The organism is Xanthocytophaga flava (assembly GCF_030068545.1).
GTDB lineage: Bacteria > Bacteroidota > Bacteroidia > Cytophagales > 172606-1 > Xanthocytophaga > Xanthocytophaga flava.
In genome coordinates this window covers 576714-634384 of sequence record NZ_JASJOR010000002.1, presented here as the reverse complement: position 1 = coordinate 634384, position 57671 = coordinate 576714, and the positions used below count along the sequence as shown (strand labels likewise).

Genomic DNA, 57671 nt, shown 5'->3' with positions numbered 1-57671 from the left:
ATAGATGTGCTTGCTCTGCGTTGTGATATTACCAAACAAAGAGATGTAGAAGAAATGATGGAGCAGGTTTATGATCATTTTGGACAAATAGATGTATTGATTAATAATGCTGGAATTATAGAAGTAGGAGCTCTAGACAATCAGGCAAAATCTGATTATGAAGAAGCTATACGAACACATCTATATGCTTCTATCTATACAGTATATTCCGCATTACCTTATATGAGGCAAACAGGTAGAGGACGTATTGTAAATATTTCCTCAATAGGAGGGAAAGTAGGTGTTCCACATCTGGCACCTTATTCTGCCAGTAAGTTTGCATTGGCAGGCTTTTCTAAAACTTTACGAGCAGAATTATTACGTGAAGGGATTATTGTAACAACTGTATATCCTGGACTGATGCGTACAGGTAGTCCAAGAAATGTTACCGTAAAGGGACAACATCAGAAAGAATATGCATGGTTTAAGACAAGTGCCTCTCTGCCACTTCTGACAGCTAGTGCAGAAAATGCCGCATTACAAATTGTCTCTGCTTTAAAAACTGGACGTGCAGAGCTTGTCATTACATTACCAGCTAAACTGATATCTGTTTTGGACGAATTATTCCCTGAGTTATCTGCTGACTTTTTTGCTTTGATGAATAGATTTCTTCCAGCTGCTTCTCCTGAAGGTCAACATAGTCTGGGGCGCAAAGGTTATGAGAGTGAAAGTGCTGCTTCTCAGACTGTTTTGTCTCGACCAAGTGATCAGGCAGCTGTCCAGAATAATGAACTTTAGGTATCTCAGTTACTGAACAACATAGCAAAGCCTCATAATTTATTAAGTTTATGAGGCTTTGTCTTGTGTTATTAATCTTAAGATATAGATATCTTTCTTACAAAATTGATTTTATACCCCGACGATTTCTGGTATGATGCACCCATGCATACGTAGCGATTCCTGCCAAGATAGCCCCTCCAATCATGCCTAATACTTTAGGGGCCGGATCTGCAACAGGAGGAGGTACAAAATCTACACCTTGTTCACTGAAGCGGGCAGGTTCCTGTACATACCTACCTTTAGCCGGAAGCGCTTCCTGCGAAAAGTTTTCAGCCAGTTTATGTAAGGCCTTTAGCATAAATGGACCTTGCATAGGTAAGCCATGTCCTGTAGCAACAACACTGGGCTCTAAGCTTGCCAGTGTTTCAACGGAACGTCTGGCTGCATCCCAATCTTGGGTGAAATAAGCTGGTGGTCTGTGAATTTCTTGTTTTTTAGTAACTGTCGCAGCCCAAAATGATTCCTGGTTGGTTGTTACAAAGGCATCTCCAGCAATCAAAACCCGATCTGATTCTCTGAAAAGAGAAATATGTCCTGGGGCATGTCCTGGTGTATGGATAATACGCCATCCTGGTAATTCTTCCAGTTCTCCATTCGATGGGATCAATCGGACCCGATCTTTTAGATCAATGGGCTTGGTCGGAAACAGGCGGGCTATTTCGGTCATGAGACCTCCACCTACTGTCGGATCAGGAGGGGGATAACTAGCCTTTCCTGTCAGATAAGGTAATTCAAGAGAGTGAGCATATACAGGTACATCCCATTCCTTTACCAATGCCTCTAATGACCCGGTATGATCAAAATGTCCATGTGTTAATACAATAGCTCTTGGGTGTGCACCTTCCCCAAAACATGTTTCTGCTGCTTTCTTTATGCGTTTGGCATTTCCGGGCAAACCTGCGTCAACTAGTACCCAGTTATCTTTGGTACCAATCATATAGGCATTAACGATAAGAATAGGTATTCCTACAACTCCTGGTGCCACAGGTTTGAGAGTTCCCCAGTGTGGCGGTTTAACTAGAGTGTTTGTTTCCATACATCTGAATGTGTTTTATCTACAACATACTATGGCTAAACTTTAGTAAAGCCAATAAAAGATTTGTAAACAGTGTAAAAAAATATGCCTATGGTAAAATAAAAAAATACTTATAGCAGGTTACTATTTCTTACTATTTACATAAAATATTGCAAATGAGCACCATATATACTAGAATCATTTAGACGAGAACTATATGTTTTACAACTTAACTCTGATAAAAGATGCAAAAAGTCATACTACCTTTCCCGATCAATGAGAGCAAACTCGCTAGTGGCAGTATTGAGTATGTTGATTTTGGTTCAAAGACCTTTAAAGTTTGCATTCCACCTAAGGCAAGAATAGGCCAGCAGTTAAGGCTGAGAAATTTTGCAGGCAAAATTGATGAGAGTTTCGGAGATCAGGACGTAATACTGATTTTACAAAGAGAAAATCATGTATTTACTTCTTTACAAAGAGATATCCTTATCGAACTTCCTATTGATACTGCTAACCTTAGCAAAAGTACTATCACAAGAGTTCATTTACTGGATAAAAAGTATGATGTAAAAGTTCCGATTTCGGCCAGAAATGGGCATACATTGCGTATGAAGGGATTAGCAGAAAGATTTAACGGTGGATATCCGGGAGATGTTTTACTAAAGATATTAGAACGACCCAAATTTTATAAAGGTAACTGGCATACTATCATCGGAAATTTTGTGGGATTTGGTATGCCGCTGACAGGTTCTAAATTCAGCATCACTTTTAAACTCCCCTGGCTATTTGAGGTCTCTAATGAATGGCATTTCAGATCTTCAGACGCCCATTTTCATGGACACTATTATTAAAATATTAATATATACTATAATTGTTTGATGATTATGCAGGTAATATAAAAAAAGTATGTTTACTAATGTTCGTTAAACATATTAATTTATGTGCTGGCTTATACCGTCTATTGCTGCCATTTGCACTTTTAGAAAAGATTAATAATTTTTTGAGTGCCTATACCACAGTTATACTGTTTGGTACTTGGCAATCTGCTTACTATAAAAAATGTACAAAAAAGTGGTCTAATAGAATTTTGTAACCCAGAGCTTTAAGGTTTGAAAAGTTTAAAGTTGTAAGTTAAATGGATTATACTTTCTTTTTTGTATAACATTCAGCGAAAACCCCAAGTCACTCTCTGTAAAAAAAATAGTATTCCTGATACAATCCATATCAGGGTGTTATTTCGTATGTCTAATTGATTATAGGGATAACAAAGTCATTACTATGTCTTTTGTCGTTCATACTTAGCCTACTAATCAAACCATAAAATCTGAATTTAGATGAGTCGTATTGTCCAGTTGGATGGCCTCCGTGGCCTTTTTATCATTCTTATTACTATTAATCATGTCAAGACACCTCTAACCGAGTTTACTTATCAGCCTCTGGGATATGTCTCTGCTGCTGAAGGCTTTGTCTTTCTATCTGGTTTGGTAGCAGGATTAGTTTATTACAAGAGATTAGCTAGAACAGGCTTAAGAAAGGTTGTTATTGGTGCTATTCAGCGGGCTCGAACCATTTATATTTATCATATTATCTCACTTTTTATTGTTTGTTTAGTAGGCTATTACTCTATTATTCACTATCACTATTGGACAGAGGTGCTAACCCGGTTTTTTCAAACACCTGTTCAGTCACTTTTCCTAAGCCTGTTTTTACTTTATCAGCCTGATTTTTTAGATATTCTGCCTTTATATTGTCTATTGCTACTTTCTCTTCCTTTTCTGATGTATCAGTTTCGTAAAGGGAATGGTCGTTGGGTGTTGGTAGTTAGTATAGGTATCTGGGGAATGAGTCAGTTGGGACTTGGACTTAGTTATAAGGCTACCAAACTACTTGCAAGTTACCTGCCTGGTGCGGAATTGAGTTATATGGATATCTTTGCCTGGCAGATAATATTTGTAGCAGGTGTATATCTGGCATATCGAAGAGCAAATGGCAATGAATTGCGTGTTCCCGCCTATATGATATGGCCCGCAATTGCTATTATCACAATGCTAACTTTAAATAGATTTGATGTCTTGGGTAAAACCGAAGATATGTGGTGGAATTTGATTGATAAGCATCGTTTGGGTCCCTTGCGTCTGATTAATTTTGGGGCATTGGTAATTGTTATTGATTTTTTAATGCGCTCTTATAGGGGATTATTTGCTCAATCCTGGTTGGTAATCTTAGGCAAACATTCTTTACAGGTATTTTCCCTTCATATTGTTTTAATATTTTTATTATTACCTCTGGTTGCTTACTATAGTGATAATAACTCAATAGCTTTGTTAGGATTGGTTGGATTTATTCTAGTTTGTTTATATGTATTGGCATGGAGGCGGGAGAGCAAGAAACATGTGCAAAAAGTAGCAACACTGGCATAACTGATCAACTTTCTGATCTGTAGGGCTGTGCCTGAAAAATAAAAAATATAAGTGGAATGTCTCCTCTGAAATTTTGACGACTCTACTGACATAGGGTTGTCACTGGGGTGTAGTTTCTTTGTAAGGTAAACTAAATGACAACATTTAAACCCTTATGACTATGGCTACTACCAACATTCAGGCCCAGGAAACAGATCTGTCAACACTTGTAATTACAGCTGAAGAGCTATTGAATCACTGGCAAGGACATCGCCGGGTTACCCGCCGGGTAATAGAAGCATTTCCGGAAGATAAGTTATTTACGTATTCTATTGGCGGTATGCGCCCTTTCTCTGAATTGGTAATGGAGATGATTCATATTGCCGGTCCAGGGGTAAAAGGTGTAGCAACCGGAGAATGGAAGTCATTTGGAGAAGGAGATGAGTTTACAGGTGCTGCGCCTCAAACCAAAACAGAACTTCTGGCTCTCTGGGATAAAGTGACTACAGAGATTGATACTGTATGGCCTCAAATTCCGTTACACCGCTTTCATGAAGTAGAGGCCGCTTTTGGTCAATATGAAGACTCTCTTTACTCCAGTGTTCTTTACTTTATCGATAATGAAATTCATCACAGAGGGCAAGGATATGTATATCTGCGTTCATTGGGAATAACTCCTCCTGCTTTTTATGACAGAAGCTAAGTAAAGAAATCTCCATACAATAGTATCCGGTTGTCTATAGTGACTGGATACTATTGTATGGAGTTCTAAATAGAATAATTTGATTATACTGTTACTTTCTGAAATATAGTAGGGCGGATCTGTTTCAATGGAACATCCATATTGGTTATAGATTCAGAGTGCCCCAAAAAGAAAAATCCTCCTGGTCTTAACTGGGAACACAAACGATTGAGTACTTGTTCCTGGGTAGCTTTATCAAAATAAATGATGACATTCCTACAAAAGATAATATCAAATACAGGCAATGAATTGAAATCATCTTCCATAAAATTCAAGCGATCAAACTGAACTTTAGACCGTAAAGATGGAGCAATCCTCACAGTTTTGTTAGTTGTATCCTTGCTTTTAAGAAGGTATTTCTGGCGAAGTAATAATGGAATAGGTGCGATTTTATCCTCTGTATACACCGCAGTGACAGCCTTTTGCAATACCTGTGTAGAAATGTCCGTTCCGTGAATATGAAAAGAAATAGGTGTGTGAGTACATGAATACTCACTTAATACCATTGCCAGTGTATATACTTCTTCTCCACTAGAACAACCTGCACTCCATACCCGTAAGGGATATGTACGATAATGCTTGTCTATAGAAGGTAATAATTGGGATTGGAGGAACGAAAAATGATTGGGCTCCCGAAAGAAATCTGTTTTATTGGTTGTGACCTGATCAATCATATGCACTAATTCTTGTTGCTTCCCCTGATCGCTGAAGATATAGTCACAATATTCCTTAAAAGATCCCATTTGTAAAGTGCTTAATCTTTTCTGTAAGCGACTTTCAAGCATTGTTTTTTTTATGGGAGATAATTTAATGCCAACACGTTCATAAATAAATGCTGATAATCTGTTAAAGTCTGCATTGGTTAACTTTAGAGTATGGGTAAGTATCATGCCGGTTATGCGTTTGAAAATGTAACTGCTTAGTATAGTGGAATGATTATGACTATCTGATAACAACAAATCAGGAAAGATCTATTGTCCTTCCTGATTTGATTTTTGTTTATATGTAAGTCTTAATATTTCTCATATGATTCATCAAGGGTATCTGCATGCATATTTAGCTGAACTCCCTTTACAAACTTATCTGATTTTTGAGTGGAATATGTCTGTGATGGAGTAGCAGACTTATATTTGGCTGGATTCTCACGGGTACTTTTATTTCGGCGAGTTGTCTGATACTGGTCTATTTGGAAGAAAGAGATGGCATCTTTAAGCGACTCTGCCTGAGACGAAAGTTCTTCTGCACTGGTTGCCATTTCTTCAGAAGATGCCGCATTTTGCTGAATTACCTGATTTAATTGTTGAATTGCACTATTAACCTGTTCTGCCCCTGCATTCTGCTCCATACTGGAAGCGGATATCTCTTGTACCAGCCGTGAAGTTTTGCTGATGTTAGGTACAATTTGTATCAATAGCTTACCGGATTTTTCTGCGATAGCTACACTGGATTTAGATAAAACATCAATGTCTGTGGCAGCCAGTTGACTCCTTTCTGCCAGTTTACGTACTTCAGCCGCCACAACCGCGAATCCTTTCCCATGTTCACCGGCACGTGCTGCCTCTACTGCCGCATTCAACGCCAATAGATTCGTCTGACGTGCTATTTCACCTATGATAGAAATCTTCTCAGCAATAATTTTCATGGAATCTACTGTCTGATTCACAGCCTGACTTCCCTCCTTAATATCTTCTGCTGCCTGTAAAGCTATTTTTTCGGTTTGTTGTGCGTTATCAGTATTCTGCTGGATATTCGCTGTCATCTCTTCCATTGAAGAAGATACTTCTTCAGCCGAAGCTGCCTGTTCAGTTGCCCCCTGAGCTACCTGCTGAGAAGATGCACTCATCTGGTAACTGGCAGAAGCAATATTGTCAGATGCTGTAGTAACATACCCTATTACTTCTTTTAATTTTACTACCATGTTTTGTAAAAACTGAAGTAGTTCTCCTATTTCATCTTTACTATTTGTGTTAATAGTAATCATAAGATTTCCTTCAGAGATTGCCTTAATGGCTTCTTTTGCTTTGTTGAGAGAATCAGTAATAGAACGTATAATCCAGATCGAAATACCTGCTGCCAGTACTATACTGAATGCAAGCAGAATAACCATATTTGTTCTTGCATTCGAATAAATCTGATCTGTTTCCAATTTAGCTTGTGCAAGAGCTGCTTCATTTTTCTTTACTAGCTGATTCACTGCCGCAACCGCATCCAATGCTGCTGTCCGGCCTGTAGTCTTAGAGAGATGGTATGCTGCGGTGTTGCTTGAATCAGTATTCATCACTACCGCCAATATCTTTATTCTGCCATATATCTTCTGGTACTCCTGCCACTTTTGAAGAAATTCGTCTATCTGTTCATTGCCTTTTTCATCTGAAATAGCTTTTAACTGCTCAATGCGTGTAGTAAACATTTCCAAACGTGTATCAACATCTTTAACAAGGTCCTGTAAGGTTTCTCTATCTTGTTCCAGTATAAAGTCTTTTTCCCGCTTTGTGATAAACTGAACATCTTCTGCCAACTTGCTTGCCAGCATAATACCTTTGGCATTTGTATCTACGATTAGATTAAGACGGTCATTTATTGTAGAAGCATTGGAGTTACCCAGATAGTATATCATACCAGATAACAGTATTAGAATGCTGAAAGCGAGAATCAGCTTCTGTTTAATTGTGAGTTGCATAAGAAAACGTTTTTAAGTACACTAGTGAATACAAGATTAATTAGCAATTGGTTAAGACAAACACATATCTTTCTTATTATATTACATTGTATAGTAGGATATTGATTCTCTTTCTCTAACTACTAGGTAATAACACTACACAACCTAGGTTCTTATCCTTACTATTTCCTCTGATCCGGCCAACTGGTATTTCTAACACGAAGAACTTCCTGAAAAATAGTTAAAAATTAATTTTATGCATTTATCAGGGAATAAATTGGGTATACCAAAATTGTTTCTTATCCTTTCTAAGAGTTGCACATTTGAGAATATAAAGTTCTAATATTCTCTAACTATTTGGTAACCGATATAGACAAGAATACTACTATGTAACTTATCCGTATTTTTTTAGTTAGTAAATAGGGTGTCAGATATGAAAGAATAGAGATAAATAGAGCTATAGAGAAAGAAACGAGCGGATTTTAGTAAAAAATGCTTAATAAATAATGTATATAAATAAGTATTTTTTGTGAGGAGTCTGGGTGAATGTGTATGACAGATTAAAGAAAAACTATAACAAATAGCTTTGAGGTATTATTATTTTCCAGAAACGAAGAAATACAGTAACCATTTGTATATGAATTATATACAGCCGAACCAGTATTTTCCTATGAAGTGATATCAATTAAGGGGAGTTATAAATGAGAAAGTAGAGAGAACTAAATGGAGATGGTAGTACTGAAAAAAGTCGTAATCTACCCCTTATTATGTCTCTTTTTCACCCGCTCAAAAAGGATTGCCTTGAGTATCTTTGTTCTAACAAAACAAGGTAACTAACTCAAATTTTAACTCATATGGCAAACCAGGTTTTCATCAATCTTCCAGTGAAAGATCTTAAAAAGTCAATGGACTTTTTTACAAAACTGGGCTTTTCGTTCAACATGCAATTTACAGATGATACAGCTGCCTGCATGGTGATTTCTGAAACTATCTATTCCATGTTACTGACACATGATAAATTCAGGGAGTTTAGCAGCACCGATATCGCTGATACAAGCAAAGTAAGAGAAGTACTTACCTGTCTTTCAGTTGACAGCAAAGAAGAAGTAAATGCGATTACTGAAAGGGCAATACAGGCAGGGGCTGTTGAAGAAAGAGAGGCTAAAGATTATGGTTTTATGTATTACAGAAGTTTTGCAGATCTGGACGGCCATGTCTGGGAAATGATGTGGATGGACCCAGCAGCGGAGAATGGCGCAGACGTACCTGCAGATGCTACTATGGACAGTCATTCGTAAATGAATGTATTGGTATCGAACGAAAAACAGTTATACTATTATACAATCTGAGTATTTACAAATCTATAGCTATGACAAACACACAAAAAATCGTTCCGTTTTTATGGTTTAATCATGAAGCGGAAGAAGCAGTAAACTTCTATGCTTCTTTATTTAAAGACTCAAAGATCGGAACTGTGGTACGGTATGGAGAAGAAGGAGCCGGAGCTAAAGGAGCTGTGATGACCATAGAGTTTCAGCTTAATGGGCAGGAATTTATCGCGCTCAATGGAGGACCTGAATTCAAATTTACAGAAGCTCTTTCTCTTTTCATTAAATGTGAAACCCAGGAAGAGGTAGATCATTTATGGGACAAACTTTCTGAAGGTGGCGAAAAAAGTCAATGTGGCTGGCTTAAGGATAAATACGGTTTATCATGGCAGGTAGTACCTACTGCTTTGCTGAAGATGATGCGGGATAAAGATCCACAAAGAGCCAAACGAGTAATGGAAGCAATGATGAAAATGAGTAAAATAGAGGTTTCTGTGTTAGAAGAGGCTTATAATGCACAAGCTGCGCATGCCTGATCCTAAAATATGAAGAGCCAGATGATAACTGTTTAATTATCATCTGGCTCTTGTGTTATTAAATGTTATTGTCTAGCACTCTGCTAATTCATATTACCTCTCCTCAAAGCCTTCCAAACTTTACTGTATTACTGCTGCATAGCCACCATTCCGAGCCATTTTAACTTTAATAGTATCACCTGCTTTTACAGGTATGGTTTTGGTTCGATAGTCCATTGCCTGATGATCGGCATTGATACCATCTTCGAAGTAAGTCATTTTATAGGTTCTGCTTTTATCTAAAAAGTCCAGATTGAACTGTACATTCCTTTCTTTTTCCTTCCCATTGGCAATCCCTCCAATAAACCATTTGTTTTCTTTGCGTTTAGCTACAACGGCTATTTCACCTGCTTTCGCTACCAGTCCCTTTGTTTCATCCCATGTAGTCGGTACAGAGGTGATAAACTCAGTACAATCAGGATTGCGGTAATACAATGTTGGATTATCTGCCAGCATCTGGATACCGCTTTCAAATACGACAAATAGAGCTAACTGGTAGGCGCGGGTTCCTATACTGGCTGCATTAGGTCTTTCAGCTCTATAGAGTTCTGGCTGCATACTAATCATAGCTCCAGGGGTATAGTCCATAGGACCAGCTACATTACGCATAAAAGGCAGATATAAACTGTTATCAGGAATAGTACCTTCCATTTGTTCCATGCCTCTCACTCCTTCATAGGAAAGTACGTTAGGATATTTGTATTCCAGCCCCGCAGGTTTAAAAGCACCATGAAAGTCTACAAACAATTCATTTCTGGCAGCTTCTTTAGCCACTGTTTCATAGAAGTTTACCATCCATTGGTCACTACGGTCCATAAAGTCGATTTTGACACCTTTTACTCCCCATTCTTTAAACTTCTGAAACAAATCCATATGATTATGTACTGTTAACCAGGTTAACCATAACACTATCCCGACATTTTTCTCTTTTCCATAACGAATCAGTTCATGTACATCTACATCCGGATTCGGAGTATAAGGATCGAGGGTACTTTTAGCCCATCCTTCATCCATAATAATATAGTTGATGCCATAGTTGGAGGCAAAGTCAATATAGTACTTGTAAGTTTGTAGATTAAAGCCAGATATAAAGTTTACATCCGGTCCATACGGAGTCGCTCCATTCCACCACTCCCAGCTTGCCTGTCCGGGCTTAACCCAACTCGGATCTTTCAACACACTTGGAGAGGCTAATCTCAGAGCCATGGTTGTTTCCAGAAGTTGCTTGTCATCGGCTGTAATCACAAAGTATCTCCAGGGAAATGTACGTGTACCCGTTGTTTTAGCAATGTAGGATGCTTCTTTGGTAATTTTGAGACTACGATCTCCATCTTCACCAAATTCCAGTGGCGCTTTTGGGAAAACAGAGGAAACACCATTTTGTCCTGTTCCTTTTAGAAATAAACAAGGATAGTCAGAAAGATCTGATTCGCTGATTAATATCTTGTATGGTTTCTGAGTATCAATTAAAACTGGTAAGGTTGACATTTTGTCTTCTGTTTTCCAGTCTTTGGAATGGATAGCTGAGTAGTTTTCTTCATAGGCTGTTTTAAAACTTCCGGGTTGTTGAAGATGAAGTATATAGTCTTCCGGGAACTGTAAGGCAACCTGTTCATTTTTGACTTCAATGGAATCTTTCTTCTTAGTGATGAAACGATAAGCAATCCCATCATCAAATGCCCGGAACTCAACAGAATAATCTCCTTTAAAGGTAAGTAGAAGAGAGTTGCATTTATTTGTAACTGTAGAGTATCTCAGTGCTACATAAGGTTTAATAACTGTATTGATTGCACTGGTTTTTGCACTAACAAGCTTTGGCTGATTACCTAGGACTTCGTTATTTACTTCCATTGCCAGATAATTGTTTTTTAACAGTACATCCTGGTTGTAATTGACTGTATAGTAAATTTTATCTGTGATATTAATGGATACATCAATGGTGCCATTCGGAGATTTTAGGTGATAGGCTTTCTGGGCAAGTAGAGCTTCTGCACAAATAGTAAAAAGAGAGAGGACAAAAAGTAAAAATTTAATTTTCATACTGAGTTGTGAGGTGAAATAGAAATCTAAAAGAATTATACATTTTAGTAAATGTAAGAGGCTACAATACTTTCTGAAATATATTCTTCCTAGATTAAATACACAAACACAAGTTTATTTAATCAGTTTATCGGATATACATATTTTGTAGAGAATATCCTTATATTAACACATTCACTTATTGGTTGATTTGTTTCCATGTGATAGAATCAACATAATCTTCAAATGTATTTGAATAGACAATTGATTGGTGATACATGTATTTGAGTCTAAATAGGGCTTTAACCTCTCCTTCATAGCGTAGTAACTTTGCTACTAGTATATTATTAGGTTCAATGACCAGATCACGACTATAAGTTGCACAGAAATAATCGATGGGTTTCTCAAGAGGCACCCACTGTCCACTTAGTGTATAAATTTCCCGCACCAGATTTCCTACTGCATTTCTGATACCTACCGAAAAAATTGAGTCCGATATGTTATAGATAAATATTGGAAATGCTTTATAATCACAAATAGAGTCTGTTATGAATACTCCATTTTCAGTATACTCTCCAAAATATTTTTTATAGCCAAGATCAAATGTCGTGTCTACTTTTATCTGCATTTTGGTTGTATCTGCAAAGCTCCAGTAAGATGATTTTTCATATTTACTTTGTTCATTCCAGGAGGCAAATCCTGAAACAGGATTATGCGGAAGATTGAGTGTATCAGAACGAATGCCAATGTAAAATACAGGATAGTATGCCATTGCCTTAGCACTCGTATAGGTAAATAAATGGGTTGTTTGGTTTGTAGAATCAATTAGTGTGTGATTATTACTTTGTTGAACGGTTACCTGAGTGGAGGTAAAGTAAAAGAGCAATCCGCTTACCAGACAAAGTAGAAACGATGCTAAATATATTGTTGGTGCTATTTTTGGTGAGGATAGTTCTGAGTGGATTATGAGAGAGGGTTTCATTGTATATCAAGTTTTATCTAATAGATTCTTATTCTCTTCATTTTCCATATAATAATCTATTGACTTATACCAATAAAAAAGCCTGCATAGATTTCTTAAAAGAGACTATCCAGGCTTTTTTATTGGTAAGAAATTTTTACTCCGTTCGCAACGAATTAACCGGATTAGACAAGGCAGTTTTAATACAATGGTAGCCAATTGTTACCAAAGCAATGCACAATGTTACTACTGCTGAAAGAACAAATACATCCCAGCTTATATCTATCCGATAGGTAAATTCCTGTAACCAGCGGTTTACTGCATACCATGCCAGTGGCCAGGCAATAATATTTCCTATTAAAACTAATAGAATAAACTCTTGAGAAAAGATCTTAACCAGATTGCTGAGTGTAGCCCCAAGTATTTTTCGGATACCAATCTCTTTGGTACGTATTTCGGCTGTATGAGCTGCCAGTCCAAACAAACCAAGACAAGAGATGATAATAGATAGTATCGAAAATAGTTTCAACAGAGTGCTCATTGTATTTTCTTTTTTATACAGTCCTGCCACATGATCATCCAGAAATTCGTATTTGAATACAGTCCCAGGAGCTATTTTCTGTATCGTATTTTGTAGGAAATTCAGTGTTGCTGGTACATTACCTGGTCTAATCTTGATAAACATGTTACCTGTCCACCAGGGGCGATACTCCATCAATAAAGGCTCTATCTGATTGTGTAAAGAGACGAAATGGAAATCCTTTACTACACCCACTACTTTGCCCTGTATGTTCATAGTTGTATTGGTAATTGTAGCACCAATGGGATCTTTTAATCCCAGTATCTTTGCTGCCTTCTCATTGATAATAAAGGAAGCAGAGTCACTGAACTCACGGGAAAAGTTACGACCTGCTTTTAATGGGATGCTCATCGCATTGAGATAATTTTCGTCAATACGCAATACTCTGAATGAAGGATATTCCTTATCAGGCTCCTGAGGACTAGGTACTACCGACTCGACACTCGTGTCATCACCGATCCGATTGGTTGCTTTGCCTATTGTTACTACATTCGGATTTTTGAGGAGTTCGTTTTGAATAACCTCAGGATTGAGAATCAGCTTTTCTTTAAACTTACCATATAGTTTGGCCACTACAATCTGCTCTTTATCAAAACCCAGTTGCTTGTTATTGAAAAGATACATTTGCTGGTAGATAAGTACTGTTGCAATAATCAGAAAGCTAGCTACCACAAACTGAAAAACAATAAGACCTTTCCGTAAAAACTGAGCAGAAGATCGGGGTGTTTTATTGGCTTTGAGTGAAGAAACCGGCTCAAAGTTAGAGATGAAGAAGGCTGGAAATAAGCCTGACAGAAGTCCAACAAAGAGAACCATACCTGTAACAATCAGTAGATTATCAGGTTGTATAATTTCCCAGCCTGTTATCTGTCGTCCAGAAATGTGATTGTAAAAAGGTAACGCTATCAAATACAAGACAATGGCTATAATTCCAGACAAACAAGTAAGTAAAAATGACTCGCCCAGAAATTGAACTACTAACTGTACTTTACGTGCTCCCAGAACCTTGCGGACTCCTACCTCTTTCATTCGTTTCAAGGCCTGAGTAGTGAAGAGGTTAATGAAGTTGACACAGGCAATAATCAGCACCAGCACTTCTACCGCAATAAAAATATACACATACAAAATACTGCTGTTAGGACCTACTTCCTGAATGAGATTGGACTTCAGATGTATATCTGTAATAGGTTGCAGTCTGGCAGATTCCGCAGCCTTGAGTATCTCCTCTTTTTTATCTCCTGCATAAAAACTAAGATAAAAATCTTTCATGCGAGCTTCCAGTTTATGTACATCTTCCGGGTGATTTAGCAGTATATATGTCCAGCCAAACATCCACCCTTTATTAGTAAGCCAGTCAGTTGATACATAGTTGTAGAAAGTTGGCATAGAAGCCAGATAGTCAAATTTAAGATGGGTATTACCTGTTCTGTCTTCTATAACTGCTCTTACCCAGAGTTCTTCTTTATTCTCAAATGTCAGTTTCTGACCAATAGGGTCTTTGCTTCCAAAATATTTTTCAGCCATACTGCGGGTAATGATTATCGCAGAAGGTTCAGCCAATGCTTTAACCGGATTTCCCAATACTGGTTGCAGATCAAACACCTCTACTACTGTAGAGTCTGCGAAAAATCCGACACTCTCACCTTGTTTGTCATCTTCTGTATTGACAACCTGTGTTCCTAAGGATGCAAACCGGGTAATGCTCTTGATTTCCGGGAAGAACTTGATCATTTCACCTGCTAGTGGCGGAGACGATTTAGACCATTCTGTGTTCGCTACCCTGAAAATACGATTATGGTTGGGTATATTCTTTTCATAACTTAACTCTTCTTTGATGTGAAGTGTAAGCAATAAACCACAGGTAATACCTAGTGATAAACCAAGCAGGTTAAACAGGCTGTAAGCTTTCTGTTTAAGCAAATTGCGCAAAGCGATTTTGAAGTAGTTGCGAAACATAGAAAGGCTGAATATAGGGTGAGGATAGGCATTCTTTTTATGTCTTTTTCGTACAAAGGGAGGCAAAACGGAAATCACATCTATCACATAGCGAATAGTAGCCCACGTTTTGCCTTCCCGCTGATACCAGTACTGATACATTTCATCCAAATCACCTTCTACTTCCTCCAGGGTATCATCAGGGTGAAACCATGTTAGTAGTTTATAAGCCCAACGGGGTGGAGTAGTTGGCTGTTTCATAGTCCATTGACTTGCAATGCATGTGGAGGTACCATTTGCCAAAGCTGATTGCGTAACTCCTGAACATCCTGCAGGGCTCTACTACCTAAGGCAGTCAGAGTAAAAAAACGTTTTCTCCGTCCTCCTCTTTCTGTAGTAGCTCCTCCCAGATGTGATGCTACAAACCCTTTCTCTTCCAGGCGAATCAGTGTATTATGGACTGTGCCAAAGGTTAATTGCCTGCCTGTGTGTTGTTCGAGTTGCTGACTAACGGTTACTCCATACGCTTCTCCATCAAGGATAGCTACCATTAAGAGTATCATTTCTTCCAGTTCGCCTAAATATGTCCGACGCATAAATATGGTATGATATATTATTTTCTATTTTGTCGTACAAATATACTGCCAAAGCTGTTTTTCTGTGTATATGTCTGTATTTGAGTGTTTTGTAGTGTATGTGTATGTTCGACTGCGGACACAGATGCTTCATAAACGGACATATAGATTTGTATGTCAATTAGTCTTTACATTCGGTAGAATACCTAAAATGAGGTATTGATTTGTTAGTTGGTATTGCCTTGATTTCAGGTGTATAGGGAGGATAGTTTTTGGTAAAAGATATTACTTTTTCCCTGTAATGAAATACTAATAAGAAGAAACACAAAGTTGTACAACCGGCTGGGATGCCGAAAACAGCCATATAAGAGTAGGCAACAGATAATCAACCATTTACTATGTTAAAGAACTATGGAGTATTAAAAGGTAAGGCTATCGAACGGGAAATGGCGTCTCCTTCCCATGAACATTTCCAGATCCATATTCTGGCTGGAACAGAACACCACCGTATTGCTATCAATGTAATGTCACAGTTAAGTCCACCCGAGGTATTATTTTACATGGATGAAAATTTCGTACATCCCATTACAGATAATATTGTGCAAGCCAATCTGCCAGATGGATATACTAAGATACCTTCAAGACCTGCAGGTATCGCATTAGACTTCATTCGGGGTAACTTGTTTCCAACACAAGAAATGAAGCCCATTCCTTACAATCAACCGGGAGCTGATAATGACCTGAATGAGAAGCTGGACTTTTATGTACAGCAGGCCATCAATGACACAGATGCTGTTGTCTATGCATTTGGTGAGAAATGGGGACCAGAGGAAAATAAACCGGATCAATACTTCGGATTTACGCCTGGAAATGGTATTCATGATATACATATGAATCAGGGTAATTCGGGTAAGTTTAAAAAAGACAATGGTGTATATCAGGATGGTGGCTTACTGCTGCACTTTCCTTCCCGTAACAAATGGGTTGCTATCTTTATCGCCTTTCAGGTACAGGCATGGCATACTGATGATCAGACTGGAGATCCGCTCAATACATTGCCACCAGACCATCCACAACAGCCAGAAAGTAAAACACCTGTTCGAATTATTGCTGCTATGGTAAATCCCTCAAAAGATGATGTTGGGAAAGAATTTGTTGTACTATTTAACTCTGACAATGAGGCTATTGCTTTGCATAACTGGCGCATTGCAGATAAGGCTAAGTTATATGACGTACTAGGTAATATTTTTATAGAAGCACATACCAGTCTGAAAGTACGTCTAAGTGGTAATGGCGCCCAGTTAAGCAATAAAGGCGGTATTATTTCTCTGCTGGACCAGGAAGGTAACAAGATTGATGGGGTTAGCTATACCAAAGACCAGGCATCAGTAGAGAATCGGTTGATTCAGTTTTAAGTTTTATATAACTTTTTAAATGGGCTAGATTGTATTTAACTGTTACTATATGTACAACCTGGTAGCAGGGAAGGTACTCTCTAGCCTGATGAATGTATTATGGCAAAAGTTTATGTTTTTCTTGGTATAATTTAAAAGGTTTGTATCTTTGACAGATATCCTTATGCCATCTTGAAGAAAGCGATTGCCATATTGCTGCTGGGTTTGTTGCTCTATAATACCATGGGGTATTATGTGTATTATACATATCGGCAAAGTATGGCAAGAACACAACTACGGCTATTTCTGGATAGCAATAGTTTAGCTCTTAGTCAGGCTGAAGTAGATGCGAAGGTGCATAACCAGCAATGGATACGGTTTTCAATTCCCATTGACTTGTATCACCAACTGGACCATTCTCTGGAACCTGTAGAAGGGGAATTTAGCTATCAGGGGAGAATTTATGAAAAGGTAATGCGTAGTATTCAGAATGATACATTATACCTGTATTGTGTCAATAACCGCACACAGGAACAGATACAGAATGATCTTTCTAATCACATAAAAACACACATTGCAGATTCGGCAGGGCCACAAACTGAGAAAACACAAAAACATCTCAAGTTCTCATTGACCCAGGAATACCTGCCTTTATGGGAAACATCGTTCTGCTTTTATGCTTGTAGCCTGTCTTCCCCATATCCTGCTATGACTAAAATAGATTTTTCTTCTCATTATCTGGATATCGCTTCTCCTCCTCCCAGAGTAGTATAACTGTTTTTTATCGGATTTTCACAGTCTATGTATGGATGCTCCCATACCTGGGTCTTTCTTATAGACCCGGAGTGTGTATGTATCTTGTGGCTTTATTTCAGAGCCTAAGACAGGTGGTTTGGTTTATTCTTCTGCTTTCTGCAAGGCAGAATAAGCTATGCCTATTGTTGATTTGTATAGATAGGCAGATCAGCAATTGTAAATGAAAATCCAATAAAAGCAATGGTTGTATGGCTCCATACAATTGGTTCATCATGCTATTCATTTCTCTGTCTATAGATGCTTTCTCTGCCTGAATCCATCTGGTATTTTTTGCTGCGACTTGACAGTCCGATTTTTTATGACCCCAAACCTTGATTATACAAATGAAACCTATAGTATACCTTACGCTGTTAGGTGTTTTATGGCTGGGTTTACACTCATGTTATAAGCCATCTTCAGAAGAACAGATGCTGGCAGTTCTGGAAAAAACAAAACAGAAACTGCATAATTATAAAAATGGTTTTTGTCCGGAAGCAAAGATTGCCTTTGTAGACTCTATATTAAAAGTTACCCCACAGAATAATTTCGTTGTTATTATACAGGCTGCCTTTGAGCGATCTAATGTATTACTGCAACTGGGTCGGGCTACCGAAGCTGTACAGGTTCTGGAACCACTACTAAAAGATCCAAGAATACCGGCTTCGTTTTTTGATGCTATCCGAAGCAATCTGGCACTGGCTTACCTGAGAGAGGGTGAACAGACAAACTGTGTCACTAACCATGGTGTTGAAATGTGTGTATTTCCTATTAAAAATGGTGGAATACATAAGGATATGACAGGATCTCGTGCCGCTATTCAGGAATACGAAGCCAAGCTGGCAAATAGTCCGGATGATCTGGAAGCGAGGTGGCTTTTGAATATTGCCTATATGACTTTGGGTGAATACCCGCAAAATGTCCCCAAACAATTCCTGATTCCAAATATGGGTGGGCAGGATGACTGTGAAGTCAAACCCTTTGAAGATCTGGCTATCGGCTTAGGTCTTGATCAGAAAGATCATGCTGGTGGAGTGATTCTGGAGGATTTTGATGAGGATGGATTTATCGATATTGTAACCTCATGCTGGGATATCAATAAACCCATGCATTATTTCAAAAATAATGGTGATGGGACATTCACTGACCGAAGTAAGGCTAGCGGATTAACTAAGATAACAGGAGGTCTGAATATCATGCAGACCGATTATAATAACGATGGGTTCAAAGACATTTTTGTGACTCGTGGTGCATGGCTGGGAACTATATTTGGTGAGCAGCCCAACTCATTGTTACGAAATAATGGCAATGGCACATTTACAGATATCACTATTGAAAGTGGTCTGTTATCATTTCATCCTACACAGGCTGCAACCTGGAATGATTTTAACAATGATGGGTGGCTAGATGTATTTATTGGTAATGAGACCTCCAAATGGTCTGAGAGTTTACAGACTTGTGAATTTTATCTTAATAATGGAGATGGGACTTTTACCAATGTGGCAGACAAAGTGCATTGTAACATCAATGCTTTTGTAAAAGGAGTTACCTCCGGAGATTATGACAATGATGGCTTTAAGGATATTTTCATTTCAACCCTGAATGGTGAACGTATTTTATTACATAACAAAGGTCTGACAGATGGGATGATGGACTTTGAAGATGTCACAAACAAGGCAGGTTTAAAAGATGAAGACCATAATACATTTCCTACCTGGTTCTGGGACTATGATAATGATGGATACCTGGACATATTTGTTTGTGATTATACCTTCACAAAGTCATTGGCTAGCTATGCTGCTGCTGAATATCTGGGTAACCCAGAAAAGTTTACCGGACAGCCCTGTCTGTATCACAACAACCACAATGGCACATTTACCAATGTAACACATGCCATGGGCTTATACACTACTGCTTTTGCTATGGGAGCTAACTTTGGTGACATAGACAATGACGGTTATCTGGATATGTATCTGGGAACTGGTAATCCCAACTACCAGTCGTTAGTCCCCAATAAGATGTTTAAAAACATAGGAGGTGAACGGTTTGCAGATGTCACTACATCCGCTAAAGTGGGTAATCTTCAGAAAGGACACGGAGTTGCCTTTGCCGATATGGACAATGACGGCGATCAGGATATTTTTATAGAGATGGGTGGCGCCTATATAGGTGATGCTTATCCCAACTACTTTTTTCAGAATCCAGGACAAAGCGATAATAACTGGTTGTCTCTAACATTGGAAGGAACCAAATCCAACAAGGCTGCTATTGGCACCAGTGTGAAAGTGACTTTCAGGGAAAATGGCAAAACAAGATCTGTATACCGTGATGTAAATTCTGGTGGAAGCTTTGGTTCATCTCCTCTAAAAAGAGAAATAGGTATAGGACAGGCCACTATGATAGACCAGATTGAGATTAAATGGCATGGAAGTGGTTTGGTGCAAACTTTTAAAAATGTTCTTCCCAATCAGTTTATTAAAATTAAAGAAGGTAGTGATGTAATCGAAAAGATAAAACTGCCAAGGCTTGATTTTAACAAAAAATCAACTCAGAGTATAGCTGTTTGCAATAGTGTTATGTAGCCTGCTTTTCCGAATCGCCTATATCTATGTTTCATTATTAAGACCTATCACACAAGTATTATGACCCAAATACCTACAGAACCTATTGGGAGTATCCCTCGTCCAGCTTATTTACAAGATGCTATGAAAGCTTTCAGTAAATCAGAAATTAAAGAAGCAGAGTTGAACACTCTCTTTGAAAAGGCGACACTTGAGACTATCAAAGAATTAGAGGCGACAGGTTCGCCTGTTATTTCAGATGGAGAACAGTCTAAGCCTAGCTTTGCGACTTATCCTATACATGGCTATCCACATCTGGCTGCAGATGGTGTAGTGATACCTTTTGCTGACGGCCACACCCGGCAATTACCAAAAATTACAGCGGGACCTTTTCGATATCAAACTTTTGCCAGTAGTTATCTGGAGAAGGCTAAAAGGTATACATTATTGCCTGTAAAGCAGGCTGTAATAGCTGTCTCTGCCATTAGTTTGCTGTATCCTCCAGAAGGGATAGATGGATATGCGCAAGCCCAATTTATAGTGGATTTGCTAGACGAAGCAGAGAAAGATATTCGTAAATGTCTGATAGGTGGAGCCTATAATGTACAGATTGATTTTACAGAAGCTAGATTGGCTTTGAAACTAGACCCTAGTAAACAACTGCTCAATGCCTTTATTGAACTGAATAACAAGGTACTGGATCGTTTTACAGAAGACGAAAGACGCAGAATCGGTGTTCATACTTGTCCAGGGGGCGATCATGATTCAACCCATAGTGCAGATATTCCCTACTCCGAATTATTACCTCTCCTTTTTAAGCTGAAGGCTGGTAGCTTTTACCTGGAATATGCAGCCGAGAAGGAAAAACAATCTGTTCTAAAATCCATTAAGGAAAATCTGCAACCTGGACAGCGGGTATTTCTGGGTGTTACGGATGTATTGAATCCACGAATTGAAACTGCTGAAGAAATCAGTGAGCTCCTGATCGAAGCCTCAAGAATCATTCCATTGAATCAATTAGGTTCTACTGATGATTGTGGGTTTTCTCCCTTTGCCGATGATATTTCAACTGCCCGGAATATAGCTTTTTCAAAAATCAAAGCTCGTGTGGATGGAACTGCACTGGCTGAGAAGAAATTGAACTCCAGATAATTTGTTAAATGATTTACTATAAAAGGCCAAAGCAATCATTCAGATTGCTTTGGTTTATAACGTAACAGTGTGACACCTGACCGATATACTTTTGTGTCAATCAACCGTAAATCCAGGCGTTGTTGCAGTTGTTGGAATAGTGGTTTCCCACTACCTAAAGCTACCGGATGAACACCTATCCGGTATTCATCAATCAAACCTGCCTGGATAAATGAAGTTATTAAACTTGCTCCACCAAAGAGCCAGATATCCTTTCCCGGACTTTCTTTTAGTTTGTAAATCTCTTCTGCTATGTTTTCGCTCACAAGGGTTACATTACCTTGTATAGTACTCAATGATCTGGAGAAGACATATTTCTTCATTTTCTGAGTAGCCTTTGCAAAGTCAATTTCTGTTTGTGAACGTGATGCATCAGGTGTATAGTATCCATACAATTCATAGCTGATACGTCCATACAAAATTGTATCAATTTCCTCCACAAATTGATCGAAACCCATATCATCGTCCATAATACACCAGTCCACTTCACCATTAGCGCCTTCGATAAATCCATCCAGTGTTACTGCCAGATCCAGAATTATTTTCCGCATGATTTGAGTAAAGATTTAAAGATGATCAATAGAGGCATGTCCCAGAACATTACCAACATTATCTAATTCAATATATGGATTGTAAGCAATTTCGAGAATGTTGCCTTCTATATCTGAGAAATAAAAGAAATGTCCTCCAAAAGAAGCTTCTTCTGGTTCTTTTAAAATGGTAATACCTTGTTCTTTTAATTTATGATACCAGTCTGTTACTTCTTCTTTGGTATCAACATTATAGCCAATAGTAAAAGACCGAAAGCCTGTACCTTCTGATGAAATACCTATAAAGTCTGCCAAAGGTTTTCGTTGGGTAAAACTAAGAAGAAAGCCATTCATCTGAATAAACAGAATGTCTTTGTTCTCTGCAATGGGTCGCCAGCCTATTTTTTCTGCATAGAAAGCACGAATAGCTGGAAGATGATCTACTCCGATTGTAAGTACACTTACTCGTTGTTGCATGATGGTCTACTGTTGGGTGTATGATTAGGTAATATATGACAACAAAGGTAGAGTGAGGATGAAAGTGATGCTTTGTATAAATCCGACGTTTTATAAACAGGAGGGAGGTTGTCCTGAATACTTTTTGATATGCCTCGTTAAATGGCCATGATCATAATAACCAGATGTGTATGCAATATCTAACAGACTTTCATGTGTTCGGTTTTTAATCTGTTTGAACGCATGTTGAAACCGAACAATGTTGCAGATTTCTTTGGCTGTCACTCCCAAATGAGATTGGAATAGACGTTCAAATTGTCTTTCAGAAATACAATGATCATGGGCTAGTTTATGGATAGGTATATTTCCGTTATAGTCAAGTATAGTACCAATGATGTAGTTATAGCGATCTACATTCTGATTCCTGATTCTACTAGCCAGATACTTGTTGAGTGAATCTATGGATACTTGTGATTGTCTTGTTGAAAGTGCTGAAAGGTTAAAAACAGATTTTTCTGCTTCTGCAATGGTATCTGCTGCCCCTTGCAAAAAGATATTTAGCAAGGAGCTCATACCAAAGGGTTTAAAACGTATGCCTATGAGATGTGTATTACTCGTCAGAATTGTATCCTGAAAGGTAGTCATTGTACCTGTCAGATATATTTCACCATGCCTGAGCAAATAATTCTTGTTATTAGAGACCTGAACATCTTCTCCTACATTGATGATTATGTCCGCACAGATATCCGGTACTACTCTGTTGGATGTATCAGCAGCTTTATCTTCTGTTCGAATGCTCCAATAACAATCAAGATAAGGTAGAAGAGATGCATATGGTAATATTTCCTGATAGTGCATAGCAGTCCATTTTTAAGCTTCGTCTCTTTTACCCAACTCTAGGTAATAGAACAAAGCGATTTGTTGTTCTAATCTAACAACGATTACCAACTTCCTGTTAAATTACCTACACATTTTTTATAGGGATTTGCATAATATTCTCACTTGAATTAGATTTACGTTTGGTAATATCTCTAACTGTATTACTGCTTTCCAGCCTCCTAATTACCTTTACTTCTTTTCGGGTATAAATACTGCTGTTTTATAGTTGTTACTGTAAAGTGCAGAAGCATTTTGCCTGTAAAAGTAAAACCTTTATATGCAGGAAATAGAACTAATCGGATTATCAATTATCCTTATTACCTTGATTGTTTCCTATCAGGGAATAAAGAATTCCTCTTTCTTTGATAAATATTCTTTTCAGGTAGATAAGATTTTAAAGGAGAAGGATTATAAGAGATTTATCACTTCCAGTTTTCTACATGTTAGCTGGATGCATCTCCTTTTTAACATGATGGCTTTCTATTCCTTTTCTGAAGGTCTAGGAATGATGGTGGGTGGTTTAAGGCTTTTACTTATCTATGTAGGAAGTATAATTGGTGGAGATCTATTCTCTCTTTATATTCATAGAAATCATCCTGACTATACTTCTGCTGGCGCTTCTGGAGGTATCTGTGGTTTGATGTTTGCCAGTATTGGTCTTTTTCCTGATATGCAGATCGGAATATTTATGACACCTTTTTCATTGCCAGGATGGGCATATGGATTTTTGTTTGTACTGATTTCTATCTATGGTATAAAGTCCCAAAGAGGTAATATTGGACATGAAGCGCATTTGGGAGGAGGAGTAATTGGATTGATTATTGCTTTGATTATGGTACCAGAATCTTTTATTAATAATATGGTACCTATTCTGTTTATCCTTGTTCCAACACTGGTTTTTATCTATTATATAATTGCCAGACCTGGATTTCTATTATTCCCTAATTGGGAAGATCAGGGCTTATTGACCAAAGAAGATAAATACAATGCAGCCAAACGTGCCAAGGAAAAAGAAATAGATCGTTTGCTGGATAAAATTAACAAGAAAGGGATGGATCAGTTATCCGAAAAAGAGAAAGAACGATTAAAGCAGCTCTCAGAATAAGGTATCTTCGTTTTGAAAATAAACATTGTTAGTTTTATCAGATGTTCCTAGTAGATTCTCCTCCATTAATCTAAGGAAACACTCTGGACTGTTCTGAGTTTTTCCTGAGATACGTTTATTATCGTATAGCTTTTTTGCGTTTCCTTACTTCTAGATTCATAATTTCTTACAATACCTTAAATGAGGTATTGATGAATAGGTTATAGATATTTAACTTGTTGTATATTATCTTCTTATACAATCAAGATGAATCCCATACGTCGAATCCTGAATGCAGATAAAGCACTTTCGGAAGAAGTACATGAATTGATTGAATCCGGAAAGAACCTACCTATTGCTATTCGCAATAATATCAATCAGAATGCAATGGAAAAAGCTATGGTCGGACCTGCTCCGGAGTTACCACGAGCCGAAGCAATGATATTACTACATGTTAGGCCTGCCTTACTCATTAAAAAGAACAAAGTTATTCTACCTGATTCTGTTGAATTAAAGAATAGAATCAGACCTTTTATAAAAAAGATAGAACATGTGATTCCTTCAGTAGGGAGAATTGAATTCTTAAAAGCAGGTAAGAAATATGGTGGTACAGGCTGGTTGATTACTGAAGATACTATTGTAACAAACCGACATGTTGCTTCACTTGTGGCAATGAAGAAAGGAAAGTCCTTTGTATTCAGAAAAAATCCTCTGGGAGATACAATGGAAGCTTTAATTGATTTTAAGGAAGAATATTGGGGTGATAATGTTGCTGTACCTGAGTTTGAGGTTGAACTTGAGAAGATAGTCTATATGACTGAAGATAATACTACGCAACCTGATATTGCATTCTTTAAAATAAAGAAACACAATAAGCTACCTGAGCCTATAGTTATCTCAACACGAAAAATAATAGAAAAACAATTTGTTAGTGTAATTGGCTATCCTGCCTATGATCCTAACTCTATTATCAGTACGATGGCTGCAAAGGAGGTATTCAATAATATTTATGAAGTGAAAAGGTGTTCTCCAGGTGAGATACTGGAGAATGTTTCGGATTCCTGGTATTTCTATCATGATTGTACAACATTGGGAGGTAATTCGGGATCGGTTGTCGTTGATAATGAAACAGGATCGGCTATAGGCTTACATTTTATGGGAGAGGTTGAAAAGGAAAACTATGCTGTGAAGGGAGAGGAAATCCTGAAACACCTCAGAAAAGTATCACCTAAGTTTGTGACAGGTGATTTGCGGCTTGCTTCAGAAATTGAATCTGAACAAGAGGATGTATTTACTGAAAGTGCACCAGAGGAATATAATGATAGGGCTGGATACTTACCTGATTTTCTAGGAAAGAAATATAGCGTACCTCTGCCCCAGGTTACCAGAGATAAGGATAATGTGCTGACATTTGAATTTAACGGAGAAACTCAGTCGGAACTAAAATATCACCATTTTACAGTAGTGATGAACCGGGAACGGCGTCAATGTTTTTATAGTGCCTGTAATATTGATGGATTATTGAGCAAAAGAGGTGTTAAAAGGACTGGTTGGAAATATGATAGCCGAATTCCAAAAGAATTTCAGATCAAGAATGAATGCTATGGGAATCCCCCGAAATTTTCGAGAGGGCATATGACCAGAAAAGAAGATCCTATCTGGGGTGATTTGACTTTAGCCAGAGCCGCCGGAGGTGATAGTTTTCACGTTACTAATGCAACTCCCCAGATGCAATCTTTTAATGCTCCTGTTTGGCTGGCACTGGAAGATTATGCACTGGAGAATGCAAGACAGGATGCGATGAAGATCTCTGTCTTTACAGGGCCGATTTTCACAGAGCAGGACCCTGTAAAATATGGCGTTAAAATTCCCGTAGACTTTTTCAAGATCATTGTTTTCATTCATGATACTACCAGAAAATTATGTGCTACTGGCTATACCGTCTCTCAAAAAGACCATCTGAGCAATCAGGAATTTGTATTTGGTGAGTTCGAGACCTATCAGGTTTCTATCAAATCAATAGAAAGACGGACAGGCTTGCATTTTGGCAACCTCTCATCTGTTGATCCTATAAAAGGGCTGGAAGCATTTGGAGCTCCATTGGCAAAAGTGGAAGAAATACGATTTGTTTAAGAATGATTATCTGTTTCTAGTGAGCTCCTATAGGCAAGAAAACATAAAATACTGATCCCAGGCCTGATTTTCCATTGGCAGTGATAAGGCCGTTGTGTCTTTCTACAATTTTTTTGCAGAGTGCTAGCCCCAGGCCAGTACCTTCATATTGATCTCGTGAATGAAGGCGGGCAAATGTTCTGAATATTTGTTTGGCTTCACTTGGGTCAAAACCAATTCCATTGTCTTCTATTTCAATTACATAATATTCCTGATCGGAGTCCGGTGCAACTATATCCTTACATTCACTACGTAAAAATGATACCATCTTATCTGGTGAGAGATACTGGGATCGTATAACAATGTTTGGTGGTGTATCTTCTCTGGAAAATTTAAGGGCATTATTCAGTAAATTATAAAACAATTGATGCAATAGTACTCCGTAGCCTTGTACAACAGGGAGATTACTATAATGTATGACTGCATTTTTCTGAGAAATAACTACTTCCAGGTCGTTTTCAATGGCCTTTAACGTCTGATTAAGATCAATCTCACTCTGTGTGTGTTCAGACTGATTCAAACCTGAATAGTTTAATACTCCTGTAATCATGCTGTCCATTCGTTCTGAAGCGCTGGTCATCTTCTGAAGATATAACTTTGCCTGCTCAGATAGATTATCTCCAAGTTCTTTGACCAATAAACTATTGAATACTCTTATTTTCCGTAAAGGTTCTTTCAGATCATGGCTCGTTACGTGGGCAAATTGCTGAAGATCGTCATTGGAGCGTTGTAGTTCTTCAGTGCGTAATTGTACCAGGCGCTCCAATTCTTCTGTCCATTGTTTTTGATCATCAATATCGGTACAGGAACCAAACCAGCGAATTATATTACCTTCTGTATCTCTGATTGGTAAGGCTTTACCTAAAAACCAACGATACCCACCTTGGATACGATCTTTAAAACGATATTCTATCTGATATGGATTTCCTGTTTGTATAGAGTCTGTCCAGATAAATAGCGAATGCTCAACATCATCCGGATGTAGAATATTAATCCAGCTAGTTCCTGTTGAATCAGGTTCAAAACCGGTGAATTCATACCATCGATCATTGAAGTATTCTACTGTTCCATCTGTGGCCGCAGTCCAGATGATTTGTGGTACCAGATTTGCCAGCTGACGAAGACGTTCTTCGCTTTGTTCCTGTAGTTCTTGCGCGTTTTTCTGTAAGGTAATATCCTGGAAATTGCACACATAGGCTCCTATATAAGGAATATGTGTCATATTAGTAATCTGCGTTTCAACCCAATGCCATGTGGTATCTTTGTGATGAAAACGAAGTTGATACGTTAGTGAATGACCTGGTTTCCGTAACAGATGGTTGTCAGCGATGAGTGTAGGAATATGATCAGGATGAATGAAATGAAACCAGGGTTTCCCTAGTAACTCTTCTTCTGTATAGCCCATCACGGATTTGATTGCCGGGCTAACATAGGTATAGTAACCTCTGGCATCATTCAGTGTAATGATATCTTTGGCATTTTCTATCAACGTACGAAAGCGTTGTTCACTTTCTTCTATCACCTTTCGGGTTCTTACCTGTTCCGTAACATCCACTGCATGTACCAGAATGCCTTCTGATAGACCTTCCTCATCTTTTATCGGTTGATACACAAAGTTAAAGAACCGATCTTCCAATTCACCGTTTCCCTGTTTATCCAGTTGTACCAGTTGTTCCTCGCCTACTACGGGTTTTCCGGTTTGATAAACCTGATCCAGCAATTGAACAAAACCTTGTGCCTCCAATTCGGGTACTGCCTCCCGAATAGTTTTTCCCAAAACATCTCTGTTAAACCCAACTACCTGTTGTAATAATGTATTAGCTAGCTCAAATCTGTGTTCGGGACCTTTTAGTACACCCATGATTCCTGGCGACTGCATCAGGAGTTTATAAAAATTTTGTCTTTCCTGATGTATCTGCTGTTCTTTGGCTTCTCTCTTTTGCCGTTCAGTAACGAGTTCTGTCACATTACTACCACTACACAGTATCGCAAACACATTCCCATTCAGATCACGCATGGGAGTATACGAAAATGACACATACTGGGTCTCTGTGTGGTTATTCTGGGTGATAGTGAAAGGCATTTCACTGGCAGTAAACGGATTTCCTGTTATGTATACCTCAGTAAGAATGTCGTAGAATACATGAATATTGATATGTGCCAATGCCGTGAGGATTGGAAGTCCGATTACTTCTTCTCTTGATCTGTTCCAGACTGCTAGTGCTGCATCATTAGCCATCTCAATCACAAAGTCTCTTCCGCGCAAAATTGCAATTTCAAATGGAGCCTGACTAATCAGATAATAGTATTCCTGAAGCGGATCTTTATTGGTTCCATTGGAAACTGGATAGCCTGAGGTTAGTAATTCTTTAGACATAGAGTATTAACTCCCAATACAAAGTAAGGTTATAAATGGGTTGAATATACACAAGTTATAGCACAAACAGTATGTATACTAGGATATAAATGCGAAGAGTATAGATGATTGGGTTTGTAAATGCCTCAGGTTGAGCAGAAGATGCCTGTTGTGAAAATAATGTCACAAATTTTATAAAACTCAAATCTATTTGGTCTTGTTTTCCGTATATTATTCAGAGACAAGAGTGGGGAGAGTTTGTGACAGAAGAAGTGAATAATGTATCAACTTCTTTTTAGTCTGAATTATCTATAACATTCACTATTGAATACCCCAATTTTTTTCAATCAGCTTATAAAAATAAGAGGCCCTCAAAGTTGTTTTACTACCAGCTTTGAGGGTTTTTTGCATCAATTGGGTTGAAGCACTTCCTTTTTTGCGAGTTGATCGATAGTACCTGGTTTTGTTAGGTATGTATTTGCTTGTCAGTATTTTATAAGAAAGTAATAGTACATTGTTGATAGATGTAATTATATAGAGCCGCTTTTTTATGACTATATAACAGTTTTATACTGTTTTAAGAACGATATAAAAGTCCTATATTGCGAAAACTGACTTCATGAGAGTTACTACTTTTCATGAAAAGCAACTATGAAATAAGATAAATCATGCTTTTAACAATTACCACCACCCATTCCCCGGCAACGGATCTGGGATATTTGCTTTATAAACATCCTCAAAAGTTACAGTCTGTAGATCTGGCTGTTGGAAAAGCCCACATTTTTTATCCGGAAGCAACAGAAGAACGTTGTACGGTAGCCTTGTTACTTGATATTGATCCGATTGAATTGATCCGCGGAAAGGCAAATGATAGCTTTGCTTTATCACATTATGTCAATGATCGGCCCTATGTTGCATCTTCGTTTATGAGTGTGGCATTAGCAACTGCTTTTAGTACAGCCATGAATGGAACCTGTCGGGACAAACCCGAACTGGTGGATGTGAAGCTTCCTTTAGAAGTGACGTTGGCTGTAGCTTCTGTCAGAGGAGGTGAAACGCTGATTCGCCGATTATTCGAGCCTCTTGGCTATACACTGGAACTAGAAAACTATCCTCTAGATGTTACTGTTCCTGAATGGGGTGACAGTAAGTATTTTCTTTTGAAGTTGCAACATACCCTGCGTCTGAAAGACCTGCTTTCGCATTTGTATGTACTAATGCCCGTCTTGGATAATGACAAACATTATTTTGTGAACAAGCAGGAGATCGAAAAGCTGATGGATAAAGGGAAAGACTGGTTATCTGCGCATCCGGAAAAGGAACTCATTACCAAACGATACCTCAAAAACATTCACCATCTGACCCGACAGGCTTTTGAAGTCTTGATGAGGGAAGAACTACCCGACGAAGAGGAAGAGATGGAAGAAGAAAACGAAATCGTAAAGGTAGTGAAGCAAAAACGTGTATCTCTGCATTACCAACGATTGCAGACAGTGTTTGAGAAACTAGTGGCTTCCAATAGCAAACGGGTGCTTGATCTGGGGTGTGGAGAAGGAAAGCTCCTGCAATTGCTATTGAGAGAAAATCAGTTTGAAGAGATTTTGGGAATGGATGTGTCTCATCGTAGCCTGGAGATAGCAGCAGAAAGACTCCGTTTTGACCGATTGCCAGCCCATGTGCGTCAGCGTATTTCTCTGATTCAAGGCTCTCTGACCTATAAGGACAAACGCTTACAAGGGTTTGACGCAGCGGCTTTAGTAGAGGTAATTGAACACCTGGATTTGAATCGCCTTCAGGCATTGGAACAATCTGTATTTGGATTTGCCCGACCTAAGCTTGTACTACTCACAACTCCCAATGCTGAATACAATCAGAAATACGAAACACTGATTGAAGGGAAGTTTCGTCATGAAGACCACCGCTTCGAGTGGACACGGACTGAGTTTGAGACATGGACCCAACACATAACAGACGTTTTTGGCTATGAAGCTGAACTCTTTACAGTGGGGGAAGTAGACGAACAGGTTGGCGCCTCTTCACAAGGTGTGGTATTTAAGCGAAAAGTTTAAAATTTGTAATACTAAAAGTTTTTCCTGATTTAATATCCTTTTTATAGACCACTATTCTATAAGAAATACTATACATTGTATTTCATGTTTCTTCCTATACACTAATCAAGATAAATGGTATGATTACCCGAAACAAAATTTTTGTAGGACTCGTTGTTGTCCTCTTTGATCTATTCGTATGCATATTCTTTGGAGTGGCGATGATGGATTATGATGATTCATATATGGAGAGTAAGGGAGAGTACTGGAGTTGGGAAAGTATGAACGATTTTCAAAAAGGTATCTCGGTAGGAATGAATATCTGGGTGGTTATCAACCTGTTTATCCTTGGATTTATTATTTATAGACTGATAAAACGGCTAGGTAAGATACCAAGTTTTTAAAACCATTTATGCAACCGGGAAAAAACAGATTCAAAGGTAGATACAATGTATACTAAAAGCAATCAGCTTATCTCTCTGCAAAATCCTTTTCAGCAATTAATGCCTTTTGCTCTGCAATGGCTTAGTATCACAGAAGATGATTTTTTTCCAATAAGCCAATTGCCAGAAGCTTTGCCAGAGACACTCAAAAGAGTATATCAGATTGCGAAAAGTAAGCCGGATATACTACATAAATTTCAAAAACAAGATTATCTGCTGGATGTAGATGAACTACGTTTTTATGAAGACCGCGTGGTATTTCTGGTGGAGAATCAGGGATGCTGGACTTGTGAAACGGAAATATATCAAGTAGATCCGGCTATATATGTGAACCACTCACAACTGAAAAAGGATAAGAGTGAAACCAAACTTGTACATGAACGTTTATCTGCTTTCCTGACCACATTTGTATTGCAGGAACTGACATTGAGTTCAGAGTATGTATTCTTTGAGATTGATGATCTGACCTTTTTTAAAGAGAAAGGCTTGCCTATACAGCCCTTGTGGATGGATGCGCCTCATGTATGGACAGGTATGAAGGCACACTTTCATCTGATAAATGACTCTATACTAACGATGATCGACGAAGATAGCGGAACTGGTTTTGCTGGTACACAGAATGAGGAAATGTATGATCTGCTGACTGAAATAGGAGGGGAGATTTAGACAACCTCTTAGCTTCAGAATTTTAATTTTTAAGAGTACAGTTACATATATGAAACGACATTTGATTATTGGAGATATACATGGTTGTTACGAAGAGTTGCTCCAATTGATAAAAATCGCAGGTATCACAGAAGAAGATATGATAGTGGCAGTAGGAGATATCATTGACCGTGGCCCGGATTCTGTAAAAGTGTATGATTTCTTTCGGAACAGGCCCAACAGCAAAGTAGTCATGGGCAATCATGAACGAAAACATCTGAACAAAGTACTACATTACGGACAGGAGATTGTAAAACTCCAGTTTGGCGACCGATATCAGGAGTTTCTGGATTGGGCAGAGCAGTTGGATTATTATTATGAAATACCCGAAGCAATTGTAGTGCATGGTGGATTTGAAAATGGTATTCCGCTGGAAGAGCAAAAGCAGGAAGTGTTATGTGCTTCTACCGCAGGAGAAAAACACCTGACTAAATGTTATGGTACAGAACAGTACTGGCCTGAGTTTTATACAGGTAGCAAACCTATTATCTTTGGGCATCATGTAGTAGGTGAAGAAGCACACATATGGCCCACTAATGTATATGGCATAGATACAGGTGCTTGCCATGGCATGAGACTCACCGGAATTTTGCTGCCAGAGTTTAAAATTTATTCAGTACCTGCCTCTTGTGATTATTGGGACGTAGAACGTTACAAATGGCAATTGCCTGTCTTGCAACATAAAACATGGTCAGGTTTTACGTTTCGGAAAATCGAAGAAGAACTGGAGCCTTTCCGGAGTTCACCACGGACAGATGTAACAGACTTTGTAGAGAAAATGGATAAGTGGATTGCCTCTCTATTAGTGAAAACACCAGAGATGTTGAATAGTATTCAGCAAAAAGCTGTGGCATTGGAACATGAACATAGGGAAAATGTAAACCGGGTAACCCATCAGCTATTTTACAGTTCGCTGATCTTCGCAGCCCGAAAAGGTAGCCTGAACGATCAAACCCTGCAACAAACCCTAACTACCCCTGAAAAGTGGATACAACTAGCCAACGAACTCCAAATCCCTGTACCAACCTACGAATCGGTAGTAAATTAATATGGATTTTGTATAGAGTGTTCATACCAAACGTAATTTTATTTGCTAGAAGGCATGAGAGAAGATCACTAGATAGATTATCTTAATAAAATTCCAGAAAACTTGTTACAAAGAGAGCAAGGTTCCCTTTAATCGTGGAAGGTTGTATCTGTGCGTTGGCCTTCTTTCTGCCGTGAGGAAAGCCCATGGCTTTGTGCGGGGGGAGGTTCGGCAGAAAGTGCCCTTTTTTGCTCACACACAAATCTGGCTCACCAAACTCTCGTTTGGTGCCCTGTTTTTTGGGCAAGCAAAAAATGAAGGAGCCTAGGGAAGAAGGATGAGAGAGAAAATAGACAAACCCAGGAAGAGGCATCTGGGAATTTAATAAGTAAATAAGTCACAGTCTGTAACTTTTTGACTAGCTACCAATACTATAGAACATGAAAACAATATGCAGATAAAAATTCCAGAATTTTCCTTAGTTGTATTAATCGGTTCCACCGGCTCCGGCAAATCATCCTTTGCCCGAAAATTTTTTAAACCAACCGAAATCGTTTCATCTGACACCTGTCGGGGTATCGTTTCTGATGATGAAAATAACCAGGCAGCTACCAAAGATGCTTTTGAGCTGGTACACTATATCATTCGCAAACGACTAAAGAATGGTCTGCTTACTGTTGTGGATGCCACCAACGTACAGCCCGAATCGCGTAAGGCACTCATGCAGATTGCCAGAGAGTATCATGCATTGGTAGTAGCTATCGTATTTAATCTTCCGGATTCCGTTTGTCTGGCTCGCAATAACCAGCGTCCGGATCGCCAGTTTGGCAGCCATGTGGTGCGTCAACATAATCAGAATCTGAAAAAGTCGCTGAAAACCTTAAAGAGCGAAGGATTTCGCCAGCAATATATTCTGGATTCAGAAGCAGAAGTAAATGCCGTACAATCCATTGTAAGACAACCACTGTACAATAATAGAAAATACGAAACAGGACCATTTGATATCATTGGAGATGTACACGGGTGTTTTGATGAATTAAAAGAACTGCTGGAAAAGCTGGGCTATCAGTTTGATACCACAAATACCTTTTCAGTTACTCCACCTGCAGGGCGCAAAGCCTTTTTTGTGGGCGATCTGGTAGATCGCGGACCAAACAGTCCGGATGTATTGCGATTGGTCATGCAGATGGTCAAAGAAGATAAGGCATTGTGTGTACCTGGGAACCATGATGTGAAGCTACTGAAATACCTCAATGGTAGAAATGTACAGCTTAAACATGGATTAGACCGTACTGTAGAGCAACTTGCTTCTGTATCTCAGGAGTTTTTGGAAGAAGTAAAAGTATTTCTAGATGGACTTATCAGCCATTTTGTGGTGGATGATGGTCGACTGGTAGTAGCCCATGCCGGACTAAAAGAAGAGATGCAGGGACGTGGATCAGGAGCTGTTCGTGAGTTCTGTTTATATGGAGAAACTACTGGAGAGATCGATGAATTTGGTTTGCCTGTGCGTATCAATTGGGCTGCTGAATATCGAGGCAAGACTATGGTAGTGTATGGACATACCCCTGTGGTAGAAGCACAGTGGCAGAACAATACGATTGATATTGATACAGGCTGTGTATTTGGTGGAAAGCTTACTGCCTTACGATATCCGGAAAAAGAACTGGTATCTGTAAAAGCCAAAGAAGTATATGCACAATCTACCCGTCCATTGGATTTTGAAGGAAAGGGGAGTGCAGATAACCACAATCCTGCGGATGCTGCGTTTGATATAGACGATGTGATTGGCAAACAGATTATACACACCCGTTTGCATCATAGTGTGACCATTCGTGAGCAGAATGCCATGGCAGCATTGGAGGTAATGAGTCGCTTTGCCATCAATCCTAAGTGGTTGATTTACCTGCCCCCTACTATGTCTCCTACAGAAACCAGTAAACTGCCTGATTTGCTGGAATACCCATCAGAGGCATTCAAGTATTATTCCGATCAGGGAGTAACTACTGTAGTTTGTGAAGAGAAGCACATGGGATCGAGGGCTATTGTTGTTCTTTGTCGGGATGAAGAAACGGCTCTGAAACGGTTTGGCGTTTCCGGTGAAGGAATAGGTGTATGTTATACCCGTACAGGACGTAGCTTCTTCACAGATAATGCATTGGAACAAGCCTTTTTAGAGCGTATTAAAGTTGCCTGTGATAAAACCGGATTCTGGGATAAGTTTGAAACGGACTGGGTGTTACTGGATTGTGAATTAATGCCTTGGTCAGCTAAGGCGCAGGCATTGTTACAAAATCAGTATGCTGCAGTAGGAGCTGCGGCAACACATGCATTACCTATGGTAAACACTGTCTTGGCTCAGGCAAAGGGGAGAGGGCTGGAAGTAGAGCACTTGCTGAAAAGTTATACTGAACGCCAGAAAATGGCTGAAAAGTTTGTAACAGCCTATCGTCACTATTGCTGGCCTGTTGCCAGTCTGGATGATTATAAACTGGCTCCTTTTCATTTGCTGGCTACTGAAGGCAAAGTTCATACCGATAAAACCCATCGCTGGCACATGGATACCCTGGCAGAACTGTGTGATGGTGATTCTCAGCTACTCTTTAAAACTCCCTATAAAGTAGTGGATCTTCAGAATGAAGCAGAGATCCAGCAGGCAATTGTATGGTGGGAACAACTAACCTATGCAGGAGGAGAAGGTTTTGTCGTAAAGCCAATGGAGTTTATTGTCACTAACGAAAAAGGTCTGGTACAACCTGCTATCAAATGCCGGGGAAGTGAGTATTTGCGTATTATCTATGGACCTGAATATTCGTCTTTTACCAATATTACACGTTTGAAATCCAGAAGTCTGGGAGGTAAAAGGTCCCTTGCTTTACGGGAATTTGCACTGGGTATGGAAGCCTTGGAAAAGTTTGTAGAACGTCAGTCCTTGCGTACTGTGCACCAATGTGTATTTGGAGTACTAGCTTTGGAAAGCGAACCCATAGATCCTAGATTGTGAGAGATCCTTCTTAGTAGGAAAAAGCCTAAGGTATGGTTACTAACCATACCTTAGGCCTTTATTGTACCTTTTTATTTCTCCACTTTAAACTAAATGACGCTAACAGGTGTACTAACTACTGAAATACTTGCTAATGTTTTCCATGATGATGAGGATGGTGATGTGCACTGTCATGTGGTATCCCTGTAGTATCCGGATGATGTAAGCTATCTGGATGGAAGTGGTGTAAGCTGTCTTCATGAAAATGGTGGAGGCTATCACCATGAGGATGATGAAACAAAGAATCACGATGATGGTGGATTGAATCTCTTTTATGACAGAGAGAATCTTTTGTTGTATCCGATGTATCTGTACTATCTGTTGAACGGGCAGAGGAAGACTCTGACGGGGTAACAGCGCTTTTTTCACAAGCAAATAGTACAGATCCAATAATAAGCAATGTCATACCTAGCTGCAGAACAGGTTTGGTTTTAGCAGAATTTGCCATACAGATGAGAGTTAGAGATAAAGAAATTCTATTCTATAACCAGGTCTGCAGCCTCTGGTTTCTATCCATAAGACATCTTTCTAAAGAATCACTACTACGAGTTTGAATAATATATCTACAAAAAGATCAGTTTGATCGTAAAATTGCATGAAACGAGCTTTGAATAGTATCATTAACACCTCAGAATTTTTTGCGGTTTTCTGTTTTTGTCTCCTATTAAGATGATTTTTGTTCATTTCATACATATCTGTTTTTGTATTTAATCGCCTGGAGGTTAGCAATTTGAATTATACTTTTGTGTTAACTTCTTTTGCGAAAAATGTAATGTAACTCTATTAATCTTTGTTTTATACCTTCCTATGTATATGAAAATCGAAAGTGGCTTATTATAGAATAAGTGGAAAAGAGGTGTTTTTTGATTCTTTGTTTGTTGATAATCAGTGCGTTGTGTTTGTGAATCTTACGAAGTGTTTTGTAATCTTCAAAGTGTTTTGTTCTGTCTATAGCTTGTATCTAAATTTACAAACTGAAATCAGGTATATTTTAACGATATAAAGTGTTTATTACCACTTGCATTTTTAAAAAAGGAGATATGATTATCTCTGAGGAACAGGTGATAACGAATTAAAATGCAACGGTTTTATGAACTTCATAAAACATCAAATTGGAATTGTTACCATAGGGTTTTTTTTAGCTTGTATAGGCTCTGTCAGTGGCCAGGAATCAATTGCTACAGATCGCCCGGATCAGACAGAATGTCCTTCTATTGTTCCCAAAGGAATGTTTCAGATTGAATCGGGATTTCAGTATGAGTTTGATAAATCAGATACCTCTCGAATTCAAAATATTACCTATAATACTTCATTGATTAAATACGGATTATCTGAATATGCCGAGTTTCGACTCATTGTCGAGTATATGGGTTGTAATTCTATTTATAAGAGAGAAACTAGTGTACATGAACGCGAGGCTTCTTTTAGCCCTGTGGCCATAGGGATGAAGCTTCGTATTTGTGAAGAGAGTGGACTCATACCCAAAACTTCTCTTATTTGTCATGTTGATTTACCTGCTTTTAAATGCCCTGAAAACCAGGTAAATACTTTTGTGCCTCGTTATAGATTTACGATGAGCCATACACTTTCTGACAAATCTAGTTTGTCTTATAATATTGGTTCTGAATGGAATGCTGTTACTACCATTCCAACACATATCTATACATTAACTTTGGGAAGAAGCCTCTCTGAAAAGTGGGGTATGTATATTGAGGGCTATGGTTTTATTACTAAAAATCAACCTGCTGATCACAGATTTGATGGAGGGTTTACCTACCTGGTTACTAATGATTGTCAACTGGATATTTCTGGAGGCTTTGGGTTAACTCCCGCTGCTCCGGATTCTTTTATTGGAGTAGGCTGCTCCTGGCGTTTTAAAAAATAATGTCTAACTCAAATCTGCTATTTTATTGCAGTTTGTATTTACCACAGTTTATTCTGAGAAAGGTATATGAGTATTTTTAATAACTTAAAAATTAAACATAAGATCCTGTTTATTATAGGATTAAATATGTTCTTCTTTGTGTTGTCCGGTACTTTCTGTTATAGGGCGCTTATACTATTGGATAATTCTCAGCAGCAGCTTATTACAAATACTAGTGCTATCTATAATCAGATGAATGCAGATATGATGCACGATGCTTTACGTGCAGATGTCTACAAAGCCTTGTTACTTGAAGATAAAGGGGAAGTCGCACAAAAGGCGTTCAGAACTGAGTTTAATGAGCATAAAGCAAGCTTTCAGAAAAGCTTGGAGGTATTATCTGAACTAGACATCAATGATTCAGTCAAAATTGCTGTACATGAAGTCCTGCCTGCACTGAATAAATATATTGTACAGTCCGAACAATTGATAGCATTTACTTTTCAGAAGGATAGTGTTCAAATTGCTGCAGGATTGATAGCTTTTAATGCTTCTTTTGATCTGTTGGCTGAAAAAATGAGTGTCCTAAGTGCATTAATCTCTGATAGCTCAGAAAAACAAAATGCCAGTGCCAATGGTATTGTTTCTTTTAACAAACTATTAATTGTGGGTATATTGATTGCAAGTTTATGTGTGATGGGAGGAATCGGATTCCGAACTGCCAAACTTCTTTCTGAACCCATTCTTAAAGCAAAAGATGTCTTATCTGAGTTATCTCTTGGTAATTTAATGCAGATAACAGATTCTCAATACACAGATGAAATTGGCGAAATGAATCAAGCCTTGCATACATTAGTCGATAACTTGTCTAATATCAAGGGCTTTGCGACTGAGGTGGGCAATGGAAAGTTTGATTCCAATGTAAGTGTGTTTAATAATTCAGGTGAATTAGGTACTGCATTGGCGACAATGCGACAAAGTCTGAAAACTATCTCAGAAGAAGAAAATAAACGGAATTGGGGTAACACAGGTATTACACAGGTTAATGAGATATTACGATCCAGGAATGAGAATTTTTCAATACTTCTTGATCAGGTAATAAGCTTTATTATTAAATACACACAAACCAATCAGGGATGTATTTCTTTGGTTGATTCTACCAATCCACAGGATCTACATTTAAGTATACAGGCGTGTTATGCCTATAATCGCAAGAAATATATTAACAAACGAATAGAGATAGGGGAAGGTCTGGCTGGGCAGGTTGTGCTTGAAAAAGAGACTATCTATCTGCAGGAGATTCCGCATGATTATATAGCCATTACTTCAGGTTTAGGAGAGGCTACTCCGAAAAATATCCTGATTGTACCCATGAAAGTAGACGAAGAGGTAGTAGGCGTTCTGGAGGTTGCTTCTTTGCAGATTATTCCTGCGCATCATATTCAGTTTCTGGAACGTGTTTGTACAAATCTGGGCTTACATGTTTCGAATGAAAACAAAAATATACAAACACGGAATCTGTTAGAGATGACCTTGCAGCAAAAAGAAGCGTTGCAATCACAGGAGGAAGAGGTTCGTCAGAATATGGAAGAGTTATATGCGATTCAGGAGGATGTACGTCGTCGGGAAAGCGAATATCTACAACGAATAGAGGAACTGGAACAAGAACGTACAAACCATTATCAGGTTCAGGTAAGGCAGGTGCAAGGTGCTTTCAAAGAGGTATTGTAGATGGTATGGATGAAAATATGTATTTTTCATCCATGAATGTAGTTAATTACAAAGTACGTAAACCCATTCCGGAACTTGCCGATTTTGTGGAAAGTTTCTGGATGCTGGCTAATCCTTTTGATGAAGAAAAGGAAGTGGTTGTAGTACCAGATGGACGAATTGATTTGTGCTTTTCAATTTCGGCTACGGAACCTTATCATGTGATGCTGGCAGGACTGGATAGCGAACCTGCCTGTAGTAGCATTGCACCCCATTCGGTTATGTTTGCGGTTAGCTTTAATTTACTTGCTGTGGAGTATCTGCTTGATAATCAGGTATCCTCATTGTTGAATGAAAGGCTTGTATTACCAGATGATTTTTGGGGAATGGCTGCCAATGATCTTACCGATTTTGATGCATTTTGTACAAAAGCAACCCATACAATGCTAAAAGCACTCAAGCCCGATTTAGATAGCCGTAAACGCAAGTTGTTTGAGATGGTATATTCTACAATGGGAGCCGTAACTATTCAGGAGATTTCCGATACTGTACACTGGAGTAGCCGACAAATCAATCGCTATTTCTCTCAACAGTTTGGACTTCCATTAAAAACATATTGCACCATTCTCCGGTTCAGAGCCTCGTTTCCACAAATTACACATGGCAAGTTATTTCCGGAACAAAACTTTGCAGATCAAGCTCATTTTATCCGGGAAGTAAAAAAATATGCAGGTGCTACCCCAAAAGAGTTGAAACAAAACAAAAACGACCGATTTATTCAATTCTCTGTTTTGAAGCAGAAGTAGTTTTGTATCAGTTAAATGATTAAACGATTTTCAATCATGCTGATACAAAACAAAAAAATTGCTATTGTTGGCGGAGGTCCCGGAGGATTAACCTTAGCCAGACTGTTACAACAAAAAGGAGCTGATGTAAAAGTATACGAACGGGATGTAAACAAAGATGCCCGTGTACAAGGTGCTACACTGGATCTGCACGAAGAGTCCGGATTGAAAGCGCTGGCAACAGCTGGGTTAATGGATGCGTTTCAGGCAAACTATCGTCCGGGAGCAGATAAGGTACGTATTTTGGATAAACATGCTGTTATTCTGGCTGATCAACATATTCAGACTGACCATAGCGAGTCCCGCCCTGAAATAGACCGCGGTCCTTTGAGAAAAATTCTGCTTGAATCCTTACAGCCGGATACAGTGGTATGGGATAGCCATTTTGCTTCTATGACACCTGAAGATAGTGGCTGGAAGCTAGAGTTTCATAATGGTGTATCTGCCTATGCTGACATTGTGATCGCCGCAGACGGAGCCAATTCCAAGATTCGTCCGGTAATCACCTCTATCAGACCTTTTTACTCAGGTATCACTATTGTAGAAGGCTCTGTATATGACTCAGAAACTGCTGCACCAGGCGTTCATGGATTACTAAAAGGTGGAAAGATATTTGCATTTGGAGATGATAAAACGCTAATCGTAAGTTCAAAAGGGGATGGGAGTCTGGCATTTTATACAGGCTGCAAGACAGATGAGTTTTGGGTACGTGACAGTGGCATTGATTTTAAAGATAAGGCACAAGTGTTTGCCTGGTTTAAACAGGAGTTTGCTGGTTGGGATAGTGTATGGGAAGAGTTATTTCTCAATGCTTCAGCGTTTATTCCCCGTCCTCAATATTGTATGCCACTAGACCAAAGCTGGGAAGCTCTAGCTAATCTGACTATGCTGGGAGATGCAGCCCATCTAATGCCTCCTTATGCCGGAGAAGGAGTAAACATGGCCATGCTGGATGCGTTGGAGTTAAGTGAGTGCCTTACCAGTGATGGCTTTACTGACCTTCAGACTGCCATAGAACATTACGAAAAAAACATGTGCGCCAGAGCTTCTGATGCAGCCCAAATGACGCTGGATTCAACTGAAATCCTACATTCTTCGGAAGCTATTTCGTTTATGTCCGGCATTATCTCTGGGGAATAGATCTAATTAGCACAAATCCATTTAGGATAACTGGCAGAAGGTCGGTAAAAAACTAAAAACACCTATACCTCCAATGAGAGAGTATAGGTGCTTTATATGGTTACAACCAGTTATTAGTACATATTGAATGTAGATACAGAAGGATTATTTCTTGATATATTCAAAAGTCAAGGATGGTTTTGCCGTAGCATTGGACTTAAGTGCCTGATCATTCTCTGTATGTACATATGTTGCTTCAGTAGGATATCCATCCGCATTGTATTTGTAGGTAAACTGGTAGATAGCATCTCTATAGTAGTCATTAATTGTAGTAGCATTTTGTGAAACAAAGGCTCTGGCAATCATAGTATCCCACATGTAATGACAGATTATTTCATCTATTTGCTTAAGTCCAGACAAAGCTCCATTTTTACCATCAAATCCAGTATATTCGTTATCTAACCTTTCTGCTTCATCAGAGTTACGTTTAAAGTACGCCTTTGTAATATTGTTTTTACTGTCTCTTTCAAACCGGGTGTAATCTTCGCTATCCGTTTTCTTTGTAATATACCCATCCGCATTGGTTTCGTAAGTTGTAACCCACGTTTCTTCAATAAAGAACTCTGTGATTTTAGTGACCTTTCCATTCGAATATTCTACGAGGGCTATCTCTTTTCCACTTTTATCCTGTAAGCTTGTGATTTTGCCTTCACTATCATATACCATTTTCACAAATCTAACACCATCTTCACTACTGCTGTCTTTTAAAGATAGTAATTTACCATTATCATCATACTCAAAACTCGCATAGGTAGAATAATATTCACCAATATTAGTAATAGACTTAATTAAAGTTTTTGCCTCTGGTGACGGATCTTTATCATCTTTACATGAAGTCATTAAAAGTAACACTCCCGCAGAAAGGCAAAGGATAGATTTAATTGTTTTTTTCATAGGTACTGAATAAGGAATTAAAATAATTATTTGTTACAAAGTAACTATGAAAGATGAAAAGGAGCTGTGCGACTGTTTTCAGAATCTAACAAGGTAATATTATGAGAAGAAATTAATTTTGTATATTACTTTGTACCTGGAAAAGTGATATTATTCACAAATAGAGCCGCATTAATACTAATAAACATACATTTGAAATCATTTTTATATACTTTGTTTTTGTTTTGTTTGATCTATGCAAACGCATATAGTCAGAATAAGTCAAATCTGAAGATAAAAGGAAAGATAGTTGATGCTTCCAATAATTTTCCTGTAGAATTTGCAGCAGTTGCGCTTACTGATCAACAAGGTAGTAAATGCCACTGTAACAGGAACTACAGGCGATTTTGAAATAGTTGTTGCTACTGCAGGGAAATTTATGATTAGTGTCGATTTTATCAAATATCAGACAGTAATAGAAAAAGATATTGTGCTGAGTATTACAGGCAAAGATTTATTGCTTTGATACTGAACAGGCATTTGAGCTTCACAGTAAGAGTGAGATCTTGTTTCAGTAAATGACTGTTCTGATCGAGTAAGTAGGTTATTTGTATTTTGCGGACGGGAGTACATCTGAAAGGTAATACGTGATACATTTTTAAGTGTAAGAGATGACGTATCATTCAGAGAAAGAGGCTTTTCTGAAATTTGCTCAGTTTGTAAAGAGGGTATAATTTGGGTAGAAACTTTCTGTGTTTGCTTCACAAAGTGTAATGCCTTGAATAGTTCAAAGTCCATAAACTCGTATTGCTCTGCCTGTTCAAGCTTTTTCCAGATATCATAGGCTGCCTTAATGCGAATACGTACCTGATCGCGTTTCATCTCTTTCAACACATACTTAGCTGCGTTATCCTTGTCTTTTTTCTTTTCCAGCACAGCCAAATGGTATTCATTGCGTTTGTAACTGGCATTGGCTTCTTTATACTCTTTTTCTGCTTTTTTGAGTTGCTTGTCTCTTTCTTTAGAAGCTGGTTTTGCTTCCAGTTCTGCTTTTTGCTGGGTCGTGTGAGCCAATAGACTTGTCAGCAGTGCTTGGTTGGCAAGAGATTGTTCCTCATCTTTTTGAATGGCTTTGATACGTTGTGCCATTCGGAACAGTTGATAGTTCAGGCGGGCTTCATAAACTAGTAGTCCATAATATTCGGATTTGTATTTGCGAATAGCGGTTGTATTAGTGTGATAACGAGGCATATAGATTGTAAATAGTTAGTCGTTTATTGAGTGAATTATTTACCTTAAATATACCTGAATCCAACCTAGCATCCAAAAATATCAGAATAACGCTCAGAGTTAATTGTCAGGAAGTTATAGTGTTTTTTGAAAAATATTTTTGCTATTCCTTCAGTGTGAATCTGAAGAGACAATCCTAAAAGTTTGTGTGTGTCTTTATCGGTTGGTAGTGCCAGCAGAGAAGAAACATGCTCGTTGGGTACGGGAACTCGCTGCTATTCAGATAGCCTTTGCAAAATAGGCACACCTAAATAAAAAAGCAGTTGCACGTATGTGCAACTGCTCAGGCATCAAGAAACGCATAGATTCAAAAAAGCTGTAGTAAGCTACGCGGCATAGTTATATTTCAAACAATACCTGAAACAACAGGTATAGGTTTAATACGATAATGATAGAGGCTACAATCCATGTGATAGTGGTTAATAGTGGGCTATTAACAAATTTTCCCATCTTTGCTTTGCTACTGGTAAATATAACCAACGGAACCACTGCAAAGCTCAACTGAAGTGACAATACTACCTGACTGAAAACCAATAGTTGTGCAGTGCCTCTTTCTCCGTAAAGGAATGCTACCCACAAGGCAGGAATAATCGCAATCCCTCTGGTTACTAAGCGACGTAGCCATGGCTTCAGACGCAGATTCAGAAAACCTTCCATTACAATCTGTCCAGCCAATGTTCCTGTAAGTGTCGCATTTAATCCACTTGCCAGCAACGCAATACCAAATACAATAGCTGCCCATTTGGCTCCTAATAACGGATCAAGCAAATGATAGGCATCTCCAATATCTGCTACAGTGTGATTACCGGAAAAATGAAATGCTGCTGCCGCTACAATCAGAATAGATGCATTGATCAGAAAGGCAATAAAAAGGGATCCTGTTGAGTCAATACTCGCGAAACGAATGGCTTCCTTTTTTCCTTTTTCTGTATCTGAAAACTTACGCATTTTGGCTACACTGGAGTGTAGATACAAATTGTGTGGCATTACTGTAGCTCCCAGAATACCTATTGCGATATACAGCATACTAGGATTTGTTACAATCTGTGCACTTGGTATAAATCCTTTACTTAATTGAGCAATATCTGGCTGTGAAAGTAAAATCTCGTAACCAAAGCATAGGATGATAATAAAGATGATCCCACCTACTGTACGTTCCAATGCCTGAAAACCTTTGTGCTGCAATAATAGCAAAAGCATCACATCCGCTATCGTGATCAGTACTCCAATACTAAGAGGAATATTAAATAGTAGGTTGATAGCCAGTGCTGCGCCAATAATCTCAGCTAAGTCTGTCGCAATGATGGCAATCTCACATAACACCCACAAAAATATCGTAACACCCTGGGAGTAGGATTCCCGACAGGCCTGAGCTAAGTCATGACCTGTTACAATACCTAATTTAAGAGCCAGATATTGCAAAATCATAGCAAAAATACTGGAAAGGCCTATGACCGAAAGCAGAGAATAGCCAAATTGTGAACCTCCTGCTATATCAGTAGCCCAGTTGCCCGGGTCCATATAGCCTACTGCAACCAATAATCCCGGACCAATAAAAGCTTTTAGCTTACTCCAGAACCCTTTACTTTCGTCTATCGTGATGCATTCTGATGCCATTGAGTCCACTTGCGACGTCTGTACTGTATTAACAGGTTGGGAGGCAAGGGTTTGGGGCATAGATACCGAGGTAAGAAATTCTTTTACTTTTGTATTCACTTTTATGTATGGTTTTATTGCGCTTCTAATTTTAAGTAAATCTATAATAGAAAATGCATTTATCAAAACAATTTTTTAGGTTTGTCTAAATTTTAATTATAAAATATATTTCGACTACCTTTGCTATCAAGAATTGTGTTAGAGGTCTGACGAAGCGGGATGAACCTTATATGTCGTTACTAATCAGAGCTCTGCAAAGAAAAACAGAAGCAAATGGTTTCATTTACAGAAGAAAACTATCTAAAAATCATCTATAAGCTTTGTGCTTCCGGTGATAATGGCGCTACCACCAACGCTATTGCTCAATTAACCCAAACTAAACCGTCATCGGTATCTGACATGCTCAAAAAAATGTCAGACCGCCAGTTAGTTGATTATAAAAAATACCAGGGTGTTAGTTTAACAGAAGAAGGTGAAAGACTGGCATTACGGGTGATTCGCCGACATCGTTTATGGGAGGTGTTTTTGGTTGAAAAACTGAGTTTTGCCTGGGATGAAGTCCATGAACTGGCAGAAGAACTGGAGCATATTGAATCTGAGCAACTGATTATCCGGCTGGATGAGTTTTTAGGCTTTCCCCAATTTGATCCGCATGGAGATCCCATTCCAGACCAACATGGTAAGATTACCAAGGTAAAGAAAATAAAGCTTACTCACATTGAGGAAGGTTTACAATACAAGATTGTAGGAATGGAAGATACCTCAGATGCTTTTCTGCAATACCTGACCAAAATAGGAATGGATTTGTCGAGTAAAGTTACGTTAGTGGAAAAGATTGAATTCGATCAATCAATGGTACTGAACATCAACGGAAAATCCACTACAGTATCTCATAAGTTTACAGAGAATGTATGGGTGAGTGAGTTGTAACCAAGATTTTACACAGAGCGATCGGGTTAAGCCTGAATAATCTTTTCCCGAATCGCTTTGGCAACAGCCTCCGGACCGCACTGAACATGCAGTTTTTGATAGATGTTCTTCAAATGGCGGCGAACGGTTTCAATAGAGATTGAAAACTCAATCCCAATCATGCGATAAGTATAACCTTTTGCCAGTAATTCCAGCACCTGACGTTCACGAGGTGTAACATTGTATTCACTAGACGTGCGTAGAGGCTGATGAAAGGTTTGCAATACCTTTCTCGCAACACCAGGCGACATAGGTCCTCCTCCTTCATATACATCCATAATAGATTGAATCAGGTGCATGGATGTATCTTTTTTGAGTAAGTAGCCATCCGCTCCGTTACTCAGACAGGTAAAGAGTTTTTCATCATCATCAAATACTGTATGCATCAATACCCGAATGCTTACATCATACTCCTTCACTATCCGGATTCCTTCTATGCCATTTACTTCCGGCATGTCTATATCCATGACAATTACATGTGGTTTGTAGTGGCGTATATCCCAGTAAATATTGCTGCAATTGGCATAAGATCCTTTGAGTATCAGCCCCTCTGTATTGCCTATCAGCATTTCCAGCAAAGACCTTAACTTGTCGTTATCTTCATAAATGGCTACATGAATCGGATACATAAGAAGAATAAGAATAATGATATAACTAGTTAACCAATATGTATGAAAGACAACTGTGACTATATGTCTGTCTTTGAAGGATACAATAAGTGAACGTGTATTTGTAAAATACTACACAGATACAAATGAACTCTTAACAAAGAAAGCAGAGTATGTGCAGGATGTCAATAACCCTTTTTGGTCAATGTATAACAGGGAACTGTAGTCGAATAGTTGTACCCTGGCCTAAGGCTGAACGGATAGATAGAGCTCCTTTTAGATTCTCAGCCCGTTTTTGCAGATTTCGTAAACCATTTCGGTCCTGATGGCTAGCAGGGTCAAATCCTATTCCATTATCTTCTATAAGCATTTGTAGTTGATGATGGTTGACTGTAATGGTTATTCGGGCATGACTGCAATGGGCATACTTAACCAGGTTATTTATCGCTTCTTTGAATATGAGATAAAAATCCCGTCGTTTTTCCATTTCAAGTTTCAGGTTTTCGATTGAATCAGGAACCTGAATATGATAGCTTATGTTTCGGGCTTCCAGTAGTTCTGAGGCATACCTTACCATCCGTGATACGAGTATGGATAATTCATCATTGTGAGGATTTATGCTCCAGACAATATCATCCATGGAACTGCTGATACGATGTACCTCTTCCATCATTTTGTCCAGAAACGGAGAAGACACAGCAGGGTTTTGAAGGTTCTGTTTTACCATCATTCCCATAATGCTAATACCACTTAATGACGAGCCAATTTCATCATGCAGATCGGCAGAGATCCTGTTTCTGACATGTTGCAATTGCAAAATCTGTTGTACCCTGTAATGATAAAGTGCATATAGAAGTGTGAGGACAGCTACTGCCATCATAATACGGAACCACCAGGTTTCATAAAAAGCGGGTAAGATCATGATATGTATGCTGGTAATATGAGGGTTCCAGTTCCCAAAGGCATCACCTGCTTTCAGGCGCAAAGTATAGGAACCAGGATCTAGATTCGTATAATAAGCCACATGTGCCGAACCACTTTGATGCCATTTTTCTTCAAAGCCTTCCAGTAAATAAGCATACTGGTTGTTTTGTAGCTTGGTGTAATTTAAGGCAACAAAGTTGACAGTAAAGGCATTGTCATGTCTTTCGAGTTTTATAGGCTGAGTGAAATCTGTCTGTAAAACCTTATCATGTACCTGAAAACTACTGATTGCCAATGTAGGTAATACGGGCTTTTGCATCAGATTGGAGACATTTACAATGTCAAATCCATTTTTTTGTCCAATCAAGAGTTCGGTTTTATTGGGTGTGGTAAAGACACGTCGCAGTGTATTGTTTTGTGAGAGCCCGTCATTGATAGTGAAGCGGATAATACGTTTAGTGAAAGGATTATAACAATGTAATCCTTCAAAGTTACCAATCCAGATATTGCCTAAAGTGTCTTCTGCAATTCCGTTGTTCTCTCTGTCATATAGTCCATCTTTGCTGGTAAGTAGGGTAAGTAGGTTGCCTTTGGAATCAGTTTCTGTAATACTCCCCCAGCGAGCAGCCCATATATGTCCCTGATGATCCTCATAGATGGAATTAACAGTCTGATCAAAACCGGGATTATTTTTGATCGCGATAGAATCCAAACTTACAAATCGTTTTTGTTTTTCATCTGCAAGGTATAGTCCCTGATAGGTTGCAAGCCACACACGTCCTTGCCTATCCTGATATAGATCATTAATCAGATTACTATTGTGTTGAAACTGTTGCTGGGCTACTTTGCTCCAGGGAGTTACATCCCTGGTAGTCTTTGTATCTAATACATGAATACCTTCATCTGAGTTGCCGATCCAGAGACGTTGCGATTTGTCAAAGAATCCATACATAAAGAAGGACACAGAATAAAACGGAATGGTTGAACGTGCCAGCGGTGTATCCAGAAATCTATCTGAGCCAGGATCATATACAAATAGTCCTCCCCGTTTATAATCCCATCGGTTCACTCCAATCCAAAGTATACCATCTGGTCGCTGGTCAATCCAGTTAATCTCCGCCTGATGCAGATTCTGTGGGAAGTGTATGTGCTTAAACTGTCCATTTTTGCGGTTCCAATGCAGTAAGCCCTGACGAGATAACCCTAACCAGAAGCTTTGACCAGTAGAATCACGCTGGTCTGGTGTAATGACATTTACTGTTACTGAAAATTGAAGGAGATTGACAGGTAGCTGAACTTTATGAATAAGGTTACTTTGTGGATGGTATTTCAAAATGCCTTCTGATGTGCAGACCCATACAATGCCATTGGTTTTTTCCCGAAAAATATAATAGACATTATAGGCATCTGGAAACAGATTAGTAAAGTCATAGAATTTTTGTTGTTCAGGGCGATACACCCATAGTCTTTCATGGGTCCCAACCCACAAAATTCTTTGATTATTCTCATCAAACCCTTCTCTGACACAGGTAATCGCCAAAGGTCTGTTCATATCCTGAAATGTCTGATAGGTATTTGTGTGAGGATTATACTGAATGAGACCGCGATTCTCTGACCCTAACCACAGCATACCATTGGAATCCACACATCCTTTGCTAAAAACAATCGGATCATTTCTTCCGGGTATCTTGCTATCCGCACCCAGGACGCAGACAAAAGTATCTTTATTACGATCATATCTGAATAAACCGTTATCTGTACAGATTGCCCATAGTGTATGCTGGCTGTCTTCAAGAAACGATGCTTTTATCCATACATAATTTGTCTGGCGCAAAGGATAATACTTGGTTTTATGAGTAGTCAAATCCATCTGATTTATCCCTTGCATATCACTATACCATCCTTTATCATATGAATCAATAAAGAAAGATCCTGATTGTGGCCCTGAAGGTGTATGACCTGGCTTATACAAGGACTGCATGTTCATAGAGTTGGATTTGATCTGGCAGATTCCATTTCGGTCACTGGAAATCCAGATCGTATTCTGAGAGTCAGCTGCTATGCCTGTGACAAGATTGGTTTCCGGTGTTAGAAAAGACCGGAAAGTAGATCCATCGTATCGGGTAGGGCATGTGCGGGTACCAAACCACATAAATCCCTGTTTGTCTTGGGTGGCAAAATAGGTTGTATTACTGGGCAGTCCGTCCTGAATAGTAATAGTTTCAAATGAGACAGATGGTAGCTGCGCATGAACCAACGAACTGAGGAATACAAATAATAGCCAGCCTTTATAATAAAATGTATTTGTCATTAAGGAGTTTGTAAGTTGTATCTGAGTGGTACAACTGCTTATACGAAAATAGTAAATAAATGCCTGATTTTATATGTTCCGCCTATCTGACTTGTGTATAAAAGGGTATATATGTTTACTTATCCTCCTATAATTCCTCTTTTCCCCATTAAGCAGGTCAAATTATGTGTATAAAGGGTTATTGAAGACCTTCTCTGCAATCCCGTACTTAGTACATACAAAAAAGGATGAAAAATCAGCGATCAGATTAGAGGAGTTTTCTAGAGATCCGGAAATAAAGAAAAATATCTTCCTGTCCCCTGAAAGGATCACTCACTCTCTATCTTCTTAGAAAGTTCATTCCTTCGTTGTCCTTCTGAAAGAATCCTGTGACAAATAGAGTTGTGTTTACTTTCTGAGAGAAAATAATTCCAAAAGTAAAGGCCGCCGGTTTTGTCACGAGATCCTTTCAGGAGGATCGGGAGGGAGAGAATCCTTTCTGAAGGACATCGAAGGGAGAAGGGCCTTACAGGACAGGAATAGAAAATGATACTTCCAGAATGATAGGATGAGGATATATTTTTTCAGGATATGTCACAAGAAAAAGAAAAAAGAATCCTGAAAACAAAATGTGTATAAAGGGTTAGTTACATATCAAAAATACACACTTACTAAAGTATATAAACCAGAAATTGTTTATAACCAGCTAATTATGTCAAAGCCTGCCGCTCGCATTGGTGATATGCATACCTGCCCGATGATAACGGTGCTGGTGCCACATGTAGGAGGACCTGTAATGGGTCCGGGAATGCCTACTGTATTAATTGGTAGTATGCCCGCTGCTGTAATGGGAGATATGTGTACCTGTGTGGGCCCTCCCGATAGTATCATACTTGGATCTGCTACAGTTTTGATAGGTGGAAAGCCCGCCGCCAGGATGGGTGACATGACCGCACATGGTGGCCTGATTGTGCTGGGCTGCCCTACAGTTCTGATAGGTGGATAAAACAATATATTCTCTCACTCTCTAACCCTTACAATCATGTTTGACTATGGCATTGGCGGACAGGAACGCAAAATTAATGTAAGTGAAGGTATTACCGATATTCCGCAAAACCGGACACTGCTTGTTGAGAAACTTACCGATGAGCCTCCGATCCAACCGGAGATTGTATATGATCTGAAAAATGTTACAGATGTATTTGAGCATTTTCAGCCTGAGAAAGAAGTTGAATTTACAGATGAACAAGGAAGTACATTTACTGAGACACTCCGATTCCGAAGTGTAGCTGACTTTGGCAAACAAGGTCTACTTAGTCAGAGTGAATTTCTGCAAAATCTGAATCTACAGTTTGAAGATTTTCAGAAATATGTTCGACAGCTCAAATCCAATAAAATTCTGAAGACTTTGCTGGAAAATCCAGAAGCAAAGGCAGCTTACCTTGCTGCTCTTCAGCAAGCCATCAAAGAGCTGGAAGAAGGAGAATAGCCCCTTACTTTCTAACTTAAAATGATTTACCAGTCAGACAATCTAACTCTCATTAACTACAAATCACTATGGCTGAGGCAAAAGAAAATCTTCAGGCAGGACAATTGGCTGTAAAGGAACAGTTGCCTGCTATTTCACTGGAACAGGCAGGACAGAAATTAGCTAAATACGGTGGCTTTGGTATTCTGGAAACTACTATTGATGGATTACAAAACCTGAATCCTGAGAAGAAAGCCCGTAAACGCATCTTTTTAACGGATGAGTCTAAAAAAGCAGAAAGGGAAGCATTAAAGAAAAGACTGAGACTGCTTTCTGATCTGATTAGCAGTGCAGAGACTGTGCCTGAACTTATCGAAAAAGCAACCGAAAAATCTGAAACCGCTACTCAGCTACTCACCCAAAATCTAAGTAATGCGTTTGCATCCGTTCGAGACTTGGAACGGTCTTATCGTTCGGTGGCTAATTTCTTTAAGAATGCGGATCAGGACAAGTTAAAGAATGTATCGATCATGAATGCTGACATGGAGCAAGTCACCAATCTGGAAAACACTACCTTCATTGATGCGATTACAGAGGAGATTGAAAAAAACTATGATCGGCTGGACTTGCGGGATAACTATTCACTGCTGGTATTGCCAGGATATCTGGGATCTAAAAAAGTAGTAGATAAATGGGCTCGTATTGCCAATAAGAATAAAGTTATGCTGGTGACAGACTTTGAGCACCTCGATGCTCCGGAAGATGTGATAGATCTGTTTGACTCAGCTCAGCTTACAGGAGGAGATGCGTATCTGTCGAATGTGGTTATGACCTGTAACTGGTTGGTGGGAAGAGGAAGATACCAGGAAGTGCAAGAAGAAGAGGACTTATATGTGCCTCCATCAACAGCACTGGCAGGTCGGATATACAGTACACTGATGTCTCAAGTGACAGCAGGACGCAAGCATGGGTCATTGTTTGAAGTAGATGGAGTACGATTCCAATTGAAGAAAAGTGAAATCAGTGAAATTGAAAAGTTAGGACTAATTCCCATGGTGGCGGAATACGGAAAGGTAATGCCATTTGCTGCCAAGACTCTTTTCAGTGGGGATAATATTGGTTTGCAGACTTACTCGGTAGTGCGAGTATTTGATTACATCACCAAAGTACTGATTGATTTTCTGAATCGCAGAGCTTTTGAAAACTTCAATGTCAATACCCGGATGGATATTCAGAAGCAGATTACCCGCTTCTTGGATAGTGTAACAGGGCCTGGTAAACTGATCGAAAAATTTAAGGTGCTTCGGTTTGAACAGGACCCTCAGAAGAAAGACCGTATCTATCTGGACATTCATATGGTTCCTTATTTTCCTGCCAAGACGTTTGTAATCAAACTGGATGGTCAAAAAGGAGATGATCCGGATTCTGCTGACTGGAAGGCTGACTATCAGCAACAATAATCAGGATATTTTATAGACAGATAGTAAAATGGGAATGCCAGATCCAAACGGCCTTGTGGTTCCCATCTGAAAACATATTGCCGGTAGTTTTCATAAATCAGATTTCAATCTTTATGTCATTCAAAGCCTATCTTCTTTTCGATGGAGAACAGTATGAGCTCACAGCATGCCATGTGACCGTCCATCGTAAAGCCAATGTCAAGGGGCAGCCTGCATCCAAACCACTCTGGATCATATTGGTTGTGATGGACTCAATGGATGATACCAAAATAACCGAGTGGATGGTAAATCCTCATTTGCAGAAAGATGGAGAAATTGAAATATACAAAACGGATGAAGATGCCAAACTCAAGGTGATTTCTTTTCAGAAAGCATACTGTGTAAACATGATTGACAACTTCTATACAGACGTCTCCTTTATGAAGTGCTCTCTTCAGATTGTTGGAGAACAGATCTCTATAGGTGAAGCGACTCTGATAGTCTGAGTAGGTATTGACAACATTCTATTTCCTGTTTTTATGTCTTTTAAAGGTGAATTTAAAGTAGCTGGCAATACTTATGAGGTGATTCAATGTCATGTGCCACTTAGTCAGAAATTTGATCAGCGGGGACGGCCTTCATCGGGAGTACATTCTGGTCGGATACGAATTATGTTAGATGGAACGGCTGATGGAGCTTTGGGATCATGGATGGCTGATCCAACCAAAAAACAGGACGGACAAATACTATTTTACCGAACAGATCAGGTAGATACAGTTTTTAAGGAAGTGGCTTTTGAAGGAGCATATCTGATGACATTAATTGAAAGTTTTACTCTGGATAATCAGAGTTCCTCTTCATTACTGCTTGAGACAGAATTAATCAACACAGACATTGGGCCTGATGACACAAAAGATGGAGAGAGTCTGAAAAATTCATTTCGGGACTTACTAGGCTGTCAGCAAAGAACCGGCAGAAGTTACTGTATGCTGTTACGTATTTCTGCTGAGAAGATAAAAATAGATGGTGTGGAGCACACAAACTAATCTTTAAACAAACAATGCAACAGGTAAAAGCAACTATCGAACTGGAGACTGGCAAAAAGATAACGCACTATACCCGGTTGCGCATTGAACAGAGTTTGTTTACCCATCATTCATTTGAATTGGAAGTGCCTTTTGAAGAATTAGAAGATCCTAAGGAGATGTTCTTTCATCAGGCGCATCAGGATGTGTGTGGTAAGGCAATTGCCTTTTCTTTTGAACCCGTACTGGAAAAGGGATCGTTCTCTTTTGCGTTCAAAGGTATCGTCACAGAGATTGCTTTGAAAAATACAAGTGATCTGGTCAATGTGTTTTTGCTGAAAGGCTATAGTCCAACAATTCTGCTGGAAGATTGCCAAACGCAACGAACCTTTCATGATCAGACCTTTGGACAGATTGCAGAGTCTATCCTGGGTAAATATCCCCGGAACCTGATCAAACGCCGGATTGCTACCCAGCATAATGAAAAGCTGTCATATGCGGTCCAATACAAAGAAACCAATTATGCTTTTCTGAGTCGTCTGGCAGCCGAGCAGGGTGAGTGGATGTATTACAATGGAAAGGAGCTGCTGATAGGAGACCATTCATCTTCAGAGACCATTGCATTTGAAGTGAATGGGGTACAGACTTGTCACATGTCGATTTCGCTGCGCCCATCCAAGTTTAGCATGGCTGTCTATGACTATATGCAAGATGAGCAATATCTGAGTAAGTCAGCAGATCAGTCGGTAGATGGTTTGGGCAAGTTCAGCAGCTTTGCGCTGGATGAATCTACACGATTATTTGAGCAGGGCAGTGAGCAGACTTTGTACCATCCTTTTGATAATCAGCAGGCTGTTGACCAGACTGTAAAAATACGTAAGGCCGTAGAGGCAAATTACTTGGTTGATTTTCGTGGTTCTGGTGAATATCCAGACTTTTCTGTAGGAGCTGTACTGGATGTGAGTAGTGTGCGTCCACAAAAAGATGGACAGGCTACAGAGAGTTTTGGTAAATACAGGGTAACAGAAATTATCCATGAAGTGGATGGAAATGGAAACTATGTCAACCAGTTTAAAGCTATCCCGGAATCGGCTGAATATCCTCCGTCCAATCATACTATTGTACACCCTGTAGCTCATTCAGATCTGGCAAGAGTGATTGATAATGATGATCCGGAAGAAATGGGACGCATAAAAGTACAATTCCTATGGGCGTCTTCCGAACAGGAAACTGCCTGGGTACGTGTAGGACATCCCTATACAGGAGAAGGAAAAGGGATGCTTTTTATTCCAGAGATAGATGCACAGGTGGTAATTGGGTATCAGGGTAATAGCCCAAATATGCCATATGTGATTACCAGTTTGTATCCTCAAAAGAGTGGAGAAAAATATACTACTAAGGATAATACGATTAAGCAGATTCTATTCAGAGGAGGGAACATGCTGAATTTCGAAGATGATCCCAATGCCAATACACAACGAATCACCATCTCAAATATAGATAAACAGGATAAAGCAGCACTGATTATCTCCTTTGAAAATGATGGGAAAATTCAGTTGCAAACACAGGGAGATATTGTATTGGAAGCAACGAAAGATATCTCTCTGAAAGCAAAGAATATAAGCATGCAGGCAGAGGAGAAAATCAATCTGGAGGCTATGAATTTCAAACTCAGTGCCAAACAAAATATAGAGCAGGAAGCAACAGCAGCTTTAAAGTTGAAAGGAATGGAGATAAAAGCACAGGCAGATACCACAGCAGAGGTTAGTGCCAATGCACAACTAAAATTATCTTCTTCCGCTACAACAGATATATCAGGCGGAGCCTTGGTAAAGGTAGAAGCCGCACTTATCAAACTAAATTAAATCGTAACACAAAACAGCTCTGACAATGGCTTTAAGTATTCCTGATTATAAAATCTGGGTAGGCTCCGTCCTAAAATATGGCGGTATGCTGGCTGTAGTAGGCCTTGAATCGCTGGATGGGTCTATTATTCGACTAGATGATCTCAAGTCCGGTAATTCAGGTTCTCCATGGTATTGTTATGCTACACCTGGCGTACGGTTAGGCCTTGGATTGGGAGCATCTGTAGGCGTATCCATTATCCTTGTTCTGAACACTCAGTTTTATGTGGATCTGCATGGGCTTGATATCGGTGGTCCCGGACTTAATATAGCTTTTGAAGACAGATTCGGAAAAATTCCTTTATCTGAAAATGAATACAAGGCATTTGAGGCTATGGCGAAAGGGGCAATGAATATGAATCAGTACAATGGCGTCACCAATGTTGCCAATGCTGTAATTAATGGACTTAACTACTCAGGCTCTGGTCCATTGGCTTTTATGTTTGATGTGCCAGGAGCTGGGACAGGTTTGGAATTATCAGCGGTATATACCCTCGAGTATAGACTTCAGTTAAAAGCATTGACTCAATAACTAAAAGAATCAGACTTATTTATTATTCAGTTCCACTTACTAATCACTTTACCACTATGTCATCATTTAATGCAACATTACAAGTAGAAGGCGGAGAATACGATGTGTTAAGCTGTAACTTCTCATTTGGTCAGGCTACTGACGACAAAGGCCGTCCGGCATCCAATGTAAAAGGAGGTAATCTGTTTATTCAGATTGTTACCAGTGATGATACCGCTCTTTTGGGCTGGATGATTGATCCCTACAAAAAGACCAACGGGAGTATTGTATTTAAAAAGATAGACGAAGACTCTACTTTAAAAGAAGTCAAGTTTGAAGACGCTTACTGTGTAGGCTATTCCGAGTCTTTCAATTCTACCTCTGCCAGTGCCATGACTGTCAGTCTGAATATTTCCGCCCGCAAAATAGAAGTAAGTGGCGTGGCCCATGAAAATCATGCCTGATCATAGATCTGATACTCTATTATTCAATTCCTAATCTAAACCCTATTGACAGGTGAAAACTTCTGTTAAGCCAACAAAAGGTATTCTGTATATGGCAGGCATGATCCTGCTACTGATTCTGACTGGATTGCTTGGACTTTTATCCCCTTTGGCAATGCAGGGTTGGTATTTATTGGCTCAATTGCTTGGGTTTGGGTTAGGTATTGCACACTTATTTCTGTTGTATCGGTTTTTTACTGCACCGGAGACGAATCAAGATCTCTATGGCCTGGGTTTAACACTCATTGTACAGATTCTGGGAGGAATAGGCATATGGCTTTTGTATCTCCTGGTTTTTGAGACTGGCAATGCCGGATTTGCTACC

General features: G+C 39.0%; 48 protein-coding genes (2 of these 48 cut by a window edge). 31 read left to right on the top strand and 17 right to left on the bottom strand.

Annotation, left to right across the window (positions count from 1 at the left end; translation table 11 throughout):
• Positions 1 to 777, top strand: partial view of an SDR family NAD(P)-dependent oxidoreductase gene (locus QNI15_RS05295; RefSeq protein ID WP_314030899.1) — the 3' portion only. The gene continues 249 nt to the left of window position 1, outside the view; 777 of the gene's 1026 nt are visible here — the last part of the coding sequence; its start codon lies beyond the left edge, outside the window; the stop codon is at positions 775 to 777.
• A gap of 97 nt (positions 778 to 874) precedes the next feature.
• Here QNI15_RS05295 and QNI15_RS05290 read toward each other — a convergent pair whose 3' ends face one another.
• Positions 875 to 1855: an MBL fold metallo-hydrolase gene (locus tag QNI15_RS05290; protein ID WP_314030898.1), complete on the bottom strand. Its 981-nt coding sequence runs from the start codon at positions 1853 to 1855 to the stop codon at positions 875 to 877.
• A 224-nt stretch (positions 1856 to 2079) separates the two neighbouring features.
• Between QNI15_RS05290 and QNI15_RS05285 the strand changes: the two genes are divergently transcribed.
• From QNI15_RS05285 to QNI15_RS05275, 3 genes are all read left to right on the top strand, one after another.
• Positions 2080 to 2685, top strand: a complete 606-nt coding sequence (locus QNI15_RS05285; protein WP_314030895.1) for a DnaJ C-terminal domain-containing protein — start codon at positions 2080 to 2082, stop codon at positions 2683 to 2685.
• 483 nt (positions 2686 to 3168) lie between these two features.
• Positions 3169 to 4254 (top strand): OpgC domain-containing protein, encoded by a 1086-nt coding sequence (opgC, locus tag QNI15_RS05280; protein WP_314030894.1) that lies wholly within the window; start codon positions 3169 to 3171, stop codon positions 4252 to 4254.
• Positions 4255 to 4414: 160 nt separating this feature from the next.
• Positions 4415 to 4936 (top strand): DinB family protein, encoded by a 522-nt coding sequence (locus QNI15_RS05275; protein ID WP_314030893.1) that lies wholly within the window; start codon positions 4415 to 4417, stop codon positions 4934 to 4936.
• Positions 4937 to 5019: 83 nt separating this feature from the next.
• Here the strand turns inward: QNI15_RS05275 and QNI15_RS05270 are convergent, their stop codons facing one another.
• Positions 5020 to 5865 carry a CheR family methyltransferase gene (locus QNI15_RS05270; RefSeq protein ID WP_313988145.1) on the bottom strand — a complete coding sequence of 282 codons (846 nt, stop codon included), beginning with the start codon at positions 5863 to 5865 and terminating at the stop codon, positions 5020 to 5022.
• A 122-nt stretch (positions 5866 to 5987) separates the two neighbouring features.
• The gene (locus QNI15_RS05265; protein WP_314030892.1) at positions 5988 to 7655 is read right to left on the bottom strand and encodes a methyl-accepting chemotaxis protein; all 1668 of its coding nucleotides are present in this window, start codon (positions 7653 to 7655) and stop codon (positions 5988 to 5990) included.
• 833 nt (positions 7656 to 8488) lie between these two features.
• Between QNI15_RS05265 and QNI15_RS05260 the strand changes: the two genes are divergently transcribed.
• Together QNI15_RS05260 and QNI15_RS05255 are read left to right on the top strand one after the other, a co-directional pair.
• Positions 8489 to 8932 (top strand): VOC family protein, encoded by a 444-nt coding sequence (locus QNI15_RS05260; RefSeq protein WP_314030891.1) that lies wholly within the window; start codon positions 8489 to 8491, stop codon positions 8930 to 8932.
• A 71-nt stretch (positions 8933 to 9003) separates the two neighbouring features.
• A complete protein-coding gene (locus QNI15_RS05255; protein WP_314030890.1) occupies positions 9004 to 9498 on the top strand; it encodes a VOC family protein in 495 nt (164 codons plus the stop codon).
• Positions 9499 to 9618: 120 nt separating this feature from the next.
• Here QNI15_RS05255 and QNI15_RS05250 read toward each other — a convergent pair whose 3' ends face one another.
• The 4 genes from QNI15_RS05250 to QNI15_RS05235 form a co-directional block, all read right to left on the bottom strand.
• Entirely contained in the window at positions 9619 to 11577 is a 1959-nt protein-coding gene (locus QNI15_RS05250) for a glycoside hydrolase family 97 protein (RefSeq protein WP_314030889.1), read from the bottom strand.
• Between the two features lie 178 nt (positions 11578 to 11755).
• Positions 11756 to 12538, bottom strand: coding sequence for a hypothetical protein (locus QNI15_RS05245; RefSeq protein ID WP_314030887.1), 783 nt, complete (start codon positions 12536 to 12538; stop codon positions 11756 to 11758).
• A 136-nt stretch (positions 12539 to 12674) separates the two neighbouring features.
• A complete protein-coding gene (locus tag QNI15_RS05240) occupies positions 12675 to 15293 on the bottom strand; it encodes an FtsX-like permease family protein (RefSeq protein WP_314030885.1) in 2619 nt (872 codons plus the stop codon).
• Complete coding sequence (locus tag QNI15_RS05235) at positions 15290 to 15628, bottom strand: PadR family transcriptional regulator (protein ID WP_313988156.1); 339 nt, start codon at positions 15626 to 15628, stop codon at positions 15290 to 15292. Before QNI15_RS05235 ends, QNI15_RS05240 begins: the two co-directional genes overlap by 4 nt.
• A 377-nt stretch (positions 15629 to 16005) precedes the next feature.
• Between QNI15_RS05235 and QNI15_RS05230 the strand changes: the two genes are divergently transcribed.
• From QNI15_RS05230 to QNI15_RS05215, 4 genes are all read left to right on the top strand, one after another.
• The gene (locus QNI15_RS05230) at positions 16006 to 17022 is read left to right on the top strand and encodes a DUF2278 family protein (RefSeq protein WP_314030883.1); all 1017 of its coding nucleotides are present in this window, start codon (positions 16006 to 16008) and stop codon (positions 17020 to 17022) included.
• 171 nt (positions 17023 to 17193) lie between these two features.
• Positions 17194 to 17775 (top strand): hypothetical protein, encoded by a 582-nt coding sequence (locus tag QNI15_RS05225; protein WP_313999204.1) that lies wholly within the window; start codon positions 17194 to 17196, stop codon positions 17773 to 17775.
• Between the two features lie 365 nt (positions 17776 to 18140).
• The gene (locus tag QNI15_RS05220; RefSeq protein ID WP_314030881.1) at positions 18141 to 20375 is read left to right on the top strand and encodes a CRTAC1 family protein; all 2235 of its coding nucleotides are present in this window, start codon (positions 18141 to 18143) and stop codon (positions 20373 to 20375) included.
• Between the two features lie 60 nt (positions 20376 to 20435).
• Positions 20436 to 21506 (top strand): cobalamin-independent methionine synthase II family protein, encoded by a 1071-nt coding sequence (locus tag QNI15_RS05215; RefSeq protein ID WP_313999201.1) that lies wholly within the window; start codon positions 20436 to 20438, stop codon positions 21504 to 21506.
• 35 nt (positions 21507 to 21541) lie between these two features.
• On the opposite strand, the gene QNI15_RS05210 is transcribed toward QNI15_RS05215, so the two are convergent.
• The 3 genes from QNI15_RS05210 to QNI15_RS05200 form a co-directional block, all read right to left on the bottom strand.
• A complete protein-coding gene (locus QNI15_RS05210) occupies positions 21542 to 22096 on the bottom strand; it encodes a dihydrofolate reductase family protein (protein ID WP_314030880.1) in 555 nt (184 codons plus the stop codon).
• 15 nt (positions 22097 to 22111) lie between these two features.
• Positions 22112 to 22552, bottom strand: coding sequence for a VOC family protein (locus QNI15_RS05205; protein WP_314030878.1), 441 nt, complete (start codon positions 22550 to 22552; stop codon positions 22112 to 22114).
• 90 nt (positions 22553 to 22642) lie between these two features.
• Complete coding sequence (locus QNI15_RS05200) at positions 22643 to 23389, bottom strand: AraC family transcriptional regulator (protein ID WP_314030876.1); 747 nt, start codon at positions 23387 to 23389, stop codon at positions 22643 to 22645.
• 298 nt (positions 23390 to 23687) lie between these two features.
• Between QNI15_RS05200 and QNI15_RS05195 the strand changes: the two genes are divergently transcribed.
• Complete coding sequence (locus QNI15_RS05195; protein ID WP_313988177.1) at positions 23688 to 24515, top strand: rhomboid family intramembrane serine protease; 828 nt, start codon at positions 23688 to 23690, stop codon at positions 24513 to 24515.
• 246 nt (positions 24516 to 24761) lie between these two features.
• Positions 24762 to 26627, top strand: coding sequence for a DNA/RNA non-specific endonuclease (locus QNI15_RS05190; protein ID WP_314030875.1), 1866 nt, complete (start codon positions 24762 to 24764; stop codon positions 26625 to 26627).
• A gap of 16 nt (positions 26628 to 26643) precedes the next feature.
• On the opposite strand, the gene QNI15_RS05185 is transcribed toward QNI15_RS05190, so the two are convergent.
• On the bottom strand, positions 26644 to 29043 hold the full coding sequence (locus QNI15_RS05185) for a PAS domain S-box protein (protein WP_314030873.1): 2400 nt from the start codon (positions 29041 to 29043) through the stop codon (positions 26644 to 26646).
• 647 nt (positions 29044 to 29690) lie between these two features.
• Between QNI15_RS05185 and QNI15_RS05180 the strand changes: the two genes are divergently transcribed.
• From QNI15_RS05180 to QNI15_RS05160, 5 genes are all read left to right on the top strand, one after another.
• Positions 29691 to 31091, top strand: a complete 1401-nt coding sequence (locus QNI15_RS05180) for a 3' terminal RNA ribose 2'-O-methyltransferase Hen1 (RefSeq protein ID WP_314030871.1) — start codon at positions 29691 to 29693, stop codon at positions 31089 to 31091.
• A 119-nt stretch (positions 31092 to 31210) separates the two neighbouring features.
• Complete coding sequence (locus tag QNI15_RS05175) at positions 31211 to 31474, top strand: hypothetical protein (RefSeq protein WP_314030869.1); 264 nt, start codon at positions 31211 to 31213, stop codon at positions 31472 to 31474.
• A gap of 45 nt (positions 31475 to 31519) precedes the next feature.
• A complete protein-coding gene (locus tag QNI15_RS05170; RefSeq protein ID WP_314030868.1) occupies positions 31520 to 32179 on the top strand; it encodes a hypothetical protein in 660 nt (219 codons plus the stop codon).
• Positions 32180 to 32228: 49 nt separating this feature from the next.
• Positions 32229 to 33266, top strand: a complete 1038-nt coding sequence (locus QNI15_RS05165) for a metallophosphoesterase (protein WP_314030866.1) — start codon at positions 32229 to 32231, stop codon at positions 33264 to 33266.
• 430 nt (positions 33267 to 33696) lie between these two features.
• The gene (locus tag QNI15_RS05160) at positions 33697 to 36249 is read left to right on the top strand and encodes a polynucleotide kinase-phosphatase (protein WP_314030864.1); all 2553 of its coding nucleotides are present in this window, start codon (positions 33697 to 33699) and stop codon (positions 36247 to 36249) included.
• A gap of 130 nt (positions 36250 to 36379) precedes the next feature.
• Here QNI15_RS05160 and QNI15_RS05155 read toward each other — a convergent pair whose 3' ends face one another.
• Positions 36380 to 36736, bottom strand: coding sequence for a hypothetical protein (locus tag QNI15_RS05155; protein WP_314030862.1), 357 nt, complete (start codon positions 36734 to 36736; stop codon positions 36380 to 36382).
• Between the two features lie 642 nt (positions 36737 to 37378).
• Between QNI15_RS05155 and QNI15_RS05150 the strand changes: the two genes are divergently transcribed.
• The 4 genes from QNI15_RS05150 (at position 37379) to QNI15_RS05135 (ending at position 41847) form a co-directional block, all read left to right on the top strand.
• Complete coding sequence (locus tag QNI15_RS05150; protein WP_314030860.1) at positions 37379 to 38173, top strand: transporter; 795 nt, start codon at positions 37379 to 37381, stop codon at positions 38171 to 38173.
• Positions 38174 to 38239: 66 nt separating this feature from the next.
• Complete coding sequence (locus QNI15_RS05145; protein ID WP_314030859.1) at positions 38240 to 39883, top strand: GAF domain-containing protein; 1644 nt, start codon at positions 38240 to 38242, stop codon at positions 39881 to 39883.
• A 32-nt stretch (positions 39884 to 39915) separates the two neighbouring features.
• Positions 39916 to 40668 (top strand): helix-turn-helix domain-containing protein, encoded by a 753-nt coding sequence (locus QNI15_RS05140; RefSeq protein WP_314030858.1) that lies wholly within the window; start codon positions 39916 to 39918, stop codon positions 40666 to 40668.
• 36 nt (positions 40669 to 40704) lie between these two features.
• Positions 40705 to 41847 (top strand): FAD-dependent oxidoreductase, encoded by a 1143-nt coding sequence (locus QNI15_RS05135; protein WP_313999164.1) that lies wholly within the window; start codon positions 40705 to 40707, stop codon positions 41845 to 41847.
• A 144-nt stretch (positions 41848 to 41991) separates the two neighbouring features.
• On the opposite strand, the gene QNI15_RS05130 is transcribed toward QNI15_RS05135, so the two are convergent.
• The 3 genes from QNI15_RS05130 to QNI15_RS05120 all read right to left on the bottom strand — a co-directional run bounded on the left by QNI15_RS05130 (position 41992) and on the right by QNI15_RS05120 (position 45666).
• Entirely contained in the window at positions 41992 to 42780 is a 789-nt protein-coding gene (locus QNI15_RS05130; protein ID WP_313999162.1) for a hypothetical protein, read from the bottom strand.
• Between the two features lie 444 nt (positions 42781 to 43224).
• Positions 43225 to 44010 (bottom strand): hypothetical protein, encoded by a 786-nt coding sequence (locus QNI15_RS05125; protein ID WP_313999160.1) that lies wholly within the window; start codon positions 44008 to 44010, stop codon positions 43225 to 43227.
• A 378-nt stretch (positions 44011 to 44388) separates the two neighbouring features.
• Positions 44389 to 45666 carry an Nramp family divalent metal transporter gene (locus QNI15_RS05120; protein ID WP_390902160.1) on the bottom strand — a complete coding sequence of 426 codons (1278 nt, stop codon included), beginning with the start codon at positions 45664 to 45666 and terminating at the stop codon, positions 44389 to 44391.
• 312 nt (positions 45667 to 45978) lie between these two features.
• Between QNI15_RS05120 and QNI15_RS05115 the strand changes: the two genes are divergently transcribed.
• The gene (locus tag QNI15_RS05115; protein ID WP_313989475.1) at positions 45979 to 46635 is read left to right on the top strand and encodes a metal-dependent transcriptional regulator; all 657 of its coding nucleotides are present in this window, start codon (positions 45979 to 45981) and stop codon (positions 46633 to 46635) included.
• 26 nt (positions 46636 to 46661) lie between these two features.
• Here QNI15_RS05115 and QNI15_RS05110 read toward each other — a convergent pair whose 3' ends face one another.
• Positions 46662 to 47303, bottom strand: coding sequence for a response regulator transcription factor (locus QNI15_RS05110; RefSeq protein ID WP_313989476.1), 642 nt, complete (start codon positions 47301 to 47303; stop codon positions 46662 to 46664).
• A gap of 181 nt (positions 47304 to 47484) precedes the next feature.
• Entirely contained in the window at positions 47485 to 50517 is a 3033-nt protein-coding gene (locus tag QNI15_RS05105) for a ligand-binding sensor domain-containing protein (RefSeq protein ID WP_314030854.1), read from the bottom strand.
• 691 nt (positions 50518 to 51208) lie between these two features.
• On the opposite strand from QNI15_RS05105, the gene QNI15_RS05100 reads away from it, so the two are divergent.
• The 9 genes from QNI15_RS05100 to QNI15_RS05060 form a co-directional block, all read left to right on the top strand.
• The gene (locus QNI15_RS05100) at positions 51209 to 51502 is read left to right on the top strand and encodes a PAAR domain-containing protein (RefSeq protein ID WP_313989479.1); all 294 of its coding nucleotides are present in this window, start codon (positions 51209 to 51211) and stop codon (positions 51500 to 51502) included.
• A gap of 36 nt (positions 51503 to 51538) precedes the next feature.
• Positions 51539 to 51985, top strand: a complete 447-nt coding sequence (locus tag QNI15_RS05095) for a hypothetical protein (RefSeq protein ID WP_313989480.1) — start codon at positions 51539 to 51541, stop codon at positions 51983 to 51985.
• Between the two features lie 68 nt (positions 51986 to 52053).
• On the top strand, positions 52054 to 53424 hold the full coding sequence (locus tag QNI15_RS05090; RefSeq protein WP_313989482.1) for a DUF5458 family protein: 1371 nt from the start codon (positions 52054 to 52056) through the stop codon (positions 53422 to 53424).
• Positions 53425 to 53537: 113 nt separating this feature from the next.
• On the top strand, positions 53538 to 53909 hold the full coding sequence (gene tssD / locus QNI15_RS05085; protein WP_313999152.1) for a type VI secretion system tube protein TssD: 372 nt from the start codon (positions 53538 to 53540) through the stop codon (positions 53907 to 53909).
• Positions 53910 to 53942: 33 nt separating this feature from the next.
• Entirely contained in the window at positions 53943 to 54449 is a 507-nt protein-coding gene (tssD, locus tag QNI15_RS05080) for a type VI secretion system tube protein TssD (RefSeq protein WP_314030852.1), read from the top strand.
• A 14-nt stretch (positions 54450 to 54463) separates the two neighbouring features.
• Positions 54464 to 56293 carry a type VI secretion system Vgr family protein gene (locus QNI15_RS05075; RefSeq protein WP_314030850.1) on the top strand — a complete coding sequence of 610 codons (1830 nt, stop codon included), beginning with the start codon at positions 54464 to 54466 and terminating at the stop codon, positions 56291 to 56293.
• Positions 56294 to 56318: 25 nt separating this feature from the next.
• Positions 56319 to 56864 (top strand): hypothetical protein, encoded by a 546-nt coding sequence (locus QNI15_RS05070; protein ID WP_313989487.1) that lies wholly within the window; start codon positions 56319 to 56321, stop codon positions 56862 to 56864.
• A 56-nt stretch (positions 56865 to 56920) separates the two neighbouring features.
• Complete coding sequence (gene tssD / locus QNI15_RS05065; RefSeq protein WP_313989489.1) at positions 56921 to 57307, top strand: type VI secretion system tube protein TssD; 387 nt, start codon at positions 56921 to 56923, stop codon at positions 57305 to 57307.
• Between the two features lie 52 nt (positions 57308 to 57359).
• A protein-coding gene (locus tag QNI15_RS05060; RefSeq protein ID WP_314030848.1) for a TssN family type VI secretion system protein crosses the window boundary here: on the top strand, positions 57360 to 57671 show its start. 441 nt of this gene lie beyond the right edge of the window; 312 of the gene's 753 nt are visible here — the first part of the coding sequence; the start codon lies at positions 57360 to 57362; the stop codon falls past the right edge of the window.

Excerpts from the sequence above, each read along its gene's own strand:
- QNI15_RS05290 (WP_314030898.1), bottom strand. The coding sequence starts at position 1,855 with ATGGAAACAAACACTCTAGTTAAACCGCCACACTGGGGAACTCTCAAA.
- QNI15_RS05285 (WP_314030895.1), top strand. The coding sequence starts at position 2,080 with ATGCAAAAAGTCATACTACCTTTCCCGATCAATGAGAGCAAACTCGCT.
- opgC (WP_314030894.1), top strand. The coding sequence starts at position 3,169 with ATGAGTCGTATTGTCCAGTTGGATGGCCTCCGTGGCCTTTTTATCATT.
- QNI15_RS05275 (WP_314030893.1), top strand. The coding sequence starts at position 4,415 with ATGGCTACTACCAACATTCAGGCCCAGGAAACAGATCTGTCAACACTT.
- QNI15_RS05270 (WP_313988145.1), bottom strand. The coding sequence starts at position 5,865 with ATGATACTTACCCATACTCTAAAGTTAACCAATGCAGACTTTAACAGA.
- QNI15_RS05265 (WP_314030892.1), bottom strand. The coding sequence starts at position 7,655 with ATGCAACTCACAATTAAACAGAAGCTGATTCTCGCTTTCAGCATTCTA.
- QNI15_RS05260 (WP_314030891.1), top strand. The coding sequence starts at position 8,489 with ATGGCAAACCAGGTTTTCATCAATCTTCCAGTGAAAGATCTTAAAAAG.
- QNI15_RS05255 (WP_314030890.1), top strand. The coding sequence starts at position 9,004 with ATGACAAACACACAAAAAATCGTTCCGTTTTTATGGTTTAATCATGAA.
- QNI15_RS05250 (WP_314030889.1), bottom strand. The coding sequence starts at position 11,577 with ATGAAAATTAAATTTTTACTTTTTGTCCTCTCTCTTTTTACTATTTGT.
- QNI15_RS05245 (WP_314030887.1), bottom strand. The coding sequence starts at position 12,538 with ATGAAACCCTCTCTCATAATCCACTCAGAACTATCCTCACCAAAAATA.
- QNI15_RS05240 (WP_314030885.1), bottom strand. The coding sequence starts at position 15,293 with ATGAAACAGCCAACTACTCCACCCCGTTGGGCTTATAAACTACTAACA.
- QNI15_RS05235 (WP_313988156.1), bottom strand. The coding sequence starts at position 15,628 with ATGCGTCGGACATATTTAGGCGAACTGGAAGAAATGATACTCTTAATG.
- QNI15_RS05230 (WP_314030883.1), top strand. The coding sequence starts at position 16,006 with ATGTTAAAGAACTATGGAGTATTAAAAGGTAAGGCTATCGAACGGGAA.
- QNI15_RS05220 (WP_314030881.1), top strand. The coding sequence starts at position 18,141 with ATGAAACCTATAGTATACCTTACGCTGTTAGGTGTTTTATGGCTGGGT.
- QNI15_RS05215 (WP_313999201.1), top strand. The coding sequence starts at position 20,436 with ATGACCCAAATACCTACAGAACCTATTGGGAGTATCCCTCGTCCAGCT.
- QNI15_RS05210 (WP_314030880.1), bottom strand. The coding sequence starts at position 22,096 with ATGCGGAAAATAATTCTGGATCTGGCAGTAACACTGGATGGATTTATC.
- QNI15_RS05205 (WP_314030878.1), bottom strand. The coding sequence starts at position 22,552 with ATGCAACAACGAGTAAGTGTACTTACAATCGGAGTAGATCATCTTCCA.
- QNI15_RS05200 (WP_314030876.1), bottom strand. The coding sequence starts at position 23,389 with ATGCACTATCAGGAAATATTACCATATGCATCTCTTCTACCTTATCTT.
- QNI15_RS05195 (WP_313988177.1), top strand. The coding sequence starts at position 23,688 with ATGCAGGAAATAGAACTAATCGGATTATCAATTATCCTTATTACCTTG.
- QNI15_RS05190 (WP_314030875.1), top strand. The coding sequence starts at position 24,762 with ATGAATCCCATACGTCGAATCCTGAATGCAGATAAAGCACTTTCGGAA.
- QNI15_RS05185 (WP_314030873.1), bottom strand. The coding sequence starts at position 29,043 with ATGTCTAAAGAATTACTAACCTCAGGCTATCCAGTTTCCAATGGAACC.
- QNI15_RS05180 (WP_314030871.1), top strand. The coding sequence starts at position 29,691 with ATGCTTTTAACAATTACCACCACCCATTCCCCGGCAACGGATCTGGGA.
- QNI15_RS05175 (WP_314030869.1), top strand. The coding sequence starts at position 31,211 with ATGATTACCCGAAACAAAATTTTTGTAGGACTCGTTGTTGTCCTCTTT.
- QNI15_RS05170 (WP_314030868.1), top strand. The coding sequence starts at position 31,520 with ATGTATACTAAAAGCAATCAGCTTATCTCTCTGCAAAATCCTTTTCAG.
- QNI15_RS05165 (WP_314030866.1), top strand. The coding sequence starts at position 32,229 with ATGAAACGACATTTGATTATTGGAGATATACATGGTTGTTACGAAGAG.
- QNI15_RS05160 (WP_314030864.1), top strand. The coding sequence starts at position 33,697 with ATGCAGATAAAAATTCCAGAATTTTCCTTAGTTGTATTAATCGGTTCC.
- QNI15_RS05155 (WP_314030862.1), bottom strand. The coding sequence starts at position 36,736 with ATGGCAAATTCTGCTAAAACCAAACCTGTTCTGCAGCTAGGTATGACA.
- QNI15_RS05150 (WP_314030860.1), top strand. The coding sequence starts at position 37,379 with ATGAACTTCATAAAACATCAAATTGGAATTGTTACCATAGGGTTTTTT.
- QNI15_RS05145 (WP_314030859.1), top strand. The coding sequence starts at position 38,240 with ATGAGTATTTTTAATAACTTAAAAATTAAACATAAGATCCTGTTTATT.
- QNI15_RS05140 (WP_314030858.1), top strand. The coding sequence starts at position 39,916 with ATGAATGTAGTTAATTACAAAGTACGTAAACCCATTCCGGAACTTGCC.
- QNI15_RS05135 (WP_313999164.1), top strand. The coding sequence starts at position 40,705 with ATGCTGATACAAAACAAAAAAATTGCTATTGTTGGCGGAGGTCCCGGA.
- QNI15_RS05130 (WP_313999162.1), bottom strand. The coding sequence starts at position 42,780 with ATGAAAAAAACAATTAAATCTATCCTTTGCCTTTCTGCGGGAGTGTTA.
- QNI15_RS05125 (WP_313999160.1), bottom strand. The coding sequence starts at position 44,010 with ATGCCTCGTTATCACACTAATACAACCGCTATTCGCAAATACAAATCC.
- QNI15_RS05120 (WP_390902160.1), bottom strand. The coding sequence starts at position 45,666 with ATGGCATCAGAATGCATCACGATAGACGAAAGTAAAGGGTTCTGGAGT.
- QNI15_RS05115 (WP_313989475.1), top strand. The coding sequence starts at position 45,979 with ATGGTTTCATTTACAGAAGAAAACTATCTAAAAATCATCTATAAGCTT.
- QNI15_RS05110 (WP_313989476.1), bottom strand. The coding sequence starts at position 47,303 with ATGTATCCGATTCATGTAGCCATTTATGAAGATAACGACAAGTTAAGG.
- QNI15_RS05105 (WP_314030854.1), bottom strand. The coding sequence starts at position 50,517 with ATGACAAATACATTTTATTATAAAGGCTGGCTATTATTTGTATTCCTC.
- QNI15_RS05100 (WP_313989479.1), top strand. The coding sequence starts at position 51,209 with ATGTCAAAGCCTGCCGCTCGCATTGGTGATATGCATACCTGCCCGATG.
- QNI15_RS05095 (WP_313989480.1), top strand. The coding sequence starts at position 51,539 with ATGTTTGACTATGGCATTGGCGGACAGGAACGCAAAATTAATGTAAGT.
- QNI15_RS05090 (WP_313989482.1), top strand. The coding sequence starts at position 52,054 with ATGGCTGAGGCAAAAGAAAATCTTCAGGCAGGACAATTGGCTGTAAAG.
- tssD (WP_313999152.1), top strand. The coding sequence starts at position 53,538 with ATGTCATTCAAAGCCTATCTTCTTTTCGATGGAGAACAGTATGAGCTC.
- tssD (WP_314030852.1), top strand. The coding sequence starts at position 53,943 with ATGTCTTTTAAAGGTGAATTTAAAGTAGCTGGCAATACTTATGAGGTG.
- QNI15_RS05075 (WP_314030850.1), top strand. The coding sequence starts at position 54,464 with ATGCAACAGGTAAAAGCAACTATCGAACTGGAGACTGGCAAAAAGATA.
- QNI15_RS05070 (WP_313989487.1), top strand. The coding sequence starts at position 56,319 with ATGGCTTTAAGTATTCCTGATTATAAAATCTGGGTAGGCTCCGTCCTA.
- tssD (WP_313989489.1), top strand. The coding sequence starts at position 56,921 with ATGTCATCATTTAATGCAACATTACAAGTAGAAGGCGGAGAATACGAT.